35 protein-coding genes and 7 pseudogenes (1 of these 42 only partly in view) are annotated in these 57,671 nt (G+C 41.6%); 16 read left to right on the forward strand and 26 right to left on the reverse strand.

Annotated features, from left to right (window positions below):
• The 6 genes from HUN01_RS00925 to HUN01_RS00945 form a co-directional block, all read left to right on the forward strand.
• Positions 1–202, forward strand: the end of a protein-coding gene (locus HUN01_RS00925; RefSeq protein WP_238845358.1) for a hypothetical protein. It extends 488 nt beyond the left edge of the window; 202 of the gene's 690 nt are visible here — the last part of the coding sequence; its start codon lies off the left edge, out of view; it ends in the stop codon at positions 200–202.
• Positions 203–308: 106 nt separating this feature from the next.
• Positions 309–863 carry a hypothetical protein gene (locus tag HUN01_RS00930; protein WP_181927208.1) on the forward strand — a complete coding sequence of 185 codons (555 nt, stop codon included), beginning with the start codon at positions 309–311 and terminating at the stop codon, positions 861–863.
• A gap of 229 nt (positions 864–1,092) precedes the next feature.
• Positions 1,093–1,986, forward strand: coding sequence for a 3'-5' exonuclease family protein (locus HUN01_RS35075; RefSeq protein ID WP_238845360.1), 894 nt, complete (start codon positions 1,093–1,095; stop codon positions 1,984–1,986).
• Between the two features lie 3 nt (positions 1,987–1,989).
• Positions 1,990–2,871, forward strand: a complete 882-nt coding sequence (locus tag HUN01_RS35080) for a DNA polymerase (RefSeq protein ID WP_238845362.1) — start codon at positions 1,990–1,992, stop codon at positions 2,869–2,871.
• A 463-nt stretch (positions 2,872–3,334) separates the two neighbouring features.
• The gene (locus HUN01_RS00940) at positions 3,335–3,637 is read left to right on the forward strand and encodes a hypothetical protein (RefSeq protein ID WP_069069453.1); all 303 of its coding nucleotides are present in this window, start codon (positions 3,335–3,337) and stop codon (positions 3,635–3,637) included.
• Positions 3,638–3,914: 277 nt separating this feature from the next.
• Positions 3,915–4,079, forward strand: coding sequence for a hypothetical protein (locus HUN01_RS00945; RefSeq protein WP_181927133.1), 165 nt, complete (start codon positions 3,915–3,917; stop codon positions 4,077–4,079).
• A gap of 72 nt (positions 4,080–4,151) precedes the next feature.
• Here HUN01_RS00945 and HUN01_RS00950 read toward each other — a convergent pair whose 3' ends face one another.
• From HUN01_RS00950 to HUN01_RS00975, 5 genes and pseudogenes are all read right to left on the reverse strand, one after another.
• The gene (locus HUN01_RS00950; RefSeq protein ID WP_181927134.1) at positions 4,152–4,754 is read right to left on the reverse strand and encodes a hypothetical protein; all 603 of its coding nucleotides are present in this window, start codon (positions 4,752–4,754) and stop codon (positions 4,152–4,154) included.
• A gap of 145 nt (positions 4,755–4,899) precedes the next feature.
• Positions 4,900–7,218, reverse strand: coding sequence for a GmrSD restriction endonuclease domain-containing protein (locus HUN01_RS00955; protein ID WP_181927135.1), 2,319 nt, complete (start codon positions 7,216–7,218; stop codon positions 4,900–4,902).
• A gap of 457 nt (positions 7,219–7,675) precedes the next feature.
• A pseudogene (locus HUN01_RS00960) lies at positions 7,676–8,095 on the reverse strand (transposase); the annotation flags it as partial.
• A gap of 14 nt (positions 8,096–8,109) precedes the next feature.
• Positions 8,110–9,584 (reverse strand): annotated as a pseudogene (tnpC, locus tag HUN01_RS00965) (IS66 family transposase).
• A 998-nt stretch (positions 9,585–10,582) separates the two neighbouring features.
• A complete protein-coding gene (locus HUN01_RS00975) occupies positions 10,583–11,629 on the reverse strand; it encodes a tyrosine-type recombinase/integrase (RefSeq protein WP_181927136.1) in 1,047 nt (348 codons plus the stop codon).
• A gap of 711 nt (positions 11,630–12,340) precedes the next feature.
• Between HUN01_RS00975 and HUN01_RS00980 the strand changes: the two genes are divergently transcribed.
• Together HUN01_RS00980 and HUN01_RS00985 are read left to right on the forward strand one after the other, a co-directional pair.
• Positions 12,341–15,919: a WD40 domain-containing protein gene (locus tag HUN01_RS00980; protein WP_181927137.1), complete on the forward strand. Its 3,579-nt coding sequence runs from the start codon at positions 12,341–12,343 to the stop codon at positions 15,917–15,919.
• A gap of 817 nt (positions 15,920–16,736) precedes the next feature.
• Positions 16,737–20,288, forward strand: a complete 3,552-nt coding sequence (locus HUN01_RS00985) for a WD40 domain-containing protein (protein WP_181927138.1) — start codon at positions 16,737–16,739, stop codon at positions 20,286–20,288.
• Positions 20,289–20,469: 181 nt separating this feature from the next.
• Here HUN01_RS00985 and HUN01_RS00990 read toward each other — a convergent pair whose 3' ends face one another.
• The 3 genes from HUN01_RS00990 to HUN01_RS35895 all read right to left on the reverse strand — a co-directional run bounded on the left by HUN01_RS00990 (position 20,470) and on the right by HUN01_RS35895 (position 22,263).
• Positions 20,470–20,910: a hypothetical protein gene (locus tag HUN01_RS00990; RefSeq protein ID WP_181927139.1), complete on the reverse strand. Its 441-nt coding sequence runs from the start codon at positions 20,908–20,910 to the stop codon at positions 20,470–20,472.
• Between the two features lie 94 nt (positions 20,911–21,004).
• Positions 21,005–21,886, reverse strand: coding sequence for a hypothetical protein (locus tag HUN01_RS00995; protein ID WP_181927140.1), 882 nt, complete (start codon positions 21,884–21,886; stop codon positions 21,005–21,007).
• 242 nt (positions 21,887–22,128) lie between these two features.
• Positions 22,129–22,263 (reverse strand): hypothetical protein, encoded by a 135-nt coding sequence (locus tag HUN01_RS35895; RefSeq protein WP_257797963.1) that lies wholly within the window; start codon positions 22,261–22,263, stop codon positions 22,129–22,131.
• A gap of 1,961 nt (positions 22,264–24,224) precedes the next feature.
• Between HUN01_RS35895 and HUN01_RS01000 the strand changes: the two genes are divergently transcribed.
• From HUN01_RS01000 to HUN01_RS01025, 6 genes are all read left to right on the forward strand, one after another.
• The gene (locus HUN01_RS01000) at positions 24,225–24,791 is read left to right on the forward strand and encodes a hypothetical protein (RefSeq protein WP_181927141.1); all 567 of its coding nucleotides are present in this window, start codon (positions 24,225–24,227) and stop codon (positions 24,789–24,791) included.
• A gap of 182 nt (positions 24,792–24,973) precedes the next feature.
• Entirely contained in the window at positions 24,974–25,636 is a 663-nt protein-coding gene (locus tag HUN01_RS01005; protein ID WP_181927142.1) for a helix-turn-helix domain-containing protein, read from the forward strand.
• 748 nt (positions 25,637–26,384) lie between these two features.
• Positions 26,385–27,188, forward strand: coding sequence for an MIP/aquaporin family protein (locus HUN01_RS01010; protein ID WP_181927143.1), 804 nt, complete (start codon positions 26,385–26,387; stop codon positions 27,186–27,188).
• 293 nt (positions 27,189–27,481) lie between these two features.
• Positions 27,482–28,249 (forward strand): glucose 1-dehydrogenase, encoded by a 768-nt coding sequence (locus tag HUN01_RS01015; RefSeq protein ID WP_181927144.1) that lies wholly within the window; start codon positions 27,482–27,484, stop codon positions 28,247–28,249.
• A 308-nt stretch (positions 28,250–28,557) separates the two neighbouring features.
• Positions 28,558–29,517 carry an SMP-30/gluconolactonase/LRE family protein gene (locus HUN01_RS01020; protein ID WP_238845331.1) on the forward strand — a complete coding sequence of 320 codons (960 nt, stop codon included), beginning with the start codon at positions 28,558–28,560 and terminating at the stop codon, positions 29,515–29,517.
• 179 nt (positions 29,518–29,696) lie between these two features.
• Positions 29,697–32,351: an MGH1-like glycoside hydrolase domain-containing protein gene (locus tag HUN01_RS01025; RefSeq protein WP_181927146.1), complete on the forward strand. Its 2,655-nt coding sequence runs from the start codon at positions 29,697–29,699 to the stop codon at positions 32,349–32,351.
• Between the two features lie 96 nt (positions 32,352–32,447).
• Here the strand turns inward: HUN01_RS01025 and HUN01_RS01030 are convergent.
• The 16 genes and pseudogenes from HUN01_RS01030 to HUN01_RS01105 form a co-directional block, all read right to left on the reverse strand.
• Positions 32,448–32,633: pseudogene (locus HUN01_RS01030) on the reverse strand (ISL3 family transposase); the annotation flags it as partial.
• 205 nt (positions 32,634–32,838) lie between these two features.
• Complete coding sequence (locus HUN01_RS01035; protein WP_181927147.1) at positions 32,839–33,579, reverse strand: SDR family NAD(P)-dependent oxidoreductase; 741 nt, start codon at positions 33,577–33,579, stop codon at positions 32,839–32,841.
• Between the two features lie 276 nt (positions 33,580–33,855).
• Positions 33,856–35,085 carry a low temperature requirement protein A gene (locus HUN01_RS01040; protein ID WP_181927148.1) on the reverse strand — a complete coding sequence of 410 codons (1,230 nt, stop codon included), beginning with the start codon at positions 35,083–35,085 and terminating at the stop codon, positions 33,856–33,858.
• Between the two features lie 251 nt (positions 35,086–35,336).
• A pseudogene (locus HUN01_RS01045) lies at positions 35,337–35,596 on the reverse strand (transposase); the annotation flags it as partial.
• Between the two features lie 149 nt (positions 35,597–35,745).
• Entirely contained in the window at positions 35,746–37,137 is a 1,392-nt protein-coding gene (locus HUN01_RS01050; protein ID WP_181927149.1) for an ATP-binding protein, read from the reverse strand.
• A gap of 183 nt (positions 37,138–37,320) precedes the next feature.
• Positions 37,321–38,331, reverse strand: a complete 1,011-nt coding sequence (locus tag HUN01_RS01055) for a bestrophin family protein (RefSeq protein WP_181927150.1) — start codon at positions 38,329–38,331, stop codon at positions 37,321–37,323.
• A gap of 375 nt (positions 38,332–38,706) precedes the next feature.
• Complete coding sequence (locus tag HUN01_RS01060) at positions 38,707–39,615, reverse strand: transposase family protein (protein ID WP_181927151.1); 909 nt, start codon at positions 39,613–39,615, stop codon at positions 38,707–38,709.
• Between the two features lie 146 nt (positions 39,616–39,761).
• Positions 39,762–41,423 (reverse strand): FAD-dependent oxidoreductase, encoded by a 1,662-nt coding sequence (locus tag HUN01_RS01065; protein WP_181927152.1) that lies wholly within the window; start codon positions 41,421–41,423, stop codon positions 39,762–39,764.
• Between the two features lie 298 nt (positions 41,424–41,721).
• Complete coding sequence (locus HUN01_RS01070) at positions 41,722–43,893, reverse strand: AGE family epimerase/isomerase (RefSeq protein WP_181927153.1); 2,172 nt, start codon at positions 43,891–43,893, stop codon at positions 41,722–41,724.
• Between the two features lie 38 nt (positions 43,894–43,931).
• On the reverse strand, positions 43,932–46,073 hold the full coding sequence (glgX, locus tag HUN01_RS01075) for a glycogen debranching protein GlgX (protein ID WP_181927154.1): 2,142 nt from the start codon (positions 46,071–46,073) through the stop codon (positions 43,932–43,934).
• A gap of 354 nt (positions 46,074–46,427) precedes the next feature.
• On the reverse strand, positions 46,428–48,377 hold the full coding sequence (locus HUN01_RS01080; protein WP_181927155.1) for an iron uptake porin: 1,950 nt from the start codon (positions 48,375–48,377) through the stop codon (positions 46,428–46,430).
• Between the two features lie 437 nt (positions 48,378–48,814).
• Positions 48,815–49,807, reverse strand: coding sequence for a Vgb family protein (locus tag HUN01_RS01085; protein ID WP_181927156.1), 993 nt, complete (start codon positions 49,805–49,807; stop codon positions 48,815–48,817).
• A 259-nt stretch (positions 49,808–50,066) separates the two neighbouring features.
• A complete protein-coding gene (locus tag HUN01_RS01090) occupies positions 50,067–51,473 on the reverse strand; it encodes a sensor histidine kinase (protein ID WP_181927157.1) in 1,407 nt (468 codons plus the stop codon).
• A gap of 39 nt (positions 51,474–51,512) precedes the next feature.
• The gene (locus HUN01_RS01095; RefSeq protein WP_181927158.1) at positions 51,513–53,087 is read right to left on the reverse strand and encodes an MFS transporter; all 1,575 of its coding nucleotides are present in this window, start codon (positions 53,085–53,087) and stop codon (positions 51,513–51,515) included.
• A 342-nt stretch (positions 53,088–53,429) separates the two neighbouring features.
• Positions 53,430–53,873: a nuclear transport factor 2 family protein gene (locus HUN01_RS01100; RefSeq protein WP_181927159.1), complete on the reverse strand. Its 444-nt coding sequence runs from the start codon at positions 53,871–53,873 to the stop codon at positions 53,430–53,432.
• Positions 53,874–54,288: 415 nt separating this feature from the next.
• The gene (locus HUN01_RS01105; RefSeq protein WP_181927160.1) at positions 54,289–55,038 is read right to left on the reverse strand and encodes an SDR family oxidoreductase; all 750 of its coding nucleotides are present in this window, start codon (positions 55,036–55,038) and stop codon (positions 54,289–54,291) included.
• Between the two features lie 293 nt (positions 55,039–55,331).
• Here HUN01_RS01105 and HUN01_RS01110 point away from each other — a divergent pair.
• Positions 55,332–55,535: pseudogene (locus tag HUN01_RS01110) on the forward strand (transposase); the annotation flags it as partial.
• Positions 55,536–55,834: 299 nt separating this feature from the next.
• Here the strand turns inward: HUN01_RS01110 and HUN01_RS01115 are convergent.
• Positions 55,835–56,119, reverse strand: a pseudogene (locus HUN01_RS01115) (reverse transcriptase N-terminal domain-containing protein); the annotation flags it as partial.
• Positions 56,120–56,168: 49 nt separating this feature from the next.
• On the opposite strand from HUN01_RS01115, the pseudogene HUN01_RS01120 reads away from it, so the two are divergent.
• Positions 56,169–57,277, forward strand: a pseudogene (locus tag HUN01_RS01120) (IS630 family transposase).
• Here HUN01_RS01120 and HUN01_RS01125 read toward each other — a convergent pair.
• Entirely contained in the window at positions 57,249–57,440 is a 192-nt protein-coding gene (locus HUN01_RS01125) for a reverse transcriptase N-terminal domain-containing protein (protein ID WP_238845333.1), read from the reverse strand. The pseudogene HUN01_RS01120 and the gene HUN01_RS01125 sit on opposite strands and share 29 nt — an antisense overlap.
• Between the last annotated feature and the right edge of the window lie 231 nt (positions 57,441–57,671).

Here is a 57,671-nt window from a genome sequence, read left to right on the forward strand (position 1 = left end):
TAATCGCATCATTCATTTGAATCAGGTAAAAAATGAATTCAACTATCTTAGCAGGTCAATTCGACGCAGCATAGTTAAACACGCAGCACAAGAGGGATGGGGTAAGCGTCATGTCACTGCCAAGCCTAACTTAGACTCGACCCAAAGCACTCCAACTCCTAAACCTTTATCAAATTCAACTGTGCAAATTAGCTTGTTCTAAATTTTCAATAAATCCTCAGTCATTCAAATTTTCATCTGAGGATTTTTCTGTTAAATGGAAGCGATCGCTTCTTTAATTATGAACATAAATTTTCAAGTTAGTCATCATGAATACTCAAGAAATTCAAGAGATTTTAAATCATCTCATCATTGGAATTACAGCCTTATATACCATTGTAATGGTCGTTGATTTCGTTGTGGGAATAGTCCATCTGTGGCAGAAATTTACACTCAACATCGAATACTATACCAACAACACCACATCTGAACAATCACACATTGAATCTAGTGATATTAAGAAATCTCTCAACTTGGAAAATCAAAATCAATCAACTAACCGTATTACATCAAAACCAGAACCTCAACCAAACAACTTTGTTAGCATTGATGTAGACAAAATTGATTTACGGACAGCCAGAAAAATTGCCACTGCCATAAAAAAAGCTTCAAAATCCAATCCTGACTTAATTATCAAACAAAAAGTTAACAGTAAAAGTGTTCCTTTAGCCTGGTTGCAAGCACAGATTAAGCATCGTTTAGAACTGGCACCAGAAATTGTCACACCTATTATCAGAGAATTGGCTCCTACTGCTTTTACATCTGTTCGAGAGAATATTCAGCATTCTAACATTGCAAAAACAGGTAAACGTAAAGTCAGTTAATCATAGAAAGAGAGGAATATCGATATGGCGGTTATCGCTCGGATGAGAAGACAAAAGTACTTGCTGTACAATCTTTCCAGCAAAGCTTTTGTATCTCCCTCAACTGCACACCGCTATAATATTACCTCTCTTTAATAGGTTTTTAAATCTTTGTATAAAACTAAATATTTTGAAGTTGGTACATATACAAGCTATCGCTTCTAGGTGAGAAATTCAAATTAAATTCATTATGAATGCAAGCTTAATAAATACAAATAATCCCAGGATTTATACTCCAGAATATACTATCGTTTCCAATGTTTCAACTCTTAATTATGCTCTCCAACCTCTGTTTCAGGCAGAAGTTTTAGCCATAGATTGTGAAACAACAGGACTTGACCCTCTAACTGATTCTATTAGACTGATTCAAATAGCTGCACCAAACCATCCGGTAGTGCTAATTGATTTACCAGCTATTCCCAAAAGCGATCGCTCACTTTTAAAACAACTCCTTAGTAACTCTGCTCTCAAAATTGCTCATAATGCCAAGTTCGACTGGCAATTTCTCACACTCGCAGGACTTCAACCCTCCGGTAAATTCTTTGATACCCAACTTGCTTATAAAGTTCTAACCGCAGGATTAAAAACAAGCTCATCCTTACAAAATATAGCTAAAAAGCTACTACACCTTCAACTAGATAAAACTCAACAAATCAGCGATTGGTGTAAACCTCTTAAATCGGTTCAATTGCACTATGCTGCCGTAGATGCTGCCATATTGCTTGACCTTTACTCAATTCTCCTCAACAAGTTAAAACAGGCAAAGTTACTCAAAATTGCCCGACTGGAATTTCAGTGTATGCCTGTTGTAGCTCAAATGGAACTTAACGGGATGCTATTTGACTTGTCTCGATGGCAGATACTGGGTGCAAAACTAGAAGCTGAAAAAACAGATGCTTTAAGCCAACTCAAGCAACTCCGTATTGCTAGTTCTCAGATGTCATTGCTGCCAGAACTGACAGATGCAGTAAACCCAAATTCACCTCAGCAAGTTTTGGCTGCTCTACAAGCTATTGGTATTAAAATAAACTCAACTAATCAAAGTAAATTAGTTTCTTTAGCTGCACAGTATCCCATAATTTAAGCATTGCTAGATTACCGCCGTCTATCCAAAATTATCGGCACTTTTACCGAGAAACTACCCCAGCATATCCACCCCAAAACTGGGAGAATTCATCCCAACTATTATCAATTAGGGGCAAAATCCGGTAGATTTTCTTGCCGCAAACCACCTCTACAAAATATTCCTCGTGATGAAGCTGCCCGTAGCTGTTTCATTGCTGCCCCTGGCTATAAAATTATCAAAGCCGATTACTCCCAAATTGAACTACGAATTATGGCTCGGCTTAGTGGTGATACAAAGATGTGCCAAGTCTATCGTCAAGGGGCTGACTTACATCGATTAACAGCATCTCTAGTAACTGGAAAATATATCAATGAAGTGACTGAAGAAGACCGCAGATTAGCAAAAGCAATAAACTTTGGATTGATTTTCGGTATGGGCGCTGCCAAACTCCAAATTTACGCCCAAGTAAAATATGGGGTGGCAATGACATTAGAGCAAGCAAAAGCTTTCAGTCAACGATTCTTTGAAGCTTATCCTGGAATAGCTAGGTGGCATAAAAACATCAAACGTAAATACATCCAAGGCATTAAGGAAAGTCGTACACTAGCAAATAGACGACGGAGATGGGTAAACAAGCCCCGACTATCAGAGCTATTTAACCATCCAGTACAAGGTTTAAATGCCGATATCAACAAATTAGCTATGGTAAAACTTTCAATTCCATTAGCTAAATTCAGAACAAAACTCATCTGTGTAAGACATGATGAAATTGTACTGGAATGTCCAGAGACTGAAGTTGAGCAAGTTAGCAATATATTACACAATTGTATGGTTGCTGCTGCCCAAAAGTTTCTCAGTCCTATTCCAGTTGTTCTAGATATTAAAACATCAAATAGCTGGTGAACTATCCCAACTTGCCGAGTACGACTGAAGTTAGATTTGCAGTCAAGCTATTCTGAGAAGATTTGTCAAAAACTCAACTGCCCTCCTCACAGTATAGCTCGTGCAAAATGTGGTTAGAGGGCGTTTCGTTTTTGATCCGAAGCACTATCCCCGCCCTATCTCAATACCGTTTAGTTAAGGACATTTATCTGTTGGGGCGGGCTGTTCTTGAGCAGGGGGAGAAAAAAGGCTTAACCCAAGCGTATTACACCCTATCCACTATTTCTGGCTATTCCTGAATCGGTATTCTAGCCATTATAAATAACGGAACTATTTTAACTATATCTGCTTACGCAGATTTAGAGTGAATCAAGAGTTTAAAACCCGCTTAATTGGGTTTTATTGGTGTGTCTATAAACTCTGTGACTAACAAATACCTGATGTAAAAAATGAGTTTTAATATTTACATATTTGAGGTGCATTAATGTCTAATCCCCGGATTTTAGGGGCAAGAGAAATTCATCTAATTTCACTCTACAGTCACTGGGAATTTGGTATGAAACCAGAAGAATTTTATGCCAAATGGGATGTGAGTTATGAACAAATTGCCTTAATATGCTGTCGTTCCGATTCTACGGTCAGAGGTTGGTTTAAGCAAGGTAAATTTAGACGCTATCCTCAGCCTAATGATTTACGGCATTTGGCATTCATGGACTTTTTACTGGAACATTTTGAAGAAGTTCCCGAACAACTTTGGCAATTGCTATGTCTGACTCATTCGCCTTGATATGAATAACATTTCTCTTCTACATATAGCAATCCGGTTTGATTACTGAAAGGTTTTTAAAACAAAAGCTTTGCCCTGCAAGGTTTTCAGACTCAGTATACTTTCAAAATTCCAGTCGGAACGCTATATATCTGTCCAATAAATCTAATACACACATAAGTCTAATTGTCAATATCAATTTGACCTGTCTTTGAGTATACCTCCTCGTTTAAGGTAAAATTTGGCGATTTAAAAGCACATAGCATGGTTATTTTACAGCATTTTTAAGAAGGAAAATATGACTTATTCTGAGCAATTAAAACCGTGGTGTATTGTCCGTGATATTCCCAATCAAGAAAATATTGTTGTGAAAAGATTCCGCCGACGGGATGATGCTGTTGCTTATCTGCAAGTGTTGAAGCAGTCAGCGAGAGATATTGCTTTTCAAATCATTTTTAAGTGAAAATTAACTTCCACTACACCCACCAATTTAAAAACTGAAGAGCAATCATTTATGAATAGAGGGTAATGTTGGCTAATCAATTGGTTCTTTGGTGCAATGTAGATAATTTGAATTAACCCATCCTGACAAACCATTAACTCTAGTATTGGGGCCTTGAATTACACTTACATAAGCCCATATACCTTCTTGTTCCTTCAATAAAACATTATTACCATTATTAAGACCTGCCCTAGATTGTCCATTCGGACTATCACGAAGTGCCAGTTGCCCAGATTTAATATTCACTACATCACAATAAGTTGCCCACTTCAGAGTCGCTACATTTTCTGTGATTGCTACTAGTTGACGGCGTAATATCTGCTTATCTTTGTTATAAATATTCAAATACATTCCTTCATTGGCATTTTCACGCCAGGAAACTGAATAAGTATAATCGCCATTTTCCCAAGTAATACCTCGATAGCCGTTATCACGCCAGGATGTTCCGTAGTCTAAGTCGATACATTTACCCTGAACATCACAACCTCTGTAGGTTTTGCCATTTTCCCCATCATCCAAAGTAATGGTAAATTCTCCAGCACGGTAAGTATCTGCTTTTGCATGAGTAGCAGTTGCTCCAATCAAGGAAGCAGTCATAATTGCAGTCAAAAAGAATCCTTTTAAGCGTTTAATCATATTTCCCTTTGGAATTTTCTGATAATGACAAAAATCTTTTTTAATTCGTTACTTTGTTGGTATTCGTTCACCGATATTAACCTAATTACTGATATTTTCAGAAGATTAGATAATTTCTGCGATCGCTGAAGGATTTATATCTGGTTTATACCCAACCTAAATCCTCTAAAGCTTGACTAACCTGCGGACGTAATTGCCAGTGCCATTCTCGTTGAGTAGTAGTTTCGGTATCTTCCAGAGTTTTCCAATAACCAGAAGCCAACATTAGTGACCAGAACGGTTTACCATTGTCGTCACGTTCAGGTGGCAAATAGTTTAAGTAATTTGCAAGCAGTTCTGCTATTCTGGCGTATTGGAGATTTGCACCACCAAAATGCTCATATTCAGCTGCCTGTGATAACCCAGTTGCAGTGATAGTTTGTCCAAGTGCATAATAGTGAGCTTTGAGCATAAGTTTATGGCTATCCGTCAGTTGGCTGCTGATGGCTACAAAAGCTTGCTTATAATCGTCCACTGTCGGAAAATCAATAGCTAAAACCTCTTGGATAACATAGCTTTTGAATGTGTCTATGTCCGTAAAATAGCGATAACCAAGACGATTTGCAGCTGATTCTATTTCCTTATCTGCATCAATTAACAGGGCAATTGGTTGACTTTTCCCTGACTGCAAGCCATCGGGCCACGCTAAATCAAGTACTGCACTCACTGTTCCTGTGGAATCAGTAATTTCGTACATCAATTCACCAATCGGCAATCCCTGCTTCTGTACCCATACATTACATTCTTCTATAACTTTTTCGTCAGTCAGTGGTACAACCGCAGTAGAGATTTCGGCGACTTCTTGCTCTAAGATTGAATCTGTCACTTTTGGTTCTGGAATATCCCCAGCTAATAGACTATTCAAAAAGCTATTGGCAGCTTGAGCTAAAAGTTCACGACGTGCAGCTAAGAAATAATGGTAGTTTTCAATTTGCCACAAACTGCGTTCCATCGGTATCCAGTGCGTTGCGATCGCATCGGGTTGGATTTGCTCGAATGCCTCAAAATACTCCGAAGGGTGTCGGTTTGAGACTTTAAGGTTGGTTTCTTGGGTTAGAAAAGTGAGGTTAGCGATCGCATTCACTTCGGATTTTGGGTATCCGCCTTTGTAAAGTAGCGACTTGGGGAAAATATGATGAACTTGTAAGCAGCTGTGCTTACCTAGAAGATGTTTGGATAGTTCAATGCCACTATCCCAATCTTGTACTTGATGCACGCGGGTAAGCATATAAAGTAACGGGTAAAACCTTGCTCCCATACCCCAGCCTTGAAAGTCAATAGCTTTGATTTCCAAGTCCCCGCGATTTTGTCGTAGGTTGGCGATGAGTTGGTCTAGCGGGTTATCTTCAGATTCCAATACGTGTAAATCTTGGGTTAAAACACTCTCAGTTGAACCTGCGTACCGTCCCCACAGTAAAGTATGTACATACCAGTACAATAACTTGTCGCGTTCTTTGTGATCTCTAAGATGTCCGCCACGCCCAACAAGGTAGCGCACCATGACAGGAAAGGCGTAAATGCCGCCCAGTACGCGATTGTGGTCGAGTCCAAGCCGACCAGAAATCAGGTTGAGCAGCGTATCAATAGCTTTTTCTGCCTTGTATAGCCCGTCCTGAAATGTCACAGTCTTGACATCTTTGAGTGCGGAAAACATTGCCTCTCCGGTGATAACTGCATTGATGCACCGGAGCAACCACTCCAAACGAAACTCAAACCCTGCTTTTTTCCATTTTGTGAGGCGTGCTTTGAGTTCGTTGCGAGCATCAGGCCATTGAGCGCAAATTTTTGCTAGTGCTAAATCACCTTTAGATAGCTTGGTTCCTCCACTGTTGACAGTGTTGAAAATTTCCACAACTACATCAACTGTTTTATCTTCACCACTGACTTCTTCAATATGCAAATTGATATTTTTAATGCCTTCAAGCTTATTCAAACTATTAATGTAAGTGGTCAATTTAGGAGCCAGTTCTGAAACTTTTAGTAACCGCTGAATAAAAATTCCTACACCTTGTTGCATCAATTCAGTGACATTCACCCACAAAGGGTTCTCCTTCATTTTCAGGGGAGCGTAAAATTCAAATATTTCTTCCTCCAAGTGAAAATGCAAACCAGTGAAAGCTTCCACATTGCCATCAAAAAACTGAGGCGGTTTGCCCCGCACGATCCCATAGAAGGAGGTGATGCGCTGTTGCCCATCTAGTAGCAGTTTAACTGAACCCGTAGAAAGCTTCCCATCGCCACGAGCATGGTCAATTGCTTGTTCAGTTTTAGTTTCCCACACTAATAAGCTACCGATGGGATGCCTGCGATATAGTGAATTCATTAAACCGCGCACTTGATCGCGATTCCAAACGTAACCCCGTTGGAATTCTGGTAGGGCAATACTGCCCATGTCAATTTGGTCAAGGATAGTAGTAATGTTCATAGGCTATTTTTGCTCTTTTATTACAAGTTCTATAACCGGGTATTTACTTAAAAAATCAGATACTTTAAATGATGAGATAATATTTGGATTGCCTTGAAAAAGCTGACACATCATTGCTTATTACATTCTGATATAGCAGCCCGATTTGATTTTTGAAATTACTTGCGTAGGAAGGAAACAGGGAATAGAGAAGAAGGGAGTATAAGTGTACTGAGTTTTTTTCAAAAATCAAATATGGTTCCTATATCACTATTTTTTTCTATTGCACTATCATCAATTGCCTAAAATATCAACTAAATAAACTGCTATCCTACTCCCTATCCTTGAACCATTGGTAACAAACAAGTTGCACCTTTTCTTGCTAAATTCTTATTAGTTCAGCTATGGATATATAGGTTTTACCCCCTTGCCACCATTAGGAGTTTTGCAATACCAACGTAACAATACCGTTGCCAAATTAAGAGGGTTCAATGCCTGTAGAAACGGGATGAATACGTCCTAAAGAAGTAAGCTTGGCAAAAATCTGGGTTAATAAAATAGGCTCAGGGATATCGGGAAGCATTTTTAGCATTTCACGAACATATCGAAAGCCACGATAATATGCTTTAAGGTCAATAATACCGGAGCCAGGATTATGTTGACGGAAATCAGCAAGAAGATAATGGGATAAATTAACCAGAAAAAATGCTAGATTAGCAGCATTAGTCACCGCAGTTTGGCTCAGATTCATAAAATCCTCTAATCCCCAAAACTGCTTGGCATCTCGAAAGTTAAACTCAATTTGAAAGCGCAGCTTATAATAGTCAATTATTTTTTCAAATGATAGCTCTAGGTCGCTAGAAAACAGAATCACATGGCTACGAGTATTAGTTTTAAGGTAAGGATTCAGGTCTAATATTTAGGAAGCAGAGATGGGCGAGACAGATAATTATTAGAATTAGCCAGCAGTGCTTGTGCAAAAAAGTCAATCACAGACCTACCTTGACGACGACAGGTTTGTACCACTGTTAACAGATGGGCAGTGTGTCTAAACCTGTCCATTGAACGGGAGCCACCACTTACTTTACGTTTCGTCACAGCCAAACGCAGCGATCGTTCAGCCTGATTGTTATCAGGAGGAATTTCAGGGTAGTCAAGGAAATACCACCATTGAATTGCTTTATCACGCAAAGAGCGTAAAAGGTTACCGGCCGTAGCTCCTGCAAGATCAAGCCACTGATGGAGTGAGGAATACAATTTAGATTTGAATTGATTGACCCAATCGTTGTAACTGGTGGAGTCAAGAGTCTCAAACCATCGAGCATAATTCCTAAAAGCTTCATCAATTAAATCAACAAAAGCTTCGCCAATAGCTTGGTTGTGAAGACCTGGAAGAATAATTAGTTTTTTGAAGTGTCGGCGTAGATGAGCCAAACATTTCTGCTGGGCAAAAGCTGGATAGCCGTTGTAAACGCTAAAATCATCGCTGCTGAGTACCCCTGCATACTCAGTTCCTAAAATTGTTTCTAATTCGGATCGTGAACGAGTGTCAGCCGCAGTAAACAGGCAGAAATCAGAATTGGCAACTACCCACAACCATTCTTTGACTCCTTTAACTGACCAAGGTGTTTCATCCACATGAACATTCGGTTGTGTCTGCTTTACCCAACTACTTAACTCAATAATGCTCGGTTCAATCGCTTGTTGGATTCGTTCATTAGTTGCGACTAATGTTCCAAGCCCAATTTCAACTTGCCCTAATTCCCACAACATTTCTTGCTGTTTTTCATAAGGCATGTGTGCATAATTGTTTACCCATCCTAAGAACGCTTGTAATCTAACTCCTAAATCTTGCCCTGGAACGATATCTGGCGACCATGAGGCTGTTTGTACATTTCCACAACACTCACACACGCAGGTATGGCGTTGATATTCCACTATTTCAATGGGACGTTCTACTAATTGCGCTACAGACTGTTTTTCTATTTTTACTGCCACAGTCGCAAATGCTTTTTGACCGCAGTGAACACAATCTTCTGGACGTAAGATTTCATAACGATCTACTCTGCCAAAACCCTTACGCGTTTTTCCCTGATGCCCTGGTTGCCCGCCTGGTTTTCTTTTGGTATGATTCGATTCTTCGTCCAGGGATGCTTTTTTGTTTTCGCTCTTTTTTAGAATATCCCCAGATGGTGGTTTCGACGAGGTAGAACTATTCTATTTCTCGGCTGACTTTTAAACGTTCTACTTCAAGGTGTAGTTCTAAGATTGTTTTCTGTAACTCAGATATTGCCTTGCCCTGCTCAATAATTATCTTTACCAGTTCTTCTTTTGATAACTGGTTCAAGCTTTCTCGGTCTAAAACAGTACGGCAGGTTTTGGTTCATATTTGTGATATTCTCCCTCAAGCGTCCCCTTTGTCAATACCCTGCCACCTGAATCCTTACATTTATCCTTCCCCTTGCACCATGCCACAAAAAGCGGTGGGTGCAGCTTATTTCGCTGCTCACGTATAGTTTCTACGCTTACACCAAGTCTTGAAGCTAAACCTTCTTCCGTCAACGGTTGGATTCGGGGAGTATGCCCTTTGAAGGATGAATTGTTGTAGTACGATTTCTTGCCCCGCCCTTGTTGGTTATTGAGATGATTTTGAATTTTAATAATCGCCTCAGTAAACTGTGTCATTCGGGCTGTTATCCCCTCCACTTTTTCTGATAAATCGGCGAGATTATGGATTGCTCCGGTTTCGTTGCTAGATTCACTTGAAAACTGTGACTCGAGCTTATCAAGTCGTGAGCAAATAGCTAATATCGTTTCATTCGTAAGACTGGGGTGACTATTGTTACCAGCAACCAAGTACTCCTCAACACTTGCCTTAATCTTAGAGTCGAGGCGTTTATCTAAATCATTGCCACCAATTGCATCAAGGTTATCTAGATCATCTAGGTAGAGTTCGATAAATTGGGTCAGCGTGGCTGTTGCCGTCGTCCCTTTCGACTTACAACGGGCGATAAACTGCTCCCACATCTTTTGGTCGCAGTTAAAAGATGCCAGTTTCTTGTTTTTCCCTGTTTGGCTCATGTCTAGGTAATGTCTAGGTAAATCTGGACTGGACACGACTGAGTGAGTGTGTCATCCCGAAAAGATAACTACCTTGACACTATCATTTTGGAGCGCATGAGTGCGCCCGCTTTCTTGCGATGGTCTCCGACCGACCGGAGGTCATCGCCTCTACCAAAAAGCAGTCAGATTACTACTGTCTGCAACAGTTAGTTAGCCACTGTTGGAGTTGTTCAGGAGTTGTTGGCGCACAATTTGAGCAAAGCCTGTTATCGCTTTTGTAGCCAGCCAAATCAGGAGGTGACTTCCTGGCTAACGCATCCATTTAGTCAATCATATCTGCCAACAAATTTGTCATTTCTGACTGACCTTGTTTGCGGTTATCGTCATACTGGATTAATACATCCAGCTTGACATGACGGCTGACTTTTTGCGTCTTTCGCACATCCCCTTGGGTTGCTTCCAAAAGAGTTGTAATCCCACTGTGGCGGATGCGGTGGGGTGACATTAACTTTTTTACACCAGCTGCATCAAAATAATTGACAACAATTTTGCGGATGCCGTCCCCAGTGAGGCGATGCCCTTTACTGCGGTTATCAAGGGCGATAAATAGGGGTGAGGAGGCGGTGATATTGCCCCGAACTTGCAACCAATCACAGATAGCATTAACTGTTGCTACTGACAGTTTTACCCATTCATCATTCGTACCTTGCCCTTTTCCCAAAATCCGCAATCTGCTTTCGTGTGGGTCGAAGTCTTTTATATTTAATTGACTCACCTCATTGCGTCGCAGTAAATTTTCCCACAACAGCCGCAATAGCGCATAATCTCTTTGACCATGAACAGTTGAGCGCTCAATTAGCTGGATTACACTGTTGATGCTTTGAGCATCCACCCCGGTAGTATCTCGATACGCTTTTACCTTTTCCAACTCTACATCTTCTAGCGTGTAGCTACACACACCTAGCTTGCGGGCAAACTTCACCAATGATTTAATGCTGCTGAGGCGACGGTTGACCGTTGCTTCTTTCAACCCAATAGCCAGTAGCTTTGCCTTATATTTCAACACCACCGCCACCGCCCGTTTCTCGGTCAGGTGCAAAAACTCCAACACGCTATCAACATTCGGCTCAATACCAGTCATCGCCACAAAAAATTTCCGCAAATCTTTCTGGTATTCGCGCCGGGTGCTGGGTGCGCGAATATTGGCGAGCATCAAAGCAATGACATCCTGTTCATCCTCTGTTGCGGCAAAATACCGCTCAATTGGGGCTGAAAGAGATTTTTTTAATGACTCTACCGCCGAGTCAAATCCGGTATCATCGTTTGCTTTTGGGGATGCCCGTCTGGGGGAATATGGAGTATCAGACATAGCATTGGGCGCGAAAAGGGTAATTTTCGATATCAAATCTATTCTCTCTCTATTTGCCGTGCCTGACTCAGTTTGAAGCCACAAAACCTCTATACAGATTACAATGTATATATGTATTTAAATATACTTTCTCTCCAAGCGAGGAGCGATCGCCTTTAAATCCACATCCGCCTCTAATTTCACCTTTTTGAGAGTGAAGAAAGAGAAGTACCTCATGACCGGATAAATCAGGACGATCTATACTTGGCGGTCGAGGAGTATCACCTGCCCAAAGGGATTGCTACTGAATCTACCCTTTGGCAGATTGTCTTTTATCACTGTAGATAGATAAATTTTAAATGTTACATATCTACATGAAGCCAACTGCCAACTTGTTTTCATACAAATTCAGCAACACTTGTAAATTTATTTTGGAACTTGCATAAATGCCTAAACAACCTCTGATAAATCTTCAGAAGGTATACCTTCACTCGCTCCCCAGCGAGTAGTGTACGCGATCACTGGGGAGCGGTTACCCAGTCCCAAAGGGACACGCTTCTCTACGAGAGGCTACGCCAATGCGAAGAACGCGCCATCGCGTCCCATTGTTTAAATATTGTTAGTGCTGATTCCATGTATGACTGGGCTTTAAGCCAAAAGTGACAATGGAGATCACTACTTTCAAAGGGCTGGTCATGAACTTTTGCCTTGAAGAATAGGTATTCATAATTTATGAGTCGGCACAAGCCAAAACGAAATCGTGGCGTTATACTCACTCGTGAAGGCTGGCAAAAGCTTCAGCAGGCAAAACTTAAAGGGGAACTTCGAGAAAAATCTGGCTCAAAGTACACTTTAGAAGAAATAAGTGAACGCGCTGGATTAACTTCAAATACAGTTGCAAAGATACTTGCTAACCAAGAAGGGGTTGACAAACGAACGCTTGTTTATTTCTTCATGGCGTTTAACTTAGAGCTAAATCCCCAGGACTATTCCAAGTTAAATCCTGATTTGGCGAGACTTCAAAGCTTGAAGAACCCCAAGCGCGTTGATTGGGGAGAAATGGTGGATGTATCTGTTTTCTATGGACGCACAGATGAACTTACTCTACTAGAGCAATGGCTGATCCAGGAACGCTGTCGAGTAGTGGCGCTGTTAGGAATGGGAGGAATTGGTAAAACAACTCTTGCTGCCAAGTTATCACAAAAGGTTCAAGGATGGTTTGAGTACGTTATCTGGCGATCGCTCTACAATGCTCCCCCACTTTTTGACCTGCTGGCAAATTTAATTCAATTTTTCTCTAATGAGCAAGTTTTAGAAACTGACTTACCAAAAACTGTAGATGGTAGGATATCACAACTAATTGAATATTTGCAACAACAGCGCTGTCTGCTCGTATTAGATAATGTAGAGACTATTTTGCAAGCAGGCGTTTGTGCTGGATGCTATCGAGAAGGCTATGAGGATTATGGCTTACTAATCAAACGGTTGGGACAAGTTATGCATCAAAGCTCCTTGGTGCTGACTTCACGCGAAAAACCTAAAGACGTGGCATCACACGAAGGACAAGCACTACCTGTTCGTTCATTACAACTGAGGGGTCTGAAAGAGGAAGAAGGAAAAAAAATTTTTCACCTCAAAGGTCTGTTTGGAGCAGAATCCCAAGAGAAAGCACTGATTGAGCTTTATTCTGGTAATCCATTGGCTTTGAAGATAGTTGCAACGACTATTCAAGATGTCTTTAATGGTGATATTTGTGGGTTTTTGTACCAAAAAACATCTGTTTTTGGCGATATCTGTGCTGTTTTAGAGCAGCAGTTTGAGCGTTTATCTAATTTAGAGCGTGTGGTTATGTACTGGCTGGCAATTAATCGTGAGTCAATTCCACTCTACAATTTGCAAGAAGATTTAACTTCATTAGTAATACCACACAAGTTATTAGAAGTTCTAGAGTCTTTGATCAGGCGAAGTCTCATCGACAAATTTCAGTCAACGCTAAGTGAAAAAAGTGGTTTCCTCTTCACATTACACTCCGTAGTAATGGAGTATGTGACTAGCAAATTAATTCAGCAAACTTATCAAGAAATTGCAACTCAGGATATTGTGCTTCTTAAGTATTATACTTTGAGTAAAGCTCAGTCCAAAGACTACATTAGAGAAACTCAATTACGCTTAATAATTAAGCCAGTTATAGATGAACTTTTCACTATTTTTAAAACCCCAAGAAGACTAGAAAATCATTTAAATGAAATTTTAGTCAAGCTGCAAGGAGAATCTCCACTGGAACCTGGGTATACAAGCGGAAATATTCTCAACTTGCTTCGTCAGTTAAAGACAGATTTAAGAGGTTATGATTTTTCTAACCTAAGCCTTTGGCAAGTAGATATGCGGGGTGTAAGTTTACCTCAAGTCAATTTCCAAAACGCTAATTTATCTAAATCGGTTTTTACTAAAAATTTCAGTAAAATTTCTGCGGTAGCATTCAGCCCCAACGGAAAAATTTTAGCGGCGAGTGACGCAAATGGCAAGATTTGCTTGTGGCGAGACTTTACTGAGGGCGAACAACTTTTGACCTGTCTAGGACACATTGATTGGGTTCAAGCGATCGCCTTCAGTCCAAATGGTAGCATTCTTTGCAGTGGAGGTACTGACCAGAGTGTGAAATTGTGGGATGTCAACACAGGTGAATGTCTAAAAACTTTAACAGAACATCCTGATCGGGTACGATCTGTTGCTTTCAGCCCTCAAGGTGAAGTTCTAGCTTCTGGCAGCGATGATCGGGCAGTGCGTTTGTGGACTATTCCGGATAGTAAGTGTTATAAAATTTTACGAGAACATACTAATTCGGTATTATCTGTAGTTTTTAGTCCTCAAGGTAAAATTTTAGCCAGTGCTAGCAGTGATAAAACCGTGAAGCTCTGGAATTTCCGCACAGGAGAATGCCTCAAAACTTTGCAGGGACACACTAGTTCGGTTTCCTCAATTGCTTTCAATCTGGATGGTCAAACCTTGGTTAGTGGTGGTGATGACCAAACTGTGAAACTCTGGAGTATCTCAGATGGGAAGTGCCTGAGAACTTTCCAGGGACATAGTGACAGGGTTAGGTCAGTCGCCTTTGCTCCTAATGGTAATATTCTGGCTAGCGGTAGTGATGACCAAACTGTGAAGCTATGGAATTTCCGCACAGGAGAATGCGTTAAAACATTGCAGGGACACACAAGTTTGATCTGGTCTGTTGTTTTCAGTCCAGATGGTCAAACTTTGGTCAGTGGTAGTGATGACCAAACTGTGAGGTTTTGGGATGTTAGCACTGGTCAAGCCTTAAGAAACTTGCAGGGCTACAATAATGGGGTGTGGTCTGTTGCCTTTGCTCCTAGTGGCCAGACCATAATTAGCAGCAATAATGACCAAACCGTAAAGCTCTGGGATGTCGCGGATGGGAAGTGCTACAAAACTTTGCGAGGACACCCTAATCGAGTCAGAACCGTTGCCTTTAGTCCTCAAGGTAATATCTTGGCAAGTGGCAGTTACGATCAACTTGTGAGGCTGTGGGATAGCAGCACCTGCCAATGTTGCAACATCTTACAAGGACATACTGGCTGGGTAAAGTCAGTTGCTTTTGCTCCTGGAGGTAAAATTCTCGCCAGTGGCAGTGATGACAAAACTGTAAGGCTTTGGGATGTCAACACTGGTCAAGTTTTGAATATTTTGGAACATAGTCATGGGGTATGGTCGGTTGCTTTCAGTCCTGAAGGTAATATCCTGGCCAGTGGCAGTGATGATCAAACAGTCAAGCTCTGGGACATTCACACAAGTGAATGTCTCAAAATTTTGTCGGGACATACAAGTTGGGTATTGTCCGTCGCTTTCAGTCCTGAAGGTAAGACCTTAGCCAGTAGCAGTAAAGATAAAACTGTGAAGCTTTGGGATGTTAGCACAGGTGAATGTCTCAAAACTTTGTTAGGACACACAAGCTGGGTATTGTCCGTTGCTTTTAGTCCTGAAGGTAAACTTCTGGCTAGTGGGAGTGTAGATCAAACGGTAAGGTTGTGGGATGTCCAATCCGGTCAATGTATCAAAACTTTGCATGGTCATACCCATTGGATAAGATCAGTTGCCTTTAGTCCAGATAGTCAAACTCTGGTAAGTGGCAGCGAAGATGAAACGGTAAAGTTGTGGGATGTTTTGACGGGTGAATGCCTAAAAACTTTAAGAAACGAAAGACCTTATGAGGGAATGAACATTACTGGTGTTACAGGTTTAACCCAAGCAACTATTACTTCTTTGAAAGTTTTGGGAGCAATCGAGAATTGACTTTCTCCCTGGCTTGACTTCGCTTCACTTTGTGTTGAGCCTGGAGCTAAGAGACGGCTTTTGAATTTATTAGTTGCATATATAAAATTACAGAGGTTTGAAAACCCATAAGCTATTGCGTATTTAACTTGGTTGCAGAAATTGGAGATATAACTGCCTATTTTGCAGATTTAGGGACTTCATTCTGGAACATTAGATGCACAACAGCTTACTTTTTAAATATGGGTTTCCAAAGTTACTAAAGACTTTGGCTACTGTCTAAGTATTTTTTAAGTGTGCGTACCATCTCTCGAATTACATCGCTCTTTGTTCGCTGCATTTTCTCACAATATTCCTCCAAGATTATTTTCTCCTCTAGCGAAAATTGAATTGTTAAATTAGCAGCATTTTTTCTAGCCATTGTCATTGACTTTTAATGACTTTCCAATTACTATTATATAGGAAACTACTGAGTAATCAAGATTAATCGAAAATTATAAACAGGAAATTAAAATTTCCTTCGACTAGAGTAAAAACTTGGTAACTCAATTCAGGAGATATTTATTAATATAATCATGGATTGTAGGTATAAATTTACAAATTAACTCTTAATCTGCTAATAATAGGCTTGGCGCTTAATAACGTTTAAAGTCCCTCAAGCTCTTGTACTATTTCCGTTTTAACTGTCTAAAATTAGATTTTTGAAATGGTTTTTCTGACAGGGTTTTATCGATTATTTAGCTTGTTTTGCAACAACTATAATTTTAGTGAGAATTCTCTTCCATAAACGCCAGCGGTAGGAGCCTATTACTCCAAATACAATTCTCCCTAAGAAATTATGAAACCGAAGAAACCCAAACGCAATCGTGGGCTTATACTGACTCGTGAAGGCTGGCAAAAGCTTCAGAATGCCAAACTTGAGTGGGAATTTAGGGAAAACAATGGCTCCAAATCTACCTTAGAAGAATTAAGCGAACAAGCTGGGATCACTCCTGTCACCTTCAGAAAGGTAGTAACTCGCGAAACGGGGGTTGACAAACGAACGCTTGTGCGTTTGTTTATGACGTTTAATTTAGAACTGGATAAAAGCGATTATACAAGCCCAGACTCTGATTTAAAAGGGCAAGAAAACTTGAGAAACCCCAAGCGCGTTGATTGGGGAGAAATGGTGGATGTATCTGTTTTCTATGGACGCACAGATGAACTTACTCTACTAGAGCAATGGCTGATCCAGGAACGCTGTCGAGTAGTGGCGCTGTTAGGAATGGGAGGAATTGGTAAAACAACTCTTGCTGCCAAGTTATCACAAAAGGTTCAAGGATGGTTTGAGTACGTTATCTGGCGATCGCTCTACAATGCTCCCCCACTTTTTGACCTGCTGGCAAATTTAATTCAATTTTTCTCTAATGAGCAAGTTTTAGAAACTGACTTACCAAAAACTGTAGATGGTAGGATATCACAACTAATTGAATATTTGCAACAACAGCGCTGTCTGCTCGTATTAGATAATGTAGAGACTATTTTGCAAACAGGCGTTTATGCTGGATGCTATCGAGAAGGCTATGAAGATTATGGCTTACTGATCAAACGATTGGGACAAGTTATGCATCAAAGCTCCTTGGTGCTGACTTCTCGTGAAAAACCTAAAGACATAGCGTCACTCGGAGGAGAAACACTGGCTGTTCGCTCATTACAACTCAGCGGTTTAGAGGTAGTAGCAGGGCAAAAAATCTTTGAAGCCAAGGGTTTCTCTGGCTCAGAGTCAGAATTACCAGCAGTAGTCGAGCGTTATGCAGGCAATGCCCTTGCTTTGAAGATAGTAGCGACAACCATACAAGATGTTTTTGATGGTAATGTTGCTGAATTTCTGCAACATTACACGGCTGTTTTTGGCAGCATTCGCGATCTACTAGACCACCAGTTTTCGCGCTTGGCAAATTTAGAGAAGGATATAATTTACTGGCTAGCAATTAATCGTGAGCCTGTTTCGCTATCAGAAATACGAGAGGATATTGTATCACCAATTCCACCACAAAATTTACTGGAGGCTCTGGAGTCTCTGGCAAGGCGATCGCTAGTTGAGAAAAGGACAGCACTCTTCACGCTGCAACCTGTAGTCATGGAGTATGTGACTCAGCGATTGATAGAGATAGTTTGTAAGGAGATTGAAACTCAGAATCTTGATTTGTTCAGGTGTCATGCCTTGATGAAGGCAACGGCTAAAGACTACGTAAGGGAAACTCAAATTCGCCTCATTCTTAAGCCAGTTATAGATGGGTTGCTTACTGTGTTAAGAAGCAAAAGAAACCTTGAAAATCAGCTAACCCAAATTCTAGCAAGGCTACGAGAGACATCACCGTTAGAACAAAGTTATACAGCTGGGAATATTCTCAATCTGCTTTGTTATCTGGAAAGCGATCTCAGTGGCTATGATTTTTCTTATCTGAGTGTTTGGCAAGCAGACCTGCGGTGTTTGAAATTGCATGATGTAAATTTTCAAAACGCCAATTTTGATAGGTCTGTTTTTGCTGATACCTTCGGTGGAGTTTTGTCGGTAGCCTTTAGTTCTGATGGTAAACTTTTGGCTTTGGGTGATACTAATGGTAATATTCATTTGCGCCAAGTTGCAGGTGGCAGGCATGTCCTTACTTGTGAGGGCCATACTAGTTGGGTTATATCACTTGCCTTTAGTCCAGATGGTAAAATTTTTGCCAGCAGTAGCGGTGATGGCACTGTAAAACTATGGGATATTGAGACAGGTCAATGCTTGCAAACTTTGGAAAAACATGATGATGGGGTTTGGTCAGTCGCCTTTAGTCCAGATGGTAGTATGCTAGCGAGTGGCAGTGATGACCAGACGGTGAGATTATGGAGTGTCCGCACTGGTGAATGTCTCAAAACATTCCAGGGTCACACCAGTTGGGTACACTCCGTTGCTTTTAGTCCAGATGGACAGATGCTCGTGAGTGGTAGTGATGACCAGACGGTGAAGTTGTGGGATATCAACACCGATAAATGCCTCAAAACGTTCCAAGGACACCATGATGGAATAAGGTCAATTGCTATCAGTACAGATGGAAATATGCTGGCGAGTAGCAGTGAAGACCAAACTATTAAGTTATGGAGCGTCGGCACTGGTCAGTGTCTCAAAACGTTGCAGGGACATTCCAATGAAATATATTCAGTTGCCTTTAGTCCCCAGGGCGATTTACTGGCTAGTGGCAGTCATGACCAAACTGTGAAATTATGGAATATCAGTACTGGTGAATGCAAAAAAACTTTTCAGGGACATTCCAGTTGGGTATATTCTGTCGCCTTTAGTCCACAGGGTGATCTCCTGGCTAGTGGCAGTTACGATCAAACGGTAAGGCTATGGAGTGTTCACACTGGTCAATGCTTCAAAACGTTCCAAGGATATACTGATCAAATACTCTCAGTCGCCTTTAGTCCAGATAAGCAGACGCTGGCAAGTGGCAGTCACGACTCCTCAGTGAGGTTGTGGAATGTTATTACAGCTCAAGTCTTGGGAACATTCCAGGGGCATCGTGCAGCGGTTTGGTCAGTTGCCTTTAGTCCAGACGGTCAAACGCTGGCTAGTGGCAGCGAGGATCAAACGGTGAGGTTGTGGGATGTCAGTACAGGTAAGTGCCTCAAAAATTTTCAGGGACATAATGCTCTAGTCTGGTCAGTTGCTTTTTGCCCCGACGGTCAAACACTGGCAAGCAGTAGCGAAGATCAAACAGTGAGATTGTGGGATGTCAGTACTGGTAAAATATTGAGAACTTTCCAAGGGCATCGTGCAGCCGTTTGGTCAGTTGCCTTTAGTCCCCAGGGCGATCTTTTGGCTAGCGGCAGTCATGACCACACAGTGAAGTTATGGGATGTCGGTACTGGTGAGTGTAAAGCAACGTTGGAAGGGCATAAGGCTTGGGTTTGGTCAGTCGTCTTCAGTCCAGATAGGAAGCTACTGATAAGTACTAGTCCCGATGGGACAATAAGATTGTGGAGTGCTTACACAAATGAATGCTTGAAAGTTTTGCAGGTAAATACAGGTTGGGTACAGCTAGTTGCCTTTAGTCCAAATAGCCAAATATTAGCATGTTGCAGTCAAGATTTGACAGTTCAATTATGGGATGCCAATAAGGGTCAATACCTCAGAAGCTTGCAAGGGCATACAGGCAGGGTTTGCTCGATCACTTTTAATCCTGATAGTCAAACACTAGCTAGCAGTAGTGAAGATGAAACAATTAGGTTATGGGATATAAAAACAGGTAATTGCTTAAAAGTGCTGAACACAGAGAAACCTTATGAGCGCATGAATATTAACGGAGTTACAAATTTATCTTTAACGGCTATTGCTACACTGAAAGCTTTAGGAGCAGTTGATTGAAAAAGCCTATAGAACTCCGGTTTTATTAATGAAAATTTTTTAGATAAAAACCTTGGTGAACAAAGATTTTAATCTTAGTATGCTTTCAAAACTAAAGTTGGATTCCTATAGGCAACCAGCAGTTTTATGGAAATACTGAAGCATGTTCGGTCTTTAATCTTGGTTAGACAAAATGCTTACTCTATATAGGACAACACTTTGCTACGAGAACTCCTTCTTGCTCAAACTCATGAGCCAAAATCCTGTCTAAATCAAATTCGATGCCATCTAAAACTTCGATATCGTTCTCAATAAGTCTACTATCAAAATTTTGAATTAAATATTGCTGCCCGATACCTGTAATTGTTGTGGTCGTCGTTAAACCCCAGGTATTAGAGGTAAAGGGACATGGAATCACTTCACCTTGATTGGACTGGGCAGGGTGAATTTCCGGGTTATTACCTTGGAGCAAGGTGTCATCTGTATAAGTTGGAAATGATGGATTGAGCGCTAGCTTGTCTAGACTATTTCTAGATTCAATAGGCTCACCTGACTTAGCATATACTGGTGGCAATATTTCAACAATCAAGATATTGGCCAACAAAGTAGAGGCAATGTAAGTAAACAATTTGGTTAGTAACATGGATAGCATCCTCAGTGAAATTATTGAGAGTAAATCAACTGTTTTGGACAGTAAAGTTAGGGGAGCGTTGGAAAGACTGCCCTGACTTCCTCAGTTATCGTGTGAGCGAGTGAATGTCAACTTTTCCTTGTATATGATGTGTACATGACTCTAGCGGTCTCAATGTATATTTCAGTTCCTCCTCTGAAATATCATCTTCCACAAAAGGGTTGAAATACAGTAATGCAGTTTCGTAGCAGGCGATCGCTACACCGATGCGCTCCTCATGAGCAAGCCCTGCAACCATCTCAACCGTTTCCTTCACATGCTCGACATCACCACCGATACTACTGTGTACACGCAGACACCGGGTGGCACAGATGCCTGGTGGCAGCAAAGCCTCAACCGAGTGAATATGCTTTTCTTTAATGCCTGTCGCTATCCGTTCCAGCGTATAGGAATAGCCAACGCAACCTATTGGATCTGGAGTATGTACACTCTGAGCTAAATAATTCCCTAATACCGTTGCACTGGGGGGAATGAGTGCTTCCACTACAGCCTCAGCTTTGTATCCCATCGATTGAATATCGAGTAGGGCAAGTCGGTCGTGACCCCTTTCTTCTCTAGCTTTTTGTGCAGCCCACTGTGCCAAATTGTTCCGACCAAATGCAGCAAAGCGCCGAGAAGCTTCTTCTATCAGTCGCGGGTAGGTGTGAGTTAGATGGTAAGAAGCTGCGAGTTGCCATACCCAACGCGTGCGGGTGAGCTTTGGTGGTCTGCGATCGCTCTTGACTGTGTGCCAAGCATAGGCGATCGCTCTATCTAAAAGCTTTTGAGTTTGAGCTATCTTCTCTGCATGACTCATATTTGAGGCAAAGCGATCACCACTTTTTGCAGAAGTGGGTCGATGCCTTGAAGTGTAGTTAGCAGTCTTGATCACTGTTTCGTCAGGTACGAAACATGCTGATTCAGTATTAATTAAAAAGTCATTACGCATAGTTCGTTTCCTCACTTATAGTTGCTACAGAATTGGGGCAAGTCACTCGTGGCAATAACAGAGTTGTTGCGAAATAAGCTAAATAACGCATGAAATCTAGCACAGCAAGCATTTCGTCGGGTGGTTAAAATTTAGACAGTACAATGGGTTGAGCTATTTAAGGCGTTATTAAGCGACAATTCCAAAAAATTGCCAGTCAAGTAAGTAAATTGAACTGTGTTACAGCTTGTGGTACGGGAATGCTAGAGGAATGCGATTACACCCCCCGAAACACCAAATGCATATTGCATTTCTATGTCTTCCAGGATCTTGACTACCGCCTTGGCTACCAAGACATGGGCAATTTGCTGACTTTCTTTGAGAAACCCAATGTCCAATTGTGAGTTTCGCTGAACATTCGCAAGAAAAGAGGTAGTTAAAGATGACTTAGATGGCGAAAAAATCCCATACCCTTAGGACTTATGTATTGACAGAAACCTGATTGACAAACGGCTTCATTTGTGTATAAGGTTTAGGGAAACTAACAGGAAGCTTTTATGTTATGACTAACAAATGAATTGCACACAGGATGTGTTTGATTACCATCCTGCACATTTAATTAGAAGCAACGGTTATTTCGATCAGATAGTGTCAAACAAAGTCCAAACTGCCCTTTAGTTGCAGTGCTGGTGTAAGAAGCAAAGCATGGGCGCTGTCATCTGTCTTCCCTATTGCAAACCTTCGTCATAGGGGAACTCCACTTGGTGGCGGAAGAATTAGAAGTAAATACTCCTGCATCTCGTATCCTGCTAAAGTGCCTACCTGGTACTCAAAACCGTTCAGCAGCAGACTCAATCTGCAACCGAAGGAGTTTATCCACAGGTAATGTAGAGGAATCTAAAGTTTCGCAGCATTGCTGATTGCTCATCTTACGCACCCTCATATATGTGGTTGATTGACTGATGCCTGTTGCAGTTAAGTTTGCTAACTTTACAAAACTTTTGCAACTCAAGATAAGAAACTTAAGATAAAGATAAGTTATTTTTTTACTGTGACATTCTCCTCTTCTTTAAAGTTGCACAGACAAATGTACTATTTAGCCTAAAAAGCTTGATACGTGACCAATAGCGCGATTTCAGTTTTCAAAAACGTACATCTGTAAAAACTGATTTGGCAAAGCACAACACCTTAGTACAGCTTTGCATAAGTTGTTAGCCAATTAAATTTGGTAAAACTGTGCATCCCCTTGGACTGACTTTGCATCTCCACCGTACTCTTCTCTACGAGAGAGACGCCAGGGGCAAACAGGAAGCAAGCTACGCACAGTGTCTCCGACTTCTCTGTAAGTTTAAATTTCAACCCTCAACTGGCCACAAATGTACGAAACTACTTAGCACTCTTTTATGTACTTATTTACTAGGGTGATATTGGGGATAGCCGTTCTTGAACCCAATCAAACACCCCTGATGAGTTAAGCGCACAGTACATTGATTATACTCTCATGAAAGTAATAAAAGCTGTTTCCAGGCGATCGCCCCTGATAGATGTAAGGAAAGATTTATGTTTTTGAGGAGCAGGCGTACTGGTGGCGCACCACCCGCTACGAATGAAATAAACAAGCCAAATCTTCTTCACTTTTGCCTCCTGCCTTGTTTCTTGAAACAGTGTTAATAATGTTCAACCCAATTATCAAGAAATTTGCCCATTGTACCTGTACAAATACTTAAATAACGGGTTGCTTGAGAATAGTACAAGATGGAAATTTTAGCAAAGTTAACAAAACCTGTTATTTACATTTACTATCGTCTAAAACCGCTTCAGTTGGAACTTTGCCTAAAATCCAACTGAAAAACACAAACTTTTCCGCTTAAGTTTTCTATCTTAACTGGCTAAAAGCAATGTTGAAATAGATAATTATACGCAAAGCCCTTGAGAGAATTACTCACTCTCAAGGCCTCTTACCACTAACTTACTCGGTTATATCCCCCTATTGATGCATGGGGGCTTTCCCCTCTAATTTCGGTGGCTGCTATATGTAAACATTCTGGACAACAATGCTTTTGCTTTTCGATTCCTTTTTAGTAAGGAGCATACCCTTAGCAAAAACTTAAGTTTTTTTTAACAGCATATTACGTCTAAGAATAAACATCATAATAGCGCTTCGAGGAAAAAAGTTAAAACTTTCTAAAAAGTTTCTTCATCCATGTTGATGTTATGAACAGCCCTTTCAATATGGTAAAATTTCTCCTAATTTTTTCAGTTTCAAGCCTTGTTGCACATGGATTTAGTGTTGTTAACAGCATCTAAAAGATTAAGTGCATACACAAAGAAAATTGGTTGAAGATTGTAGAGGCTTGAAATGACGAAGCGAACCAACTACTACAACGATCTGTTAGGAGATTACTCCAAGCCAGAGCTAGTTTCTAATGAACTAGCAGTACAACTACTTAGAGACGGGGAGACATATCTTTCTCTACGTGAGAATACCCTACCTAAAATAACTCTAGAATACAGCTTAGAGCAAGTAGAACGGGAAAATAAACATTGGTGGGCAACCCACTGTGAAGCGCTACGACAAGGACGGGGGGACATTTTAGCAGGTGAGTATGCCAATAATCTCGTATATTTCTGTGCTGATGGGCCTTTTTATGGCATAACCGCAGCAACAAATAGAGAAGTAAATCGTTGGGCCATTCTTGCTCAACCAAATGTAACAATAGCTTGGCCAATTATTATGTTCAATGGTGAAGTTATCTACTCTGAATGGAATTGTTTTGATGATGAAACGAACGAAGTCATCATCAAGGGAAACGAAACTTTGCTTCGACGTGGACATCGAGGTGCGTGCTACTTAAAATGCGAGCAACTTAGTTTTTATCGCGACGTTTATGCCTCTGATGAATTGCTGTATTGGATCAGGCGATGAGCAAATTAGTTATCAGTGAACACTTATAAATGAATGAATAAAAAATATAACACTAAGCGAATTGATTTCTGGAGGTTAACTTAAATTTTACAATGAGATGAGAAATATTTAGACTCAACTCTAGTTCAGATAATCTGAGATGAAATCCAAGTGTATTTAATACAATGAATGAGGCTAAAGTAATGGACTCTAATTACTTATTAAATGGCATTGATTCTTATAACGTTAACATCGCTATTAATACGGCGATACTGACAAGTTTTGAAAAGTTCTTGCTTCAGTCCCAACCTTTGTTAAGCCATGTTTTTCGATTTATTGAGACAAATTATCATAATTCAATTAGTCTTAGAGAGGTGGCTGAGGCGGTCAGTCGGTCCCCTGCGTACCTCACCGACCTTGTACGGCGAGAGACTGGAAAAACCGTTCTCTGTTGGATTGTTGAGCGTCGTATGGTAGAGGCACGCCGTCTGCTCATCGAAACAGACCAGTCGGTAGAGCAGATTGCTGAAGCTGTGGGCTATCTAGATAGACGCCATTTCGGTCGCCAATTTCTCCGGCTCCACAATACAACCCCGCAAACATGGCGAAGGTCGCATCGGAGTAAGAGCATCCCATGTTGGCAAAGAGTCCCACAAAAGGCAAGCTCAAGCGAATTAATCAACCAGGAAACCACAACTGTGAGTTTTGCAGAAGCTCAACGGTTGCAAGCCTGTATCCAAGAGATTGCTGCGATTTTTAATAGGAGTACTGTTGCTAATGAAGTACTTATGTTAAAAAGTGAAAATGGTTCTGTTGCAAAAATAGACAATGGTTCGATACAAATTACCTTAGTATCAACTTGCTAATGATGTTGAAATAATTTTCAAGTTTTATTCAAGTCTAGACACCGATTCAGTATTCCAGAGAGGAGTTTAAAACTTGACGTACTCGAAGTTTTAATAAATCTTTTCGGATCTTTACAAGCAGATTAGCCCGGTATTTGGTATTAGTGAATCGGTGTTCTACAACTTTTGTACTTCAGCAGATATTCAGAAGTGGGCTGAAGGGGAATAATGCCAATTTCGGATGTCTGGAGAACTTTGCTATCTCACAGCTTTCGCAACTATGCCTGTGATATCTAGGGTTTGCTAAAGGCAACAAATTTGTTTCTACTAAGGTCATAAGAGGGAGTTTTAATCAGAGCTTGAGAGCAATCAATCAACAATCAACAGTTAACTCTCACTATATGAAAAATTGTCCTTGTTGCTTCCACCGACTTATGCAACAAATTAGTAATAATCAGATGTACTGGTTCTGCCGAAGCTGTTGGCAGAAAATGCCTTTGCTGGAAATAGAAAATTCAATTCCAGAAAAAGCTGAAAGCTTAGTAAAGCTTAACCAAATAAGATGCAAAAGATGACTAAAAAAATATTTTTTTGTAAGGAGAACAGCTTGTTAAATCAGAAGAATTTAATTATTAACTGGAAGGAATCACCCTAAAAAAAGTTAATACTGTTATTGCAATTTAAATGTGTGACAGCTTATTCACAACGTTTCAAAAGTTTGAATACAGATTAAGACACTAAAATCCGTTGATGATGCAGGAAGAAAATCATGGATAGTTTCACAAATTGGAGACAATTGCATTGGTCTGAATACGGTGCAGAACTTCTCGGAACTACATTTAATCTTTTTGTGGGATTTAGCGCAATTGTCTTCAATTTTGGCAAGGGCTTGCCGATGGAGGGTCTTATACCTAATCAAAGTATGCGTTTGTTGATTACGGGATTGGTATTTGCTGGGAGTGGGTCATGTTTTGCAATTTCGCCACTGGGGAAACTGAGTGGATCTCACCTCAACCCCTGTGTATCACTGGCATTCTGGGCACAAGGCAAGATGCATCAGCATGACATTATTGGGTACATTATTGCACAGTTTATCGGTGGAATTATCGCTGCTACAGCAGTGGTGGTTATCTGGGGAAACTACGCTACTAGTGTCGGGAATGCTATGACTTTACCTGGTAATGGTTACCCCCTCTGGTATGTATTCCTTGCTGAAGTTACCATGACCTTTCTGCTGGTGTTGTCTATCTTTATCTTTTTAAGTAGTCATCGGCTAATGCGCTGGACACCTTTGATGACGTGGATTCTAATAGCAACAATGGTATGGTTGGAAGCACCCATATCTGGTACGAGTCTGAGTCCTGCACGCAGCATTGGGCCTGCTTTAGTTTCATGGTCTTGGAAATACCAGTGGCTTTACTTCATTGCTCCACCAATAGGGGCAATGCTTGCTGTAGCCACCTTCCGACTCCTTGCTATGGGTGAGCGGGAAATTTTGACAGGCAAACTTTTTCACGTTCCTAATTATCGTTGTATTTTCAAAAATGTCAAAGTCCCACATAGTCTTAATTAAGTAATCACGGCAGGATTTTAAAGAGAAAAAGGTGGCATATACTGCACCTTTATTCCTATTTATTCAGGCAAACCTAGAGAATAGTTAATTCTGTTTTATTCACTTCAATTTTCTCAAAAATAAGGAGATGAAGAATGACGAATCTATTGATAGCTTATGTAGCAAATTACATAACACAAGATGACTTACTTGTAAAGCTAGGATTACCAATGTGAATCCTAGCTTTACAAGACAACAATCTTCTTTCCTTATAGCCCTAAAAAGACATTACACTATTTCACAAGGAGAATCGTATGAAACTTGAAGGTAAAGTAGCTTTGGTAACTGGCAGCAGCCAAGGAATTGGTCAAGCTATTGCAGTGCGCCTTGCTCAAGAAGGTGCAGATATCATAATTGACTACCGCAGTCATCAAGAAGGTGCCCAAGAAACTCTATCTAAAGTAGAATCCACCGGACGCTCTGGCTTAATTGTTAAAGCAGACTTGGGTGTAGTAAGTGAAGTTCGCCAGTTGATTCAATCGGGCATCCAACACTTCGGCAAGTTAGATATTTTAGTCAATAACGCTGGCATTGAGAAGAACGCCTCTTTTTGGGACGTAACAGAAGCAGATTATGATGCAGTGCTTAATGTCAACCTCAAAGGTGTGTTTTTTGCAACTCAAACCTTTGTTCAACATCTGATTGAGACTAAACGGACTGGAAAAATTATCAACATCAGCTCGGTGCATGAGGAACTCCCGTTCCCACATTTCACTTCTTACTGTGCGAGCAAAGGTGGCGTCAAAATGATGACGCGTAACTTGGCTATTGAGCTTGGGCCTCTTGGAATTACAATCAACAACGTGGCACCGGGAGCAATTGAGACGCCCATAAACACTCGTCTTTTAAACGACCCCGAAAAATTAGGCGCTCTGCTCAAGAATATCCCACTGGGCCGCCTGGGTCAGTCGCAGGATGTGGCTTCCCTAGTCTCTTTCCTAGCCTCACCTGATGCTGACTACGTAACAGGCTCGACTTTCTTTGTTGATGGGGGGCTGCTCTGGAACTATCAAGAGCAATAATGCTATATGAAGATTGAGCTAATTGGTAAAGACGTTTGAGTTTTTCATCGCTCATTGTTGCTCTCTTGAGGGTCTGTTCTAAATTAGCTGTTGTCGTCATCCATCAACTGATTGTTGAAAAACTAATAGGGAGTTTGCGAGCGCTCTGTTGCAAAAACCCCAATTATTAACACTACGGAATTATGGAACAGACCAGCACACATAGATACTTTATTCTCCTAGTAAAAATCACTTCCTTCATTTTCATCTGTGCAAAACTACTGCTGCTGACCTCTTGTAGTTCTACAAAATTGGACATATCATCGAACTTGTCCTATGCAGCAAGCGCGATCGCAGATGGGTCTGGTGCAGCTAATTTGTCTAATACAACACTGCCACCAGCGGATGTTATCAAGCCAATAGAGGTTTTAAGAAGCCAAAAATACTCTGAAGGAATTGTCATAGACCGTGAAGGCAACCTCTACTTCTCTCAAACCAAAGCCGGAACCATTACAGTTTTACCTCCCAATGCTACTCCTCGACTTTGGGCTAAAGTTGAAGGTGCTAACGGACACAAGATTATGTCCGAAGGTTTTCATATTGTCGCAGCCAAAAACTCGGTTGTAAAACTAGATGCCAATGGTCAGATCGTAAAAGTGGTTGCAAGGGAATTTAACGGCAAGCCTCTACAGTATCCCAACGACATCACCATTGATAAACAAGGAGGATTTTACTTTACTGACTCCGGCAACTCAAATTCCCAGACCCCGAATGGCGCGGTTTACTACGTGTCTGCAACAGAGAAAATTAGTCAGGTTGCTAAAGGATTAGCCTTCGTCAATGGCATTGTCCTCACCCCAGATAGCAAGCGCCTCTTTGTTGCCGAGAGCAATAAAAATCGAATTTTGGAGTACAACGTGTTGTCGCCAGGAAAGGTAAAATCTCAGAAAGTGTTTGCTGAACTCCCTGTCAAACAGGGAAAACAAATCGACAATCAGCCTGATGGGATGTGCATAGACGCACAGGGAAATCTTTACGTGGCTCACTATGGCATGGGTCAAGTGCAAGTACTCAACCCTAAAGGGCAACTGCTCCGTCGATATTCCAGCGGCAACCTCACTACCAGCAACTGTGCCTTTGGCGGTTCAGATATGAAGCATCTGTTCGTCACAGGTGGCGTGCAAACGGAAGAAGGTCAGGGAGGAATCTTCCGTTTAGACTTGGGCGTGCGTGGGTTGGACATTCGCCCCAGAAGTCAAGGTACTACTTCTATTAAGAGAGACAGTTAAAAAATGGGGAAGCTAGACAAAAACATCTGTCAATCTGCTCTTAGGTCAGGTTTAACTGATTAGAGACATTCGCGGCGAAGACAGGTGGATTAATGCATGGAGATAAATCGTAGACAAATGTGCGTCACCTTTTAGCTTCCTAATGCTACTTAGCATAGACATTACAAAACAGTAAAACTATGACTGCTGAAGAAACAAGATTACAAGCAGACCAAAATCGCACCGCTTACTGGAAACGCTGGGGTCCTTACCTTAGTGAACGGCAATGGGGAACAGTAAGAGAAGATTACAGTTCAAGTGGTGAAGCTTGGGATTACTTTCCCCACGACCACGCGCGTTCCCGTGCCTACCGTTGGGGAGAAGATGGAATTGCCGGAATTTCAGATAATCATCAGCGTCTATGTTTTGCTCTCGCTTTATGGAATGGCTGTGACCCAATCCTCAAAGAAAGAATGTTTGGTTTAACGGGAAGAGAAGGCAATCACGGGGAAGATGTCAAAGAATACTACTTCTATCTGGACAGCACTCCCACTCACTCCTATATGAAATGTCTGTATAAGTACCCGCAGCAGGCCTTTCCATACACCGACATTGTTGAAGAAAATCGACGCAGAAGTCGTCACGACCCTGAATTTGAGTTGCTGGATACAGGCGTGTTTGCTTCGGATCGCTACTTTGATGTGCTTGTTGAGTATGCCAAAAACACACCTGAAGATATTTTAATTCAAGTTAGTATTATCAACCGGGGGCTAGAAGAGAAAACACTCCATCTTTTGCCAACGCTCTGGTTTCGCAATACCTGGTCTTGGAACCCAATTCAAGAGAAACCCTTTCTTAAAGTCTTCAAATCTGACCCCACATTCAGCATTGTAGAAGCTTCTCATCCAACTCTTGGAGATAGATGGCTCTACTGTGACGGAGCTACGGAACTCCTATTTACAGAAAATGAAACTAATTATGAAAAATTATTTGGGGTAAGTAATGCTTTTCCTTACGTTAAAGATGGAATTAATGATTATTTGGTACACAATCGCAAAGAAGCAGTAAATCCAAACCAGATGGGCACTAAGACTTCAGCCCATTATGAATTGTCAATTGGTGCAGGCGAAATTAGAACTGTTCGAATGCGCTTAAGTGATTTTTCTGGCTTAACAAAACCATTTGGAGTTGATTTTGATAAAACTTTTCAGAACCGCATAAAGGAGGCGGATGAATTTTATCACCGCATTTGTCCTTTCCAGTTATCTGAGGATATGCACAATGTACAACGGCAAGCATTTGCTGGTATGTTGTGGAGCAAACAATTTTATTACTATGTAGTAGAAGAATGGCTTAGGGGCGATCCTATGGGACCGAAACCACCTCTAGAACGCAAGTATGGCAGAAACCACGAATGGATTCATCTGCATAGCGATGATATTCTCTCAATGCCAGATAAGTGGGAATATCCTTGGTTTGCTGCTTGGGATTTAGCGTTTCATCTGATTCCACTAGCAATGATTGACCCAGATTTTGCCAAGTACCAGCTCGAACGATTGACACGGGAATGGTATATGCACGCCAACGGTCAAATTCCCGCTTATGAGTGGGCTTTTGGTGATGTGAATCCGCCAGTTCATGCTTGGGCTGCTATGCGGATTTATGAGATTGAGAGAAAAATGTATGATCGTGCTGATAAACAATTTTTGGAACGTGTGTTTCAAAAGCTACTAGTCAACTTTACCTGGTGGGTGAATCGGAAAGATATAGAAGGAAACAATGTCTTTCAAGGCGGTTTCCTGGGATTAGACAATATTGGAGTTTTCGACAGAAGTGCTGAACTTCCCACAGGTGGACGCATAGATCAGGCGGATGGCACTAGTTGGATGGGTATGTACTGCCTGAATATGCTGACGATAGCCCTAGAACTGGCAAAAGACAATTCAACCTATGAAGACATTGCGAGCAAGTTTTTTGAACATTTTCTTTACATTGCTGATGCCATAGACGGCATTGGTAATGCAGAAATAGCACTTTGGGATCAAGCTGATGGCTTTTTCTACGATGCATTGCATTTACCTGATGGTCGGCATTTCCCTGTGAAGGTGCGCTCGATAGTGGGGCTGATTCCACTGTTTGCCATTGCTACCTTAGAACCAGAAACTTTGAGGATGTTCCCAAGATTTAAACAACGGATGGAGTGGTTTATTCGTAACCGTCCTGACTTGAGACAAAATGTTGCTTGCATGGAAACACCAGGCGTTGGTGCCAGAAGACTGTTAGCGATCGTAGGTCGAGATAAACTCCGGCACATCCTGCAAAGGATGTTAGATGAAAAAGAATTCTTAAGTCCTTATGGCATCCGCGCTGTTTCTAAATTTCATGAGGTACATCCTTATATTCTTACAACAAATGGTCATGAGTACCGAGTGGATTACGAACCCGCAGAATCTACTACTGGTCTATTTGGTGGCAACTCCAACTGGCGTGGACCGATTTGGTTCCCTATAAATTATTTGCTGATCGAATCACTCCAAAGGTTCCACCATTACTTGGGTGACGATTTCAAAGTGGAGTGTCCAATCGGTTCTGGTCAAATGATGACACTTTGGGAAGTTGCGACTGAGTTATCTCAAAGACTGATTCGGATTTTTTTGCAAGATCCGTCTGGTCAGCGACCTGTTTATGGCGGCACCGAAACGTTCCAAACAAACCCTCAATGGTGCGATTTGATTCTTTTCAATGAGTATTTTAATGGCGATAACGGAGCCGGAATTGGTGCCAGCCATCAAACTGGCTGGACTGGTTTAGTAGCAGAACTGCTCCAGCAGGTTGGGATGCATTTGCATTCGTGACAGGTTAAGGTAATTCGGGAGCAACGCTATTATGACTTGAACCATAACTTGGTTCTGCGCCCTCTCTCTTCATACTCTTTTTTTGGCAACGGTATTGGTATTGCGAGAAACTTTTATCCCCAATCGCTCCGAGAGTCTTACCCCTGCTGCACCACCATTAGCTAAAGCAATCGCACTCAGTCGTTGAGCTAAACGTAGAGTTCTTCTCGCCCAAGGTGCGGTTACAGTGGTCAACTTTTCTGTAAAAATGCGTCGTTTACACAAAGTATTGATGCAAAAAAAGAGAAAATTGCGATCATCAATTTCTTTTTCTGGCGATCGCCTACGTGGGCGGAACGCCATTGCTGGAGAGTGCAGTGTAGACAATCGCATCCTTGATTGCCTTGGGAACTTATGCAGCAAATCACTGAGGAGCCGTGTCAAGTTAACGTTTCATGCACGGTTTTGTAGCCGAGTCAGGGGGTGACTTCCTGGCTTAGGCATCCATCTACTGACCGCCGCTTGCGTACAGCACTTCACCCGTGACCCAGTGGGCGTTGTCGGAAACAAAAAAAGCAACTACTTGGGCAATATCTTCGGGAGTACCTAGCCGACGGAGGGGGGTGTTCTGGGGTAGTTGTTGGCGAACCTCTTCTGATACTCCAACTTTTAGCAGTTCAGTGTCTGTCGAGCCAGGTGCTACGGCGTTGACTGTGATACCTCGCGGACCTAGCTCTGCTGCCAAAACTTTCGTCAGTGCATTCACTGCCCCTTTCGTAGCACTGTACACCGATGTTGTAGGAACCGAAAACTTCGTGACATTGCTCGATATGTTAATGATTTTGCCTCCTCGCTCACCAAAGTATTTTACCGCCTCGTGCGAACAAAGCAACATACCGCGCACATTGATAGCAAACAACCGATCAATCATTTCAGCATTGATCTCCTCTACTGGACGGTTATCGATAACGCCAGCATTGTTTATCAGAATATCAAGTTGTCCATATTTCTGAATCACTTTGGTGAATAAAGGCGGTATTTGGAATGGTTCACTGACATCGCTGTGCACAGCTATCGCCTCCCCACCTGCGTTTTGGATTTGGCTAACGACTTCTTCAGCAGCACTTTGGCTGCGGTTGTAATTAACGACGACCTTCGCACCATCTGTAGCTAGTTGTCGAGCGATCGCTGCGCCAATTCCTTGCGAAGCACCAGTTACGATTGCAACTTTTCCAGTTAGAGATTTCATAAGGATACCTCCTGACTTATGTAATTTCTTAGTTGTGTTTTGAGTCTGCGATATTCGGGGTAAAATGAGCATCTGATATGGCGGATGTACTACATAGTCGTAAATATACGTATTACATAAAGTCAAACCTTCAATCTGTCGTTGCGGCTTTTAGTTGTAATAATTTTGTTTATGCGTTTGTAACACTTTCGCCAACAGTCGTCATGAACTGCGTACACCAGCACACATGGAAATCTATTTCCAAGTCAGTATCCATTGCTCATTTCCCCCCTATTCTTAATGCTCTTCAACAGATTCTTGCCTACAATTAACTTGGCATTTTTCAACAGATGCACCAGTTTGGTCTACAAGTGAATTCAGATTAAAAATGATTTGAGATGCACAGACCGTAGCTACAAGCCCGATCAGCCAAACGGGTGATAGCTCTTTGCCAAATAGAGCAACGATTAGAATAACCGCTGCAGCCCCCATACGATAAGCTGTCTGGACTTTGCAGTATTTCCTGTCTTCAGGAATTAAACCCATCAAATAGATGACCCTTAGGGATAGTATGCATATGGCTGCACTACAACAAACTAGCCAGCGCACTTGAGATGACAGAGCTATGTCCGGAGCACTGGAGACAAGATGTTTCACACCAGATCCAATAGTTGCTATACCAATGGCTAGGGGCAGATGGGCATAGAACCACCATCGATAGCATCTTATACAAGTACCGTTGCTAGCGGCTCGGATTGCTGAGCCACTAAGGTTGTCAAAGTAGCTCCACCACAAACTAAAAGCAATGGTAATACCAAATACAGCTGCAATTGCTGATGAAGTAGTCCATTGTTGTCCGGTAACACCATTGACTACAGCGCTGATCGACTCACCCAACAAGATTAGAGTGAACAATCCAAAGCGTTCTGGTAAGTGAGAAGCGTGAGGGGCAAATTCTACATCTAGTTTTCCGGTTGACAATTGGGTTGCAAAGCTAATTGTCAGTTCAAAAAACCAGAGTACGAAGCGCAGGGGCGATTGCACCAGACAAGAAAGCAGCAAAATTGTGGCACCAATTCCAAACCTCAGTGCGAATCGAGTTGTCAGTGGACGCGTGGAGATTATATGTTGTCGAGCACGGAGGTATTCAATTACAAGTACAAACCGAGAGATAGCATAAGAGAGGGCAAAGCCAGTCGAAGTCTCACCTAACCCCCGGTGTGTGTTAACTGCCATTGCCGCGATTGCTACCATCTGAACCACAGTTAACAGTCGATGCACTAAGTCGTCTGTATCAAACCGAGTCGCATAAAATGTCGCACCGAGCCAAGACAACCAGAATGGCAGGAAGAGTACCAAAAAACTAAAAAAGCTGAACAAAGAGACATTTTCATCGAGCTTGCGAGCTAACTGGGCAATTGCCACCACAAAAATCAGATCGTAAAAGAGCTCTAACCAGGTTGCATGCCTTTGTTCTTCGCTGCTTTTACCCATGCGTAGTCCTAGTTGCCATAAGTCTTTCGTCATAATCAACCCTACCTCTGAACTTCTCCACGGCTAAATCCGTGGGTTCTACTTAGATTGCCCGGACCCTAGACCCTATGCGCGGGATGTTCCTCTCGGACTCTTGCTATTGGCTACAATAGCCGTTGATAATTGACTGGAATTCTAAGCCCGATTACACCACTTTGTTGTCCTTCCAGCAAATCCATTTAGATCATGTCTTTGCTTGCTGGCACGTTTTGGACTGTTTAACGTCTATAGAACCCATTTGACATCTAAGAAGAGGCTACAAGCCTCTTAACCATCAGCCTAATAAAACAAAGATTAACCTTGGGAGTCGCATTAGCTAGAGTTCTCTCAAAGTTCTTGATGAGGATTTTGCATCTCTCCATCCAAGCATTTGACCGCTCTCTTCCCCCACCTCGCTGCAACCGGAACAAACCCGGATTTTCCTTGCGCTTTCTGTCTTTTCATGTTTCGATGGTTTTGCCGAAAGTTCAAACCTGATTTTCGTCATGAGCTGGGGATAAACCGAACCCATGTTTTGGCTTGTAACCAAATAGTCTCTATAGGATTTTGTTCTGGACAATTGCCAGCAAAGCTACGAGCGTGTATTTTCATTCTAAAAACCACAAAACATAGCTGGAATGGTCAATATTTCGAGAAAAGTTTGCATTTTTTGTGTTATCTATCCGCAAATGGTAGATGAACTTGAAAGCGCGTATCGCCTGGCTTTGAAAAGCAGCGAATGTCTCCGTTATGCTGACCCACTACAATCCGATAGGCAATCTCCAGACCTAACCCGGTTCCTGCACCAACATCTTTCGTTGTAAAAAACGGTTCAAAGATTCGGGACTGAATCTCAGGGGGAATGCCTAGCCCGTTATCTGCAATTTCCACTATGAGGTAATCTTTTTCACTTGTCGTACGCACCCAAATCATACCCCCTTCGCCCACAGCGTCGATGGCATTATCAATAAGATTCGTCCATACCTGATTTAATGCACTCGCGTAGACTGGAATGTGTGGCTGGTTCGGCGAGTACTCCCGTATTACCGTGACACTACGCGATTTTAGCTTGTAGCCCAAAATAATGAGCGTGTTGTCAAGACCTTCATGCAGATCTACATACTGCCGGGGAGTTTGATCCATGTACGAGTATGCCTTGACAGCCTTGACTATTTTAAAGATGCGATCAGTGCCCTGATCAAGCACATTCAGGACAGTTGCGGAAGCTAGGGTTGCCTCCAACCAAGTCAGCACATCGTTGAGTGCATCAGTCGCCACCAGATTGTTAATCGCTTCTAATGCAACGGTGTTAAGTCCGGCCCCCACGAGTGTGGGAGCAAGTCTCCACCCATTGGCAACGCCATTCGACTCCAGCCAGTCTGCTAGTTCATCTTCCAAATCAATTTGAGCCAAGTAATCCAGATCGTCGAGTGTAGCAGCATATTCAATGGCATCACGCTTTAGCTCCAAGATGCGCTCTAGTTGAGTCGGCGTGAGGTGTTGCTCAATACGTCTAAGCGCGAGAGCCTCTAGAATCTGCATCGTGTGGCACAAATGTTCTGCAGCTCGACGTGCTGCTGATGCTGGATTATTCAGTTCATGAGCAAGTCCCGCAGCTAACTTACCCAAGGCGATGAGCTTTTCGTGTTGTTGAGATAACATCTGAAGCTCTTGCATTTTAAGTTGTGCTGCTTGTCGTTTTACCTCCTCCGTCTTCTTGAACAAGTCAACAAACACCGCCACTTTCGATGTCAATATTTCTGGCGAAATTGTCTTAATCAGGTAGTCTACCGCACCAAGGGAATAACCTTTGGACACAAGATTGTCGCTTGTGTTAAACGCTGTCAAGAAAATGATCGGGGTGGACACCGACCGTTCTCGAATTAAATTTGCCGTCTCAAAGCCATCCATCCCTGGCATCTGGACGTCGAGCAGAATTAAGGCAAAATCCTGATTAAGAAGACATCTCAAAGCTTCCATACCCGAATGAGCCTTTACCAGATTTTGACCCAGGCTGTACAGCATCGCCTCCAAGTTCAACAGATTTTGCGGATTGTCGTCTACCATAAGGATGTTTACTTTTGGTTCAGGCTGCATATGTTCTCCTTAATACGGGTGGACATCCTTTCATCACCCTAAGAAGGCATAGGTTTACTTGCAAGTGGAATCATAGCGACGTGGGCTGTTAACAGATGCGCGAGTTGTTTATGGAACGCTTCTTTGGGCTAAATATCTCGTAAGATGTGGACTTTAGAGTTGCCAAGAACGAGCGCTGCCTGGAGCAAGTGTGATTAACTCTTCAACATTGCGTAGCATTGTGTTGCAAATCATATTTAATGGTAAATCATTTGCATTGTGCCCGAAAGGCTCTTCGATTTCAGATCCAATTTGTTCAATACTCAATAATGTGAAACTCACAAAAGCTATCACTATTCCAGTCCACCAATTTAAATGACTGACTAACTCTAGAGGCAATATTAGGCAATATATTAACACCAATTGCCTGAGTTTAATTGTATATATTAAGGGCAGCGGCGTTTTCAAAATGCGTTCACAGCCACCCAAAATATCTACCATATCATCGAGCAACTTATGTAAGGCAGTCAGCTGATAAGTATTGAGACAATTACGGTCATGCTGATACTGCAAATAATCTCTAATCCAGAAAGCAATTTGTAGTGGGGGATGATTCGTATGTCTGAGCTTGAAAAACTGAATTTGGGACATCAATGACGCTAATTGCTCGTCCAAGGGATCTGCCCTTAGATGTAACTTCATTGCAATTGTAAAAGCAACTACTAGCCGAAGTATTGCCTCTTTTTCTACTCGATCCTTTGGAGACTGTTCTTTAACTACTATGTAAATACTCTGAGCCGATTTCCGAACCGTATTGACTAAAGCTCCCCATAGTTTCCGACCTTCCCAAAATCGGTCATGAGCTGTATTTGTCCGAAAAACCAATAGCAAAGTCAAACCTATATTGAAAATGACAATGGTATTATTAATTACGCGATTTTTGTCAGTAAAAGCTATCGAAAATCCACAATAGTGTAGTAATGATACCAAAAAACCATAGAAACAAAAAAAGAGTATCCAGGGAATAATGTCTGGAATAATTGAACTTTCAAGTCGTAAAACTACTTGAATCCAATGTAGTTTTTCACCTGTGTATAGTTGATACTTTCCTCTAAACGAATTTTTGACTTTGCTTAAAAGCTTTTTGCACTTTTCTAGTGTAATATTAGGCTTTGAGCAGCTCATATTGATGATACTTTTGTTAAAATTTTATACATCTTATAGTAAGCGCCAGAACTCAACAAATATACAGGTATTGAGAACGGTATAATCTTTGTTGATAAATCTGCCAAAGCATTTTCAGTGTAAGATTGCGATTTTGGATTTACGCGATCGCTTATGGCGTCACAAAAGCGTCCGAGGAGAGCGATCGGATTCCCAATAGACTTATCCGAAAATGGTAAATGTATACGGCAAATGGATTTCAGCGATTATAATGGAATGTGCGATCGCTAGATTAGGTATACGAAAGAATAGGGCTTTGAGCATAAATTACGGCTAAATTATCAGTTTAGGGGCAAAAATATTGGTAAGGATAAAATTTATTTACTACCAACAAATTTAAATATTAATAGCTAGTGAAAGTAAACAATTAAGCCGTAGCCTGACTAACCCACAAACGGTCATAATTACCTGGCTATACTTGTGCCTTGCTAAACGAAATTTCTCACTAGCGACTCGAAATATTTTTACTTTCCCTATTAAATGTTCAACGCCTATTCTTCTAGACGATAACTGCTGGTTTTCTTTTTTTTGTAATTCCGAAATTTCTTTCTTCCTCGGTTTCTTGTAAGGCGTGGTAATTGTTGATTCTCCTATGTAAGCTTTATCTCCAATAAATTTTTGTTCACAATCAAATTTACCTTGTGTTTCTCGGAATAAATTAATATCGCTTGTTTTTCCTAAATTTCCAATATAAATGTCAACAATATCTTCTCCATTGGGCAATACAATAAACTGGTTTTTCAGGGTATGCATTTTTTTCTTGCCAGAGTAGTGCTGTTTTTGCTCTTGATAGTCTACAGGCCTCTCTATAGCTTGTTCTGCACTATCTACAATCAATTCATGCTCACAAAGAATTTTACGTAGTTCTTGATATTTCTGACTATCTTTTTCTACCTCTTCCATTTGAGAAGCTGGTAATATCTCTCTCAAAATCTTCACCCAATAATTAAAAGCATCATTCGCTTTAGTTTTTGATATATCAAATAACAAACCCAAAATATCAAAAGTTGGTTTTTGTCGAAGGTAAACTAGACATAAACAGACCCCTTCTTTAGGAGACATTTCTGATTTACGTCCACCACCAGGAGCAATAAGACGAACTTTGTTTTTTTGAATTTCCGTTTGTTTCTGATTATGTCGTTGTTCTGCCAACACAACTAATGTCATAAACTGTTCATAATTAATACCGCTCAATCGTTTTGCTGACTGGGGATGTGATTCGATTCTTACTAAAGGACTCGTCATGGTTGATGCACTAGAATTTTTATTTCTGTATCATTTTCCCACAAATTTTATTTTAAGGACATGTCTAATAGATGTAAAGAAACATTTCTGTTTATTAGAAGAAGGATTATGTACAAAGAGGTGTAAAGATTGCAAGTCGAACTTGTTTACACCTTATTAAGATATTGATGGATGAATTGAACGGCTATTGCACCTTCTCCAACTCCTGAGGCGACTCGCTTTACCGAACCGTAACGCACATCTCCAGCCACAAAGATGCCTGGTACATTGGATTCCAACAGGAAGGGTTGACGAACCAGTTTCCATCCTTTTGGGCATCGTCCCTCGCGCATCAGGCTCGACCCGGTTAGGATAAACCCTTGTTCGTCTCTCTCCAGGACACCAGCCAGCCAATCAGTGTGTGGCCTCGCGCCGATTAAGATGAACAGCAACTTTGTAGGAACAGTTTGCTTTTCGCCAGTTTGAGCATCGACGATAGTGATCGCCTCTAGATTGGTCTCACCATGAACCTTGATGACACTGGTGTTCAACTGCACTTTAATATTTTCTGTGGCCAAGATTCGGTCTATCAAGTACTTCGACATGCTTTTAGCAAGTGAGTCGCCGCGTACCAGTATAGTCACATTGCGAGCGTATTTAGAAATATATACTGCTGCCTGGCCGGCTGAGTTAGCCGCACCAACGATATAAACATCTTCATTCAGGCAAGAAAGCACTTCGGACATTGCTGCACCGTAGTACACACCAGCCCCAGTAAGTTTGTCGATATCAGACACATCAAGTTGGCGATACGAGACACCAGTTGCAATCAGCAGCGCGTGACAGCTTAACTCTGTCCCGTCCGTCAGCTTGACGATACGATACGGATCCTCCAAGCGAATACCAACTACCTCTTGAGGTGCGAGAATCTCTACGCCGAACCGTTTGGCCTGAATGACAGCGCGACGGGCTAGTTCGGCTCCACTGAGTCCACTTGGAAAGCCTAAATAGTTCTCAATCTGGGAACTCGTCCCTGCTTGTCCCCCTGGGGCCTCTCTTTCAATCAACACCGTGCGTAGACCTTCGGACGCCCCATAGACTGCTGCTGCCAAACCAGCCGGACCTGCACCCACGATAATCAAGTCGTAAAACGGCATTTCGGCACGCGTCTTTAACCCGATTTTCTCCGCAATCTGAACGTGTGTTGGTTGTGTGAGAAACAAACCGTCGGGGAACATCAGTAGTGGCAGGTGCGCGGTATCACATTGAGTATAGATAACCCATTGACGTGCTTCTTCCTCTGTCTCAATGTCCAACCACTGATAAGGTACATGGTTGCGGGCCAAGAAGTCCTTAATTTGGTGCGACTTGGGCGACCAACGGGAACCAATAACGCGAATCCCTTCAAAAGGTGGGTGGTATGACGAGACCCAATCGTCTAGCAGATCGTTAAGAATGGGGTATAGGATTTCTTGTGGCGGATCCCACGGTTTCATAAGATAGTAATCAATCTTTGCTGTATTGATAGCAGATACAGCAGCATTGGTGTCTGCATAAGCTGTCAGCAAGACCCGTTTTGCATACGGGAATATCTGCATAGCCTGTTCGATGAACTGCACACCTGTCATCTGTGGCATCCGCTGGTCTACCAGAAAAAGCGCAACCATCTCGTTACGCAGTTTTACCTGTTGCAGTACACTCAAGGCTTTTGCTCCTGAGTCTGCTCGCAGTACCCGAAAGCTATTGCCATACTGTTGTCGGAGATCGCGCTCTATTACTCGTAGAACTCCAGGGTCATCATCAACCGTAAGTAGTATAGGATTAGCCACAGTAGCTCCTTACTGAATAAATAGTTGTATAAATTGTTATATTAAAACAATTTTGGCAATTTTTCACACACAATTTCGTGGCGGTGTTATCCAAGGCAGGATGTAGTCCTAATAGCTTTGGATAAACCGGAGTTCTGTTCCTTGAACAACGTATAGCAGCTGCCATACTGGTTAGGACAAGTATGCTCTAGCTATGATAATCGCTCTCTTAGATTTGCCAATGTCCTAAACAGTCTGACCACTGCTATATCTGCTATTCTGAGACCTTTAGGGCTACTAAAATGTCTTTCAACAGAACCTACAGACTGGCCATCTCAACAGTTTCATACTGATCTAACACAGTGATGCCCTCGTAGAATCCACTCATTTGGAGGAATTGCTTCACATTATCAGGAGCACCGACTATATAAATGTCAACATTAGGTCCGAGCTTTTGCTTAGTGAAAATAAGGGCCCGCAAACCAGCAGTAGTAATACATTGCAGGTCTTGTAGCAGCAAGACGAGGCGTTTTACTGGCTTTTCTGTTGCTTTGACCAACACTTCCTGAAAATGTCCTACAGCACTGGCATCCAGTGAGCCAGTTAAGGAAATATTAGCAGTACCATTAGTTACTTCCAGCAGCGTTGCGTCGAAAGACATCTGAGTGGGAAGGAGCCTGACTCGAATTTTCAGTTCGTCTTGAGTAGACGGTAGTTTGACCGTTAGACTTGAGGCATCAAAATCGGAATACTTTTGCCCGTTGATCCATACATTGCCAATCTGCACACTACCTGGTGGCAGTATATCTGGTGCAACCCGTAGGATGTTGTCCTTAAAACCACCAGGCTTCGGCTTGAAATACAAATCCATCGGCTGCTTAGTAATCAGCAGGTTTGTATAGACGCAAGCCAAGTAAGCCAGCTCGAACGAGTGGTAACCACTCATTGAGTGGCTGCCCTTACCTCGCTCAGTTCCTAGCAAGTAGGGAAGTCCATCTGCGAGAACATTGAAGTATACACCTCCACCCGCGTAATCGAGGAACCAAGTGTTATAGAAACCTGCCGCTTCACGTGCATGGCGTTGATACTCAGGTTTATCAAGCGAGCCAGTCAGGATAAGGTAGGCTAAAATAGCTTGTTCCTGCTGCCACCAAGCTTTCCGGTTATGCCAGACAAAGCGGTGTACCTCTTGCCCTGGTTTGAGGAGGCGTTCCACGACATCGTACCACCCACCACGCTGTTGGTCGCTGCCGATTGCAGGCATGATCTCTGCAATCTTTTCAGCTAGAGCGATATATTTTTCTTTTGGTTTTAGGTGGTTCATCCGCATAAGGTTCCAAGCAATTTTGAGGTTATGACCTACGACTGCTCGATTCTGCTGCCATCCCCAAGTTGTGTCGTGACTCCAATCCTCATAAAAACGTTCCTGAATAAACGGGCTATGGTCATAATCCGGGAACCGCTTTTCAATGGTGTCAAACGTGTACTCAAGGAAATTTGCGTATTCTTCCTCGCCAGTCGCCAGCCAAAGATTGATCAGATAGGCTGGGGCATGGTCACCTATTGAGTTCCAATTTTTCTTCGCACGGTTGTGGCCTAAAGTCTCAGAATAAGGGCTGAGAGTAATTGGATCAATGTGGGAGAAAAATCCTCCTTTATCTGTCTTGTCCAGGAAATGCTTGTTAAACAGATTAATGGTCAACTCAATATCTTTCATGATGCGTGGATCGCCCGTTACCCGATAGGTCTGGGTGGGGCCAGCCAGGGCATAAATTTGCTCGTAAGCTGGAATAGCGTCATAATCATCACCAAATTCTGAGGAGAATATTTTCTGCTTGCTGCTATCTGGCTTCACGTCAACGGCGTGATACCAATAGCAAATACCTTCACCCTCATCTAGAAAACGCATGTGTTCGCGTAGGTATTCAGTGCCTTTTTCAGCAGCCTCTAGGTAGCGGTCATCCCCAGTCATCATGTAGGCTGTGGCAAAACCGTAAACCAGGCGGGAAATGGTGTCAGTTTCCTGACGATTACTATTTTCCTTGGAACCAACTAAGCCGATACCAGTGCGGTATTTCCGATAATCAATTTCGCCATCTTCAAACTGGGCTTTTAGGTAAAAATTGGCAAGGCTTTGTATCTGCTTAACCCACCAGTCTGGTTTTTCAAAAAGATACTCATTTTCGGTCCTGCCCAGAAAAACTATATGTTTAGCTTCAAACTTATACTCACCTGCCTCAGGATAAAAAATCCCATACACGAAAAGATAGCAATTTGGAACGAGCATTGAACTGATCTGTCTAGTGCAATCAAAGTAAGGCTCATCTAAATTGCGCACTAGCTCAGCATACGTCATTGAGGTCAATGCTACTTGAAATTTCCTACCATCTGACGTTTTGAGAGCGAAAGTACCAAAATCTCCCTTGCTTGAATCAAAATCGGTAACATACCCAGCAATCAAGTCCGAAAACGAAAAGCTCATGTTACTCATTGAATTTCCTCCAGAGTTGAGAATCGATTAACTGGAAATTATTTGGAAATGAGAACGACAACGCTACGGTCTTTAACAGGATAGACATTACCTGAAACTATAGTTTCTTCTCCGGGTTCCACAATATCCATAGGAGAGACAAGAGCAGTGTCTACGACTTTGTACCATCTCCTACCTTTAATAGAAGGAATTTCAAAGTCGAGATTTTCCCAGTACATATTGAGCATTACATGAATATCTGCTTCTTGTTCAAAGCCCCCCAGAGTAAATGCGAGAACTCTAGCATGAGAGTCGTGCCAACCCGGGCTGAACAACTTGCAACCATGCCAAGAAATGTCCGCAAAGCCCCGCTCATTAACTTCACCCGTGAAGAAATAACGACGGTGTAATGCCGAATGGCAGTAACACTTGCGGAAATTAATCATCAACTTGAAAAACCTGAAAATATCAGCGCTCTTCTCTACAAGATTCCAGTCTAACCAACTAATCTCGTTATCCTGGCAGTAAGCGTTGTTGTTGCCCTTTTGTGTACGTCTAAATTCATCACCTGCGACAAACATTGGTACACCTTGGGAGAGCATGAGAATGGCTGCAAAATTCTTAATTTGTCGCTGACGCAATCCCTCAATTTCTGAGTTCTTAGTATCTCCTTCAATACCGCAATTCCAGCTCAAATTGTCATTGATGCCATCCCGGTTGTCTTCACCATTCTCTTCATTATGCTTGTGATTGTAAGAAACTAAATCATTGAGAGTGAACCCATCATGACAGGTGATGAAGTTAACGCTGTTAATTGGTAAATGAGCAGTTGGTTGGTAAAGATCAGCACTTCCAGCAATACGCCAAGCAGCAGCCCCAACCATTCCTGGATCCCCCTTAACAAAGCGCCGGATGTCGTCTCGGAAGCGTCCGTTCCATTCTGCCCAACGATATCCAGGGAAGCAACCAATCTGATAAAGCCCAGCCGCATCCCAAGCCTCAGCAATGATTTTGGTATCAGCCAAAATTTCGGATGTTTCAATATTCCAAACTACTGGCGGATGATCCATTGGTACCCCGTTCTGTCCCCGAGAAAGAATAGACCCTTCATCAAACCGGAAACCATCAACGTGCATCTCTTTCACCCAAAATTCTAAGCTATCTACAATCAACTTCTGCACTATAGGATGGTTGCAGTTAACAGTATTTCCACACCCGGAGTAGTCCATGTAGTATTGCTTGTCCCAGGGTACTAAGTGATAGAAGATGCTATTAAAAAAACCTTTGAAGTTGATGATTAGACCCTGATGGTTTCCTTCGTCGGTGTGATTAAAGACTACATCCAGAATGACCTCAATTCCTTCCTTGTGCAATGCCTTGACCATATCCCGAAACTCCTTGATATGATTACCTACATCAGGTAATACACAATATGAACCTTCAGGAGCAAAGTAGCTGTGCGGGTTGTATCCCCAGTAGTCATTGAGTCGCTTGCCGTTAATTTCTCGGAGAATGTTCTTTTCGTCAAAATCAAATATTGGCAAGAGTTCAACAGCAGTGATTCCCAACTCTTTTAGATAAGGAATCTTCTCAATGATTGCAGAAAAAGTACCGGGATATTTACAGCCTGAGGAAGGTGATTTAGTAAATCCGCCAACGTGCATCTCATAAATAATGGTCTCATTCATTGGTCGGTTAATGGGACGATCACCTTCCCAGTTATAATCCGATATATCAATGACTACACTACGCATTGAGCTGGCTAGGTTATCTTTTGACCCTAAAGCATCGCTGCGTTTCCAAAGGGTGTTAGTGTTTCCTCTAGCGTAAGGATCAATCAGTATCTTATTTTTGTTAAAACGGTGTCCTGTTTGGTGTAAATCCTGAGGACCGTCAAGCCGATAGGCGTAGTGAGCGCCCGGTTTTAACCCTTTGACATAGACATGCCAAAAGTGGAAAGTTTTATTTATCTTTGAGTCTAATTCAATAACTTGTGTAGGTTCTAGGTCATCATGGTTATCAAACAACAAGAGTTCGACAAAAGTACTATGCTCTGAAAAAATTGAGAAGTTTACTCCGTCTTGGTCCGGCGTCGCACCTAAAGGATGTTGGCATCCAGGTTCTAATTGGTATTGTTCTGTAGCTCTTTCCTTCTGATAATTACCCAGTTCCGTTTGATAGTTAGGTGTTGTTAGCATCATTTTACTCCTCGTAGGTTTCCAGGTATCAATTATGTAGTAATTATTTTAAGTCTGTGTTAAATGACATTTTGCAAGTTATTCCCTGCTAGCCAAGTGACCATTTTTTAGCCATTAGAGTATTCGCAATTTTTAGTTTTGCTTGTACTAGTTTTAGAGTTTTTTTGCTGATTTTAGGTTTTTTATTTGTTTTAGCATCTCGATAATTAAGTTTAAAAAAAAACAATTAGAGTTGCAAGGGTTAATTTTTGGGAGAAAGTATATATTATTTGTATTTAATTCAGATTATCTCTGAATAATACTAAATAAGTAAATGAAATTTTAAAAAAGGGTTACATATTTTTAAAATAACAGATATTAAAAGCGAAACCGTGTACGAATTCCACCTATAATAATTGTGTTATTTCCTGAATTATGTTCAGGATTTGTAATAACAAAAAAACCAGGGGTAATTGAAATGTTGTTATTCACCCGAAAGTCATAAAATAATTCATAATGCAAAGACGTACTTACGTCTTCACGCTGAATTAACTTTCCATTAATTAGTTTTAAGGGTTGACCGAATATAACTCCCAATGTGTCTCCTTCTCGACCAAATAAATCTCTAACAAGGAGAGAAACGGCATAGGTCGTAGAGTTTGCTTCGGCGTCAGATTCTCGGGACTTGGTTCGGATATAACCTCCCCAAGCCCCTAAAGTCACATTTGGCAGTAATCGCCATTGCAGTGTTCCATTGATTGCCTGAATTTGTGCTCGTTCCTTAAATCCTCCTGAAGTATCAGCATTCAGGCTTCCAGCTAAGGTATTTAAACTACCATCCTCAGACTGAGCATGGATATATGCAATGCCAGTGGTAAAATTTTCAGTGGGTCTGACCAGAAGTTGTGTTCCAATAGCATAACTATCTGAATTAAATAGGCCTGAATTGGGATCATTTGCATTCTTTGCACTATACACAAACTGAAGTTGTGTCTGGTCTGTAATAGACCAGTCTATGCCAAGCCCTGTATTTAACTCTTCCAATCCAATTCTAAAGACAGGGCTGAATTCCCCAAACTGGGACAAAGCTAGCCCTTCTGTAGAGGAATTCGAGTTTAGAACAATGTACGTGCGATGTCCAACAGGTGTAATTTTGAAAGTAATCCGGTCATTAAAAGCTGTGAATCGATATTGCAGAACAGTTAAAAAAGTTTGATTATTCGTATTACCGGCTTCACTCCAGAGTGCCATTTTTGTACCGAAGGAGTCAGAATCGGCAAAATTACGATTTACAGCATTTCCTGCTGCCAACTCAATAAAGAGGAGGTCTTTACCGGAAAAAGACGTGTTAAACTGCAACTTCGTTAAATAAGTCAGAACTGGATTGCTATCCCCTTTGCCTGTAACCCTTCCTCCCCAACCATCTATCAAATTAAATTTAACTTCCCCTGTTAATTTAGTAGTTGTTGCAAATTGCTGCGTTTCGAGTGCAGCAGTACGAGCTTCTAGAAGATCAATATGACCTTGCAAAACAGCTAATTCATTAGTGAACTCTTGTTGCAGTCTTTGTAATACGATAGTATCTTCCTGGTCAATGACTTTCATTTGGTCAGTATTAATTTGCGCTTGGATATAGTTGAGTAATCCATTGAGACAAATTGCAAATTCAAAGCGAGTGACAGAACGGTTTCCTTGGAAAATATCATTATCGCAAAGGACTGTAACACCATACCGTTCCATTAATAACTGCAGCGCTTGTAACTTCCAGTCCGTTGACTGTACATCTGACAATTTTGAAACAGCAGGAATTTCATTAGTTAAGGTTTCTGACAAGTTAGTGATTTGCGAATTGGCAACTTGAGCAATAACCTGAAATTCAACCGATTGTTTATTTGACTTTTGATAAGGCTGTTGACCTGGAACTTTGACAACAGCACTTGAAGTTGCTTGAGTAATTAGGGTAGTAGTTGGCTCGGCTATTTTAGATGTAAGGAGCTGTTTTGAGGAACCAGGTAAACTTTGGTCTAATGGTTGGATGTGTATAGCTTTAGAGATAGGTGAATAAGCAGTTAGTGAAGCCCCCTTCTTCTGATTAGACAAGAGGAATTTGCTAGAGGCTTGAGTAGTGTTCTTCTTGTCTTTGACAACTTGCCTTTGAATATCATGCCAATTTTTATCAGTTTTGTGAAGGTATTTTGTTGAATTTGAAGATGATAGATTAAGTGCAAGAGCCTGTTGCGACTCTATTAGAAAGGGGATATCTACTACTGTTTGATACTCCAAAGATGCGGCTAAATGATGAATAGTCGCCATAACAGGTGGAGGCATTGATGGAATTAGTGGGAGCAAACACATTTTTTAAAGAGTGTAGGTTAATCCTATATTTAGTTAATTATTTGAGCATTAAAGGCACTTAATATTCGCAAGGTTGTTCAAAATAAAACCTTAACAAAAAGTTAGTCGTTGTCTAAGTTAAATACTTGAATCTCTCACACATTACAATTCATGACAGTATCAACTCTATTGTTAACGCCCAATTTAAGCTGGTTTTTCAAGTACAGGTAAAGGGCGTGATATATCTTTAACTTAAAGGACACAAATTATGATCACAAGGGTTGATCTTCATCAGCAAGTTTTTATTTTTTAGGTAAGATAAACTACGCATAAAAAAGCGGAGTAAGGCGACTTCTAAGCTAACCTACAATCCGCTTTTAACATAGTCGAGAATTTTAACTTATTATGATAACTGGTCGTTTAAATTCACTTTAAGCCTTATTACACAACCCGTAGACACTTAAAATACCAAATACACATAGCCCTAATACAAAAGAGGATTCAGGTATGCTACTGGATTTATGGGAAAATACGATACCAGTAGGTGCATCCAGTCCATTGTCCAAGGCTAAGGTATGAAGCAAGGCTCCTGTCATACCATCGTATACCAGGACTTGGTTGTTTTCTACGCTGCCGACGTATAGGTTACCATCCAAGTCAAAGTTCAAGAAATTAGGTCCATCCAATTGACTGCCAGAGGCGAAGGTAACACGGAGGTTCCCTGTTTTACCATCGTACTCTAGGACTTGGTCGCTCAAAAAGCTACTGACGTAGAGGTTGCCGTCCGAGCCAAAGCTCAAGCCAGTAGGTCCAGTCAGCCCGCCGCCAGAGGCAAATGTACCGAGCAAATTTCCCGTCTCACCGTCATACCACAGTATGTTGTTGGAGTAAAAGCTACTAACGTAGAGGTTGTTGTCTGGACCAAATACTATACCAGTGGGGAAATCCAGTCCACCGCCAGAGGCAAAGACCTTAACAAATGCTCCTGTTCTACCGTCGTATTCTAGTACTTGGTCGGTTAATTGGCTGCTAACGTAGAGGTTGCCGTTTGAACCAAAGCTTAAGCCATCAGGTTGATCCAGCCCACCGCCAGATGCAAAGACTTCAAGGAAGGCTCTTGTCTTACCGTTGTATTTTAGAATTTGGTCAGTGCCTCTGTTGCTAACGTAGAGGTCGCCATTTGAGTCAAAGACTAAGCCTTCAGGCTCATTCAACTGGCTACCAGAGGCAAAGGTATCAAGAAAGTACCCCGTCTTACTGTCATACTGCTGGATATTGTCAGAGTTAAACCCGGCAACGTAAAAGGTGGCTCCTAGTGTCGGAGTAGCAAAACCCAGAGTTGCAAGGGCAGGTAGAGCTCGAATGAAGTTAAATAATTTACGTTTTATGGTGTTGCAGATTGGATACGAAGTGTTTTCAGGCATTTTCAGATGATTTTTCCCCAACCTATCCCCACGAACTGCACATTTTACAAGTTGATAATGGTTCATTTCATACAATCGGGAAGTTGAGAGTTACCGAAAATATTATTCTCTTGTTTCAGCCTTTATATATTAGACCTGCCTTGAAAATAGGGACTGGGGATTGGGGACTGGGGACTGGGGAAGAAATATTTTCATTCCTTCGTTGTGAACCGTTCTTACAAAAAATCTACAAAAGCTGACAGCTTAGCAGAGAGACTTATCACGAAAAGTCAGAAAGATTAATGGGTAGACGCACTTGGAAGCGCGTGTCCCCTGGATGGGAAAAAATGCGGATGCTGCCTTTGTGCTGACCGACGACGATACGGCGAACAATATCCAACCCCAACCCAGTTCCTTTACCAATATCCTTAGTGGTAAAGAACGGCTCAAAAATTCTAGATTGAATCTCTAGGGGAATGCCGGGACCGTTGTCGGCGATTTCCACCAAAATGCACTCCTCCTCTCGTGCCGTGCGCACACGGATCTGTCCCTGTCCATCCATTGCATCAATCGCATTGTCAATTAGGTTCGTCCAGACTTGATTGAGTTCGCTGCCATAAACGTGGATGTGCGGTAGGTGGCTATCATACTCACGGATCACAACCACCTCCGATTTGAGCTTGCACCCTAAGATTTTTAGTGTACTCTCGAGTCCTTCATGGGCATCGACCTTCTGAAGCGGAGCCCGATCCATGTATGAGTACTCCTTAACAGCATTTACCAACTCAGAGATGCGTGCAGATCCTTGCTTAATTTCAGACAATAGCAAAACTCCGGACAGTGTCGCCTCTAACCAAGCCAGCACATCACCAAGGGATTTGAGAGGAACCTGCTTTACAATCGTGTCGAGCCATTGGGGGTCTAGTCCTGCCTCGACCAGGGTAGGAGCCAATTGCCACCCATTCGAGATGCCATTCGACTCTAGCCATTCTGTGACCTCATCTTCCCTGTTGCTTTGGGTCAGCACAGCAACTGACAAAGCAGATTTCGCTTGCGCTGTCGCGTCGCGTGGCAAATCAGTTAGAAAAGTCAGTTGCTCTTGTGTCAGCTGCTGATGCAATTTAAGTGCTAAAGATGGTAACACTTGAAAAATTTTTTCCAGGTGTTCTACGCCCCGACTCAGTGCAGCGGCTGGGTTATTTAGCTCATGGGCAAGACCAGCGGATAAAATACCAAGTGCATTGAGCTTGCCATGATGTTGAAGTACTTCCTCGTAGTTCTGCCACAATCGTGCTGTAGCGCGTAGCACGCCACGGGCGAGCAAAGGGTATCTCCCCAGCACATGCCAAAAAGCCTTTTCTTCCAACCGAAATAGATGACTATCGCGGACAACACGTCCAGTGCCAAGATACACTGGAATGTCTAATAGAAAAAGCTCTGGACCGAAAAAGGAGCCCGGCTCCAAGTTAATGACATATACCTCCTGGTTGCCAAACTCTTTCGTTGTAAATTCAAGTTCGCCTACCAGTAAGACGTAGAAATGATCGGCAGGTTCTCCCTGCTTGACAAGTGTGTCACCCTGCTGGAGCAACAACTGAGTACCTTGAGCGACTAACCAGTTCAATTGCTCATTGGTTAAATTTGCAAATAGCTGCACTTGGCGTAAAGCATATGCGGTGTCTGTCATGTTGCTGTTCCGTTAAAGTCTTGATGGATGAATAGCGCTTTACGGTTGTCTTGACGCTTCCGGTTGGGAAATGGAGGAAGAAAACATGTCTCGTGACCGTACAAGAATCAACGTCAATAACGCACCGACCAAGGAGACAAAGGCAACTATCACAAACAAATTACTGTACGCACTAGAATAGCTTTCAATGGCAGCTTTTGTAAATATCTCTCGACCAGCAGAAATTGTCGTTGCTGCACCATTAATGTCACCACGTGCTATCTGGTTTGCGATTTGTGCGGTAGAACTTCCCAATCGGACAGATGTACCCCATAATAAATCGGATAAACGGCTCTGAGTAAGGCTAGTCAGAATTGCTCCTGCCCCTCCGATTGTGATTGCATCGCCCGTAAGGCGCATCGTATTGAAAATTCCTGATGCCATCCCACTGTGTTCAGGGTTAACCACACTCACTGCTAGGTTATCCAACAGCCCGTTTACTATACCTGTACCAGTACCAATTATCAGCAAAGCGCTCACGAGTGCTATTCCCTCGGTTTCTGCAACAGTTCTGCTCAACCACAAAGCACCCAAACCGTTTAAAACTAGCCCAACACTTACTAGCGCCCGCACAGAGAAATGGTTTGCTAAGCGACCCGCTAAAGCAGGAACCCCTGCTACGGGAATAGTTAGGGGTAGTATTGCTAATCCTGCCTGGAGCGGAGAGTAGTTGTTGATTCCCTGAAAGTAAAGGGGCAGATAGACTAACGGGGTGAGAAAGACAAATGCAACTATAATTGGGAGGATCTGAGCAGCAACAAACGTGGGGTTGTGAAATAGCTCTAGATCAAACATCGGGTAGCGCTGACTGCGCTCTAGTGTAATAAAAAGTGTGAATCCTACAATAGCACCCAATAGTGTGCCTAGCGTTTGAAGATTGCCCCAACCTGCCTCGGAGCCATTCGTCAAGCCATAAATGAGCAAAAACAAAGATAAGCTGAAGCTAACAAGACCAAGCCAGTCAATACTAGTTGCCTCGGGATCTTTGGATTCACACATCTTCGGAACCGCCAGTATCAAAACCCCCAAGCTAATGGGTATATTAATGAGAAAAATCCATCGCCAGCTCCAGGCTGTGATTATCGCACCGCCTATTGTTGTTCCGAAAGCAAGACCAATGCCCAAGCAAGCACCGAAGATGCCAAAAGCTTTTGCCCGTTCGGCATCGTTACGGAATACACTGGCAATAAGAGCAGACCCTGATGGCAGGACAAGTGCCCCGCAGATGCCTGCAACAGATCGCGAAAAATTAAGCATCAGCGGATCTTGAGACAGTCCAGATAAAAGGGCAGCTACAATGAATAGAGCAATGCCAATGGAAAAGAAGCGACGACGCCCCCACAAATCTGCCATTGACCCAGCACTCAGCAAAAATGCTCCAAAGGCTAAATTGTAAGCATTCATTACCCATTGCAATTGGGCAAAGCTTGCATTCAGTTCCTGACGAATGCTGTCTAAAGCTACTCCAACACTGGTTATGTTGATCGTTAACATAATGCCAGCGGCGCAAGCGCCGATTAGAGTTGCTTGTTTGCACTCTGACCTATCAATTAACTTAGTTTTTACGTTTTGCAAAGTTTTACCTTCATTAATTTTAATTCTCATTAAAGTCCATCAGTGCAATGGGACTAAAATAAGTGTAAGTCCTTGATACAACTGGTTTTTTAGTGTAGGAGTGTGGGGTGTAAGAAAAACTCCATAATACGCATTGGTTTACTCGTATCCTTATTTAAAAGCTAGTTATTTCCCTTACCCCCCTAAACCCTGCCAAACGCGAGGATTTCATCTTAACTTGATGCCATCCCGCAATAAGTCCCGTTGAATGTGAATTGTAAATTGTCGCTGGCTAGGTGTTTTGTATGAGCGTGTTGCAGTTTTTAGATTGCAAATTGTTGTAAACAAATAATTAATTTGGGATTAGGCTTGAGGTGTATTGTCTCCAAAAGACTCCTTGAAAACAAGTGGGTTAAAGTATTCTTTCACGGAGATGAGTCTCCCATCCCGTAATTCAAATAATCCACAGTAGTGATTGTTATAAGACCGACCCGTATCAGCGATTTCTGTTTCACCATAGTATTCGGCAATTGCTAAATTTGGGTTTAACGTGGGGTAAATTTTTCGATCGATAAATGCCATTCGTTTCATGGCTTTTGGTAACGTACTGAAGTGGCGGAATATTGTTTCTTTACCTTCTAAACGATTGGGAAAACCTGCGGGAGCATAAGGCATATTATGCACACCTTCTTCAGCCCACAAATTAATCCATTTCTCAATATTCATTGCCTCTAAGAGGTCAAGAAAATCTGATATGACTCGGATAATGTGCTCGTGTTTGGCGGTATTTTGGTCTATTGTTATCATACTGATATGCAAATTCTGCTGTTACTAAGGAATCAAGGTGATATTTGGGCTTATTGGGTTCAACACCCTTCTTTTGGTTAGGTATAACAATCCACGGCAGAGAATATATAGCAATCATATCTGAGTTGTGAAAATTACTTTCTTTAACGAATCGCAAAGTTTAGAAATAGAATATTTCACAAATGGTTTACAATTGCTATATTTACACTCAAAAACTAGTTCATATGAGTGTACCGATTATGTTTATATGGTCATATTAGAACAAGTTTAACGAAGTTGTTACAACTTTATAAAAGAGGATTGATTAGACTATTTGTTTTAACCAGATTATCCTCTTTTGAACCTTAATTTAGACGTCGTCATCTGAATCAAATTAGGTAGACTATTCGTGTTACAGATTTTTAGTAACGGAATTCTACGACAACAATGATCCACCAACGGCACGAATAAGTTGCCCAGTGATCCAACGCGCATCATCGCTGACCAAAAATGCAACAACATCTGCAATGTCTTCGGGCTGTCCTATACGGCCTAGAGGAGAGGACTTAGACACTTCAATTCTCTTATCTTCTGAAAAAGATTCTTTGAAAAGGTCTGTATCCGTGGGACCAGGCGCAACGGTATTAACAGTGATAGCACGCGCACCCAATTCCTTTGCTGCAGACATAGTGAACATCTCCACAGCTGCCCTAGTGCCTGAATAGTGTGTATAGCCTGCATAGCCGGAAACGGTAGCACTAGAAGAGAAATTGATAATGCGCCCGCCGTCCTCTATGTACCGTGCAGCTTCTTGCATGGAAAAGAAATTGCCCTTAGCATTGATTGCGAACACCGTATCGAAGTCCTCTTCTGTTACTTCTATAAGTTGCTTTGCCGGTGGAAAGTAAGCGGCATTGTTCACCAAAATGTCCAGTTTACCAAAATAATCGATTGTTTCCCGAAACATATCGCGCGTTTCTGGAATATTGCCTATACTAGCTTGCACAGCCAGAGCTTTTCCGCCTTCAGCTTCAATTTCTGAGACAACTTCATGTGCCTTGTTGACATTGCTGGCGTAGTTGACCACGACACTCGCGCCGTCTTTAGCCAAACGTTTGGCAATGGCGCGTCCAATTCCTCGTGAACCACCAGTTATAATCGCAACTTTTCCGATGAGAGATCCCATAGTATTACCTTCCTTTGTTAAAGAGTTTACAAGTCCAATTCATTCTCAACTGCAGCAACCTTGTGAAATTTATAAACAATTGATATCAATTTTATTAATTGTAAAACTATACTGTAAGGGTTAATATTTAGAAGTACGTTTGTTTTTTTTATTTTTTAATTTAATTGTGTCATTTTTTTGAAAAAGTATCTAATCAACAATACCTTAGCCAAAAAAAGAGTATGAAGAGAGAGGGCGCTCTGTAGTAGAGTTGTTGTCTTCCCAAACGACAACTCAAAAACTACAATTCGCCCATGTTCGATATCCTATCACTGTTACAATGCCTACTACCGCAGATCAACGCTACGACGATGCGCCGAATGAACCAGATCATCATGGCCATGTTAGCAATGAGCGGCCGAGCTACCATGTTGGGAATTTCTCGTTGGACAGACATTGGTGGTAGTTATCGGACAATGTTGAGATTTTTTCATACAGTAATACCTTGGGCAACGTTACAGGGCGAACGCATCTTATTTACTAATAGAAACTAAGAAAGATTTCAAAACGACATAGATAATTGTAAAAATTGATGTGACCATAAGCAGAATAAATCAAATATTCTCCGAATCTGTCAAATAGTCTATCTTCAACTAAATGACTATTCATTAATACTAAATTAATTCAATTATGAGGTCATAAAAGGTTTATTTATCCAGACAATAAATAAACCTTTTATATAAAACATTAAATTCAAGTTTTGATGTAATTTTTTAAGCTAACGCTAAAACTCTTAGTAAATAATTGTTATCCATTGTTCCAACATTAGTTTAACTAGTGCTTGCTTTGCTCGCTCTTTAATCGTCGGAACTTTGAGAATGCGCTTGCTTCCGTCTTTTTTTGGAATCGGTATTTCTCTAAGTTTGCTATGAGTCCAGGCGTGAGCCTTTTGTTTCAGCAATACTTCAAGTTCAAACCTTTCTTGAAAATTCAGGGAAGCTTTACCATCTACACCTGCTGTTTTCTTACCATTATTTAGCTGGGTTACTTGACGAATAGCTAATAATCTCGCACTTCGGGATTTCAGTAAGCTGTTACGCAGCTAGATTGTATAATATTAGATTAAGTAATTAATTTAGTATCAGCCATCTATGCCAGCAAAAAATCATCTTTCCCAAGAGCAGAAGGAAAGGCTACTAAAAACGCTAAAAGAGCATGAAAATCCCTACGTAAGAGAAAAGATTCTGATTTTATTATTAATGAATGATGGAAAAACTTATCAAGAGATTAGTAAGTTTTTAGATATTGCATATCCAACAGTAGCATATTGGGCAGTTCACGGCGATCCAGATAACCTAGAAAGTTTTTTAGATGGAAGAAGAGAAGGGAACTTCCGCAAAGTTACCAAAGAATATGAGGATTTATTATTAGAAATAATTGAAAAAGAGCCACTAGAGTATGGGTATGAATTTGGTCGTTGGACAGCAGCAAGACTAGCTACATACCTCGAAAAGATAACAGGAATTAAGTTAAGTGGTTCACAAGTTGGGAGAATATTAGAGCGAAAAAAGTACGTTTACCTTTGGGCAAAATACAGCCTAGAGGACAAACAGAATCCTGAAATGCGTAAGGCATTTAAAGAAAAATTGTCAGAATACTTAAGAATAACAAAGGAAGCCCCAGAGCGTTTACAGGTATGGTTTTGGGATGAGAGTGGATTTAGTTTAAGAGTGATAAGAAGAAAAAAACTGGGGGTAAGAAAGGTACAAGGAAACAAATCACAGGTCAAAGAAGAAGAGGAAGAGTAAATATTATGGGAGGGTTACGTTATCACGACAAGAAGAGAATGAATTTTGTGATTAAAAAAGGAAATGCCGATGTATTTTATGAGCAGCTTCAATCTTTGAATAATTTTCTATTGCAAGAATGGATAGAGCAAGGAAATAGAATTGAGACTTTCAATAAATGTTCTGCGAAAATAGTGATTATCTTAGATAATGCCAGCTTCCATAAAAGAAAAGATATTTTAGTTCGTATCAAGGCAGAAATGCCAAATATTATCCTGGAATTTCTACCACCTTATAGTCCAGATTATAATTTGATTGAATTGGTTTGGCATTCAGCAAAAGAATATATAGCTCATAGATTGTTCGAGTCAGTATCACAGCTAGAAGAGTTGTTAAATAAATTGTTAAATGAAGGAGGTCTTATTATTAAATGGGAACGCAAAATTAAAAATAAAGGTAATGCTGTTTATTAAATTTAGCTGCGTAACAGCTTATCAGCTTTTGAAGACTGTTGGCTCGTTTCCGGTCGCCTTCTCGAATAGCTTTCCACAATCTGCATTGTAGGCGGAATAAATTTTTCCGTAGTTTCTTCCACGGGATTTTTATCCAGAGTTCACTATCACTATTGCTAGTCATGTGCCTAACTATACTCTTCTTTGCAATGAAAGTGTTCTGATTGCCTCGAAGCAATTACGCTTCGTCTTACCCGATGTGAGGAGTTCCGTATCTCGTCTTACCTACTAGGGTTTCGACCAGTCCCCAGACCTCAACATCGTTTTTACTCGTTCCAAACCTGAGATTTACGATAACGTAGGACAGACCACTTCGCCTATACTCATCTCAAGGGTTTTGCGGCTAAAACGCATA

The sequence above is a fragment of the Nostoc edaphicum CCNP1411 genome, assembly GCF_014023275.1.
Taxonomy (GTDB): domain Bacteria; phylum Cyanobacteriota; class Cyanobacteriia; order Cyanobacteriales; family Nostocaceae; genus Nostoc; species Nostoc edaphicum_A.

Coding starts and splice junctions, on each gene's coding strand:
- HUN01_RS00985 (WP_181927138.1), top strand. CDS start 16,737: ATGAAACCGAAGAAACCCAAACGCAATCGTGGGCTTATACTGACTCGT.
- HUN01_RS01105 (WP_181927160.1), bottom strand. CDS start 55,038: ATGGGATCTCTCATCGGAAAAGTTGCGATTATAACTGGTGGTTCACGA.
- HUN01_RS01035 (WP_181927147.1), bottom strand. CDS start 33,579: ATGAAATCTCTAACTGGAAAAGTTGCAATCGTAACTGGTGCTTCGCAA.
- HUN01_RS01000 (WP_181927141.1), top strand. CDS start 24,225: ATGACGAAGCGAACCAACTACTACAACGATCTGTTAGGAGATTACTCC.
- HUN01_RS01060 (WP_181927151.1), bottom strand. CDS start 39,615: ATGACGAGTCCTTTAGTAAGAATCGAATCACATCCCCAGTCAGCAAAA.
- HUN01_RS01085 (WP_181927156.1), bottom strand. CDS start 49,807: ATGCCTGAAAACACTTCGTATCCAATCTGCAACACCATAAAACGTAAA.
- glgX (WP_181927154.1), bottom strand. CDS start 46,073: ATGATGCTAACAACACCTAACTATCAAACGGAACTGGGTAATTATCAG.
- HUN01_RS01040 (WP_181927148.1), bottom strand. CDS start 35,085: ATGACGAAAGACTTATGGCAACTAGGACTACGCATGGGTAAAAGCAGC.
- HUN01_RS01050 (WP_181927149.1), bottom strand. CDS start 37,137: ATGGTAGACGACAATCCGCAAAATCTGTTGAACTTGGAGGCGATGCTG.
- HUN01_RS00975 (WP_181927136.1), bottom strand. CDS start 11,629: ATGTCTGATACTCCATATTCCCCCAGACGGGCATCCCCAAAAGCAAAC.
- HUN01_RS01100 (WP_181927159.1), bottom strand. CDS start 53,873: ATGATAACAATAGACCAAAATACCGCCAAACACGAGCACATTATCCGA.
- HUN01_RS01055 (WP_181927150.1), bottom strand. CDS start 38,331: ATGAGCTGCTCAAAGCCTAATATTACACTAGAAAAGTGCAAAAAGCTT.
- HUN01_RS01125 (WP_238845333.1), bottom strand. CDS start 57,440: ATGACTAGCAATAGTGATAGTGAACTCTGGATAAAAATCCCGTGGAAG.
- HUN01_RS01080 (WP_181927155.1), bottom strand. CDS start 48,377: ATGCCTCCACCTGTTATGGCGACTATTCATCATTTAGCCGCATCTTTG.
- HUN01_RS00995 (WP_181927140.1), bottom strand. CDS start 21,886: ATGCGTAATGACTTTTTAATTAATACTGAATCAGCATGTTTCGTACCT.
- HUN01_RS00990 (WP_181927139.1), bottom strand. CDS start 20,910: ATGTTACTAACCAAATTGTTTACTTACATTGCCTCTACTTTGTTGGCC.
- HUN01_RS01090 (WP_181927157.1), bottom strand. CDS start 51,473: ATGACAGACACCGCATATGCTTTACGCCAAGTGCAGCTATTTGCAAAT.
- HUN01_RS01070 (WP_181927153.1), bottom strand. CDS start 43,893: ATGAGTAACATGAGCTTTTCGTTTTCGGACTTGATTGCTGGGTATGTT.
- HUN01_RS01005 (WP_181927142.1), top strand. CDS start 24,974: ATGGACTCTAATTACTTATTAAATGGCATTGATTCTTATAACGTTAAC.
- HUN01_RS00930 (WP_181927208.1), top strand. CDS start 309: ATGAATACTCAAGAAATTCAAGAGATTTTAAATCATCTCATCATTGGA.
- HUN01_RS01025 (WP_181927146.1), top strand. CDS start 29,697: ATGACTGCTGAAGAAACAAGATTACAAGCAGACCAAAATCGCACCGCT.
- HUN01_RS00980 (WP_181927137.1), top strand. CDS start 12,341: ATGAGTCGGCACAAGCCAAAACGAAATCGTGGCGTTATACTCACTCGT.
- HUN01_RS00940 (WP_069069453.1), top strand. CDS start 3,335: ATGTCTAATCCCCGGATTTTAGGGGCAAGAGAAATTCATCTAATTTCA.
- HUN01_RS35075 (WP_238845360.1), top strand. CDS start 1,093: ATGAATGCAAGCTTAATAAATACAAATAATCCCAGGATTTATACTCCA.
- HUN01_RS01010 (WP_181927143.1), top strand. CDS start 26,385: ATGGATAGTTTCACAAATTGGAGACAATTGCATTGGTCTGAATACGGT.
- HUN01_RS00950 (WP_181927134.1), bottom strand. CDS start 4,754: ATGATTAAACGCTTAAAAGGATTCTTTTTGACTGCAATTATGACTGCT.
- HUN01_RS01015 (WP_181927144.1), top strand. CDS start 27,482: ATGAAACTTGAAGGTAAAGTAGCTTTGGTAACTGGCAGCAGCCAAGGA.
- HUN01_RS00945 (WP_181927133.1), top strand. CDS start 3,915: ATGACTTATTCTGAGCAATTAAAACCGTGGTGTATTGTCCGTGATATT.
- HUN01_RS00955 (WP_181927135.1), bottom strand. CDS start 7,218: ATGAACATTACTACTATCCTTGACCAAATTGACATGGGCAGTATTGCC.